The 56,413-nt window shown below is 57.3% G+C and carries 57 protein-coding genes (2 of these 57 cut by a window edge); 37 read left to right on the top strand and 20 right to left on the bottom strand.

What is annotated here, in order from left to right; all coding sequences use genetic code 11:
• Window positions 1–557, bottom strand: partial view of a lipoprotein-releasing ABC transporter permease subunit gene (locus MDHKLMBL_RS03175; protein ID WP_014577414.1) — the 5' portion only. 685 nt of this gene lie to the left of the window's left edge; the window shows 557 of its 1,242 coding nt (coding positions 1–557); its start codon is at window positions 555–557; the stop codon falls past the left edge of the window.
• Between the two features lie 123 nt (window positions 558–680).
• Here MDHKLMBL_RS03175 and MDHKLMBL_RS03170 point away from each other — a divergent pair, with 123 nt between their 5' ends.
• The 9 genes from MDHKLMBL_RS03170 to infA all read left to right on the top strand — a co-directional run bounded on the left by MDHKLMBL_RS03170 (window position 681) and on the right by infA (window position 7,682).
• On the top strand, window positions 681–1,268 hold the full coding sequence (locus MDHKLMBL_RS03170) for a PilZ domain-containing protein (RefSeq protein WP_014577415.1): 588 nt from the start codon (window positions 681–683) through the stop codon (window positions 1,266–1,268).
• Between the two features lie 95 nt (window positions 1,269–1,363).
• Window positions 1,364–1,666: a hypothetical protein gene (locus tag MDHKLMBL_RS03165; protein ID WP_008169190.1), complete on the top strand. Its 303-nt coding sequence runs from the start codon at window positions 1,364–1,366 to the stop codon at window positions 1,664–1,666.
• 101 nt (window positions 1,667–1,767) lie between these two features.
• Complete coding sequence (locus tag MDHKLMBL_RS03160) at window positions 1,768–2,817, top strand: agmatine deiminase family protein (RefSeq protein ID WP_274540916.1); 1,050 nt, start codon at window positions 1,768–1,770, stop codon at window positions 2,815–2,817.
• Window positions 2,817–3,740, top strand: coding sequence for a carbon-nitrogen hydrolase (locus MDHKLMBL_RS03155; RefSeq protein ID WP_008169193.1), 924 nt, complete (start codon window positions 2,817–2,819; stop codon window positions 3,738–3,740). Before MDHKLMBL_RS03160 ends, MDHKLMBL_RS03155 begins: the two co-directional genes overlap by 1 nt.
• A gap of 7 nt (window positions 3,741–3,747) precedes the next feature.
• Complete coding sequence (locus MDHKLMBL_RS03150; RefSeq protein WP_104270081.1) at window positions 3,748–4,659, top strand: AAA family ATPase; 912 nt, start codon at window positions 3,748–3,750, stop codon at window positions 4,657–4,659.
• 142 nt (window positions 4,660–4,801) lie between these two features.
• Window positions 4,802–5,755 (top strand): thioredoxin-disulfide reductase, encoded by a 954-nt coding sequence (gene trxB / locus MDHKLMBL_RS03145; protein WP_104270080.1) that lies wholly within the window; start codon window positions 4,802–4,804, stop codon window positions 5,753–5,755.
• Window positions 5,756–5,955: 200 nt separating this feature from the next.
• On the top strand, window positions 5,956–6,669 hold the full coding sequence (gene aat / locus MDHKLMBL_RS03135) for a leucyl/phenylalanyl-tRNA--protein transferase (RefSeq protein WP_014577421.1): 714 nt from the start codon (window positions 5,956–5,958) through the stop codon (window positions 6,667–6,669).
• Window positions 6,670–7,383: an arginyltransferase gene (locus MDHKLMBL_RS03130; protein ID WP_104270078.1), complete on the top strand. Its 714-nt coding sequence runs from the start codon at window positions 6,670–6,672 to the stop codon at window positions 7,381–7,383. It begins immediately after the preceding gene.
• Between the two features lie 80 nt (window positions 7,384–7,463).
• Window positions 7,464–7,682, top strand: coding sequence for a translation initiation factor IF-1 (gene infA / locus MDHKLMBL_RS03125; RefSeq protein ID WP_008169200.1), 219 nt, complete (start codon window positions 7,464–7,466; stop codon window positions 7,680–7,682).
• A gap of 105 nt (window positions 7,683–7,787) precedes the next feature.
• Here the strand turns inward: infA and clpA are convergent, their stop codons facing one another.
• Window positions 7,788–10,058, bottom strand: coding sequence for an ATP-dependent Clp protease ATP-binding subunit ClpA (gene clpA, locus MDHKLMBL_RS03120; protein WP_053112223.1), 2,271 nt, complete (start codon window positions 10,056–10,058; stop codon window positions 7,788–7,790).
• 18 nt (window positions 10,059–10,076) lie between these two features.
• The gene (clpS, locus tag MDHKLMBL_RS03115; RefSeq protein WP_008169202.1) at window positions 10,077–10,436 is read right to left on the bottom strand and encodes an ATP-dependent Clp protease adapter ClpS; all 360 of its coding nucleotides are present in this window, start codon (window positions 10,434–10,436) and stop codon (window positions 10,077–10,079) included.
• A 306-nt stretch (window positions 10,437–10,742) separates the two neighbouring features.
• Here clpS and MDHKLMBL_RS21270 point away from each other — a divergent pair, with 306 nt between their 5' ends.
• The 8 genes from MDHKLMBL_RS21270 to MDHKLMBL_RS03075 all read left to right on the top strand — a co-directional run bounded on the left by MDHKLMBL_RS21270 (window position 10,743) and on the right by MDHKLMBL_RS03075 (window position 17,794).
• Window positions 10,743–11,054, top strand: a complete 312-nt coding sequence (locus tag MDHKLMBL_RS21270; RefSeq protein WP_014577425.1) for a cold shock domain-containing protein — start codon at window positions 10,743–10,745, stop codon at window positions 11,052–11,054.
• 186 nt (window positions 11,055–11,240) lie between these two features.
• Window positions 11,241–11,873, top strand: coding sequence for a pseudouridine synthase (locus MDHKLMBL_RS03105; RefSeq protein ID WP_041645279.1), 633 nt, complete (start codon window positions 11,241–11,243; stop codon window positions 11,871–11,873).
• On the top strand, window positions 11,870–12,334 hold the full coding sequence (locus tag MDHKLMBL_RS03100; protein ID WP_041645280.1) for an NUDIX hydrolase: 465 nt from the start codon (window positions 11,870–11,872) through the stop codon (window positions 12,332–12,334). The genes MDHKLMBL_RS03105 and MDHKLMBL_RS03100 overlap by 4 nt, the downstream gene beginning before the upstream one ends.
• A 36-nt stretch (window positions 12,335–12,370) precedes the next feature.
• Complete coding sequence (gene mnmA, locus MDHKLMBL_RS03095) at window positions 12,371–13,558, top strand: tRNA 2-thiouridine(34) synthase MnmA (RefSeq protein ID WP_104270077.1); 1,188 nt, start codon at window positions 12,371–12,373, stop codon at window positions 13,556–13,558.
• The gene (gene hflD / locus MDHKLMBL_RS03090; protein ID WP_008174761.1) at window positions 13,555–14,199 is read left to right on the top strand and encodes a high frequency lysogenization protein HflD; all 645 of its coding nucleotides are present in this window, start codon (window positions 13,555–13,557) and stop codon (window positions 14,197–14,199) included. Before mnmA ends, hflD begins: the two co-directional genes overlap by 4 nt.
• Window positions 14,200–14,286: 87 nt before the next feature.
• Window positions 14,287–15,654: an adenylosuccinate lyase gene (purB, locus tag MDHKLMBL_RS03085; protein WP_104270076.1), complete on the top strand. Its 1,368-nt coding sequence runs from the start codon at window positions 14,287–14,289 to the stop codon at window positions 15,652–15,654.
• Window positions 15,655–15,671: 17 nt separating this feature from the next.
• Complete coding sequence (locus MDHKLMBL_RS03080) at window positions 15,672–16,823, top strand: cupin domain-containing protein (protein ID WP_104270075.1); 1,152 nt, start codon at window positions 15,672–15,674, stop codon at window positions 16,821–16,823.
• A 5-nt stretch (window positions 16,824–16,828) separates the two neighbouring features.
• The gene (locus MDHKLMBL_RS03075) at window positions 16,829–17,794 is read left to right on the top strand and encodes a GNAT family N-acetyltransferase (RefSeq protein ID WP_062782559.1); all 966 of its coding nucleotides are present in this window, start codon (window positions 16,829–16,831) and stop codon (window positions 17,792–17,794) included.
• Here MDHKLMBL_RS03075 and MDHKLMBL_RS03070 read toward each other — a convergent pair.
• Window positions 17,783–18,793: a LysR family transcriptional regulator gene (locus tag MDHKLMBL_RS03070; protein ID WP_039882066.1), complete on the bottom strand. Its 1,011-nt coding sequence runs from the start codon at window positions 18,791–18,793 to the stop codon at window positions 17,783–17,785. The two genes, MDHKLMBL_RS03075 and MDHKLMBL_RS03070, sit on opposite strands and share 12 nt — an antisense overlap.
• Before the next feature lie 235 nt (window positions 18,794–19,028).
• On the opposite strand from MDHKLMBL_RS03070, the gene MDHKLMBL_RS03065 reads away from it, so the two are divergent.
• A complete protein-coding gene (locus MDHKLMBL_RS03065) occupies window positions 19,029–19,796 on the top strand; it encodes a hypothetical protein (protein ID WP_014577434.1) in 768 nt (255 codons plus the stop codon).
• Between the two features lie 53 nt (window positions 19,797–19,849).
• Complete coding sequence (locus tag MDHKLMBL_RS03060) at window positions 19,850–22,177, top strand: hybrid sensor histidine kinase/response regulator (RefSeq protein WP_092029804.1); 2,328 nt, start codon at window positions 19,850–19,852, stop codon at window positions 22,175–22,177.
• A gap of 9 nt (window positions 22,178–22,186) precedes the next feature.
• On the opposite strand, the gene MDHKLMBL_RS03055 is transcribed toward MDHKLMBL_RS03060, so the two are convergent.
• Entirely contained in the window at window positions 22,187–22,678 is a 492-nt protein-coding gene (locus MDHKLMBL_RS03055; protein ID WP_092029806.1) for a glutathione peroxidase, read from the bottom strand.
• A 252-nt stretch (window positions 22,679–22,930) separates the two neighbouring features.
• Between MDHKLMBL_RS03055 and MDHKLMBL_RS03050 the strand changes: the two genes are divergently transcribed.
• The 3 genes from MDHKLMBL_RS03050 (at window position 22,931) to htpX (ending at window position 25,604) form a co-directional block, all read left to right on the top strand.
• Entirely contained in the window at window positions 22,931–24,145 is a 1,215-nt protein-coding gene (locus tag MDHKLMBL_RS03050) for a pyridoxal phosphate-dependent aminotransferase (RefSeq protein WP_014577437.1), read from the top strand.
• A gap of 11 nt (window positions 24,146–24,156) precedes the next feature.
• Window positions 24,157–24,627, top strand: a complete 471-nt coding sequence (locus MDHKLMBL_RS03045) for a hypothetical protein (RefSeq protein WP_053112241.1) — start codon at window positions 24,157–24,159, stop codon at window positions 24,625–24,627.
• Window positions 24,628–24,722: 95 nt separating this feature from the next.
• Window positions 24,723–25,604, top strand: a complete 882-nt coding sequence (htpX, locus tag MDHKLMBL_RS03040; protein WP_053112243.1) for a protease HtpX — start codon at window positions 24,723–24,725, stop codon at window positions 25,602–25,604.
• A 49-nt stretch (window positions 25,605–25,653) separates the two neighbouring features.
• On the opposite strand, the gene pdxB is transcribed toward htpX, so the two are convergent.
• The 3 genes from pdxB to MDHKLMBL_RS03025 are packed head-to-tail and all read right to left on the bottom strand — an operon-like array spanning window position 25,654 to window position 28,667.
• Window positions 25,654–26,805 (bottom strand): 4-phosphoerythronate dehydrogenase PdxB, encoded by a 1,152-nt coding sequence (pdxB, locus tag MDHKLMBL_RS03035; RefSeq protein WP_104270074.1) that lies wholly within the window; start codon window positions 26,803–26,805, stop codon window positions 25,654–25,656.
• A 17-nt stretch (window positions 26,806–26,822) separates the two neighbouring features.
• Entirely contained in the window at window positions 26,823–28,106 is a 1,284-nt protein-coding gene (locus MDHKLMBL_RS03030) for a DEAD/DEAH box helicase (protein WP_053112247.1), read from the bottom strand.
• A 6-nt stretch (window positions 28,107–28,112) separates the two neighbouring features.
• Window positions 28,113–28,667 carry an elongation factor P hydroxylase gene (locus MDHKLMBL_RS03025; protein WP_104270073.1) on the bottom strand — a complete coding sequence of 185 codons (555 nt, stop codon included), beginning with the start codon at window positions 28,665–28,667 and terminating at the stop codon, window positions 28,113–28,115.
• Between the two features lie 187 nt (window positions 28,668–28,854).
• Here MDHKLMBL_RS03025 and dsbD point away from each other — a divergent pair, with 187 nt between their 5' ends.
• Window positions 28,855–30,750 (top strand): protein-disulfide reductase DsbD, encoded by a 1,896-nt coding sequence (gene dsbD, locus MDHKLMBL_RS03020; protein ID WP_104270072.1) that lies wholly within the window; start codon window positions 28,855–28,857, stop codon window positions 30,748–30,750.
• Window positions 30,751–30,761: 11 nt separating this feature from the next.
• Here dsbD and tusA read toward each other — a convergent pair whose 3' ends face one another.
• A complete protein-coding gene (tusA, locus tag MDHKLMBL_RS03015) occupies window positions 30,762–31,001 on the bottom strand; it encodes a sulfurtransferase TusA (RefSeq protein WP_053112251.1) in 240 nt (79 codons plus the stop codon).
• 86 nt (window positions 31,002–31,087) lie between these two features.
• Here tusA and MDHKLMBL_RS03010 point away from each other — a divergent pair, with 86 nt between their 5' ends.
• Entirely contained in the window at window positions 31,088–31,378 is a 291-nt protein-coding gene (locus MDHKLMBL_RS03010; RefSeq protein ID WP_014577445.1) for an antibiotic biosynthesis monooxygenase family protein, read from the top strand.
• Here MDHKLMBL_RS03010 and rlmM read toward each other — a convergent pair.
• On the bottom strand, window positions 31,375–32,451 hold the full coding sequence (gene rlmM, locus MDHKLMBL_RS03005; RefSeq protein ID WP_053112252.1) for a 23S rRNA (cytidine(2498)-2'-O)-methyltransferase RlmM: 1,077 nt from the start codon (window positions 32,449–32,451) through the stop codon (window positions 31,375–31,377). The genes MDHKLMBL_RS03010 and rlmM overlap by 4 nt on opposite strands.
• Before the next feature lie 112 nt (window positions 32,452–32,563).
• Here rlmM and MDHKLMBL_RS03000 point away from each other — a divergent pair, with 112 nt between their 5' ends.
• Window positions 32,564–34,405 (top strand): sensor domain-containing diguanylate cyclase, encoded by a 1,842-nt coding sequence (locus tag MDHKLMBL_RS03000; protein WP_104270071.1) that lies wholly within the window; start codon window positions 32,564–32,566, stop codon window positions 34,403–34,405.
• Between the two features lie 9 nt (window positions 34,406–34,414).
• On the opposite strand, the gene MDHKLMBL_RS02995 is transcribed toward MDHKLMBL_RS03000, so the two are convergent.
• A complete protein-coding gene (locus MDHKLMBL_RS02995) occupies window positions 34,415–35,056 on the bottom strand; it encodes an alpha/beta family hydrolase (protein ID WP_053112256.1) in 642 nt (213 codons plus the stop codon).
• 220 nt (window positions 35,057–35,276) lie between these two features.
• On the opposite strand from MDHKLMBL_RS02995, the gene ccoN reads away from it, so the two are divergent.
• The 9 genes from ccoN to MDHKLMBL_RS02950 all read left to right on the top strand — a co-directional run bounded on the left by ccoN (window position 35,277) and on the right by MDHKLMBL_RS02950 (window position 43,957).
• A complete protein-coding gene (ccoN, locus tag MDHKLMBL_RS02990) occupies window positions 35,277–36,707 on the top strand; it encodes a cytochrome-c oxidase, cbb3-type subunit I (RefSeq protein WP_053112258.1) in 1,431 nt (476 codons plus the stop codon).
• 15 nt (window positions 36,708–36,722) lie between these two features.
• Window positions 36,723–37,331, top strand: a complete 609-nt coding sequence (gene ccoO / locus MDHKLMBL_RS02985) for a cytochrome-c oxidase, cbb3-type subunit II (RefSeq protein WP_053112260.1) — start codon at window positions 36,723–36,725, stop codon at window positions 37,329–37,331.
• Window positions 37,332–37,335: 4 nt separating this feature from the next.
• Complete coding sequence (locus MDHKLMBL_RS02980; protein ID WP_014577451.1) at window positions 37,336–37,521, top strand: CcoQ/FixQ family Cbb3-type cytochrome c oxidase assembly chaperone; 186 nt, start codon at window positions 37,336–37,338, stop codon at window positions 37,519–37,521.
• The gene (ccoP, locus tag MDHKLMBL_RS02975) at window positions 37,518–38,408 is read left to right on the top strand and encodes a cytochrome-c oxidase, cbb3-type subunit III (RefSeq protein ID WP_104270070.1); all 891 of its coding nucleotides are present in this window, start codon (window positions 37,518–37,520) and stop codon (window positions 38,406–38,408) included. Before MDHKLMBL_RS02980 ends, ccoP begins: the two co-directional genes overlap by 4 nt.
• A gap of 128 nt (window positions 38,409–38,536) precedes the next feature.
• Window positions 38,537–39,967: a cytochrome c oxidase accessory protein CcoG gene (gene ccoG, locus MDHKLMBL_RS02970; RefSeq protein ID WP_014577453.1), complete on the top strand. Its 1,431-nt coding sequence runs from the start codon at window positions 38,537–38,539 to the stop codon at window positions 39,965–39,967.
• 47 nt (window positions 39,968–40,014) lie between these two features.
• Window positions 40,015–40,530: a FixH family protein gene (locus MDHKLMBL_RS02965; protein WP_014577454.1), complete on the top strand. Its 516-nt coding sequence runs from the start codon at window positions 40,015–40,017 to the stop codon at window positions 40,528–40,530.
• Window positions 40,527–42,974 (top strand): heavy metal translocating P-type ATPase, encoded by a 2,448-nt coding sequence (locus MDHKLMBL_RS02960; RefSeq protein WP_104270069.1) that lies wholly within the window; start codon window positions 40,527–40,529, stop codon window positions 42,972–42,974. Before MDHKLMBL_RS02965 ends, MDHKLMBL_RS02960 begins: the two co-directional genes overlap by 4 nt.
• Window positions 42,975–43,010: 36 nt before the next feature.
• Window positions 43,011–43,271, top strand: coding sequence for a cbb3-type cytochrome oxidase assembly protein CcoS (gene ccoS / locus MDHKLMBL_RS02955; RefSeq protein ID WP_241956161.1), 261 nt, complete (start codon window positions 43,011–43,013; stop codon window positions 43,269–43,271).
• Window positions 43,268–43,957, top strand: coding sequence for a sulfite exporter TauE/SafE family protein (locus tag MDHKLMBL_RS02950; protein WP_104270068.1), 690 nt, complete (start codon window positions 43,268–43,270; stop codon window positions 43,955–43,957). The genes ccoS and MDHKLMBL_RS02950 overlap by 4 nt, the downstream gene beginning before the upstream one ends.
• On the opposite strand, the gene ttcA is transcribed toward MDHKLMBL_RS02950, so the two are convergent.
• A complete protein-coding gene (gene ttcA / locus MDHKLMBL_RS02945; RefSeq protein WP_053112271.1) occupies window positions 43,954–44,868 on the bottom strand; it encodes a tRNA 2-thiocytidine(32) synthetase TtcA in 915 nt (304 codons plus the stop codon). The two genes, MDHKLMBL_RS02950 and ttcA, sit on opposite strands and share 4 nt — an antisense overlap.
• Before the next feature lie 72 nt (window positions 44,869–44,940).
• Between ttcA and MDHKLMBL_RS02940 the strand changes: the two genes are divergently transcribed.
• From MDHKLMBL_RS02940 to MDHKLMBL_RS02930, 3 genes are read left to right on the top strand one after another with little or no spacing between them, the layout of a single operon-like run.
• Window positions 44,941–45,585 carry a TetR/AcrR family transcriptional regulator gene (locus tag MDHKLMBL_RS02940; protein ID WP_014577459.1) on the top strand — a complete coding sequence of 215 codons (645 nt, stop codon included), beginning with the start codon at window positions 44,941–44,943 and terminating at the stop codon, window positions 45,583–45,585.
• A 19-nt stretch (window positions 45,586–45,604) separates the two neighbouring features.
• The gene (locus tag MDHKLMBL_RS02935) at window positions 45,605–46,279 is read left to right on the top strand and encodes a DNA-J related domain-containing protein (protein WP_104270067.1); all 675 of its coding nucleotides are present in this window, start codon (window positions 45,605–45,607) and stop codon (window positions 46,277–46,279) included.
• Window positions 46,280–46,324: 45 nt separating this feature from the next.
• Window positions 46,325–47,356, top strand: a complete 1,032-nt coding sequence (locus MDHKLMBL_RS02930; RefSeq protein ID WP_104270066.1) for a polysaccharide deacetylase family protein — start codon at window positions 46,325–46,327, stop codon at window positions 47,354–47,356.
• Window positions 47,357–47,360: 4 nt separating this feature from the next.
• On the opposite strand, the gene MDHKLMBL_RS02925 is transcribed toward MDHKLMBL_RS02930, so the two are convergent.
• The 8 genes from MDHKLMBL_RS02925 to MDHKLMBL_RS02890 all read right to left on the bottom strand — a co-directional run.
• The gene (locus MDHKLMBL_RS02925; protein WP_104270065.1) at window positions 47,361–48,416 is read right to left on the bottom strand and encodes a MalM family protein; all 1,056 of its coding nucleotides are present in this window, start codon (window positions 48,414–48,416) and stop codon (window positions 47,361–47,363) included.
• Between the two features lie 36 nt (window positions 48,417–48,452).
• Window positions 48,453–50,078: an OmpP1/FadL family transporter gene (locus tag MDHKLMBL_RS02920; protein ID WP_041645286.1), complete on the bottom strand. Its 1,626-nt coding sequence runs from the start codon at window positions 50,076–50,078 to the stop codon at window positions 48,453–48,455.
• A gap of 38 nt (window positions 50,079–50,116) precedes the next feature.
• Window positions 50,117–51,127 (bottom strand): flagellar protein FilC, encoded by a 1,011-nt coding sequence (locus tag MDHKLMBL_RS02915; RefSeq protein ID WP_104270064.1) that lies wholly within the window; start codon window positions 51,125–51,127, stop codon window positions 50,117–50,119.
• A gap of 53 nt (window positions 51,128–51,180) precedes the next feature.
• Window positions 51,181–51,981, bottom strand: coding sequence for a C39 family peptidase (locus MDHKLMBL_RS02910; protein WP_014577465.1), 801 nt, complete (start codon window positions 51,979–51,981; stop codon window positions 51,181–51,183).
• Window positions 51,982–52,187: 206 nt separating this feature from the next.
• Entirely contained in the window at window positions 52,188–53,654 is a 1,467-nt protein-coding gene (locus tag MDHKLMBL_RS02905; protein WP_104270141.1) for an SLC13 family permease, read from the bottom strand.
• 50 nt (window positions 53,655–53,704) lie between these two features.
• On the bottom strand, window positions 53,705–54,310 hold the full coding sequence (locus MDHKLMBL_RS02900) for a DUF2238 domain-containing protein (protein WP_104270063.1): 606 nt from the start codon (window positions 54,308–54,310) through the stop codon (window positions 53,705–53,707).
• Window positions 54,311–54,330: 20 nt separating this feature from the next.
• Window positions 54,331–56,079, bottom strand: coding sequence for an N-acyl-D-amino-acid deacylase family protein (locus tag MDHKLMBL_RS02895; protein WP_104270062.1), 1,749 nt, complete (start codon window positions 56,077–56,079; stop codon window positions 54,331–54,333).
• Window positions 56,080–56,177: 98 nt separating this feature from the next.
• Window positions 56,178–56,413 carry the final stretch of an efflux RND transporter periplasmic adaptor subunit gene (locus tag MDHKLMBL_RS02890; protein WP_008174693.1) on the bottom strand. The gene runs 970 nt beyond the window's last position, so 236 of the gene's 1,206 nt are visible here — the last part of the coding sequence; the start codon falls outside the window, past its right edge; it ends in the stop codon at window positions 56,178–56,180.

Below are 56,413 nucleotides of genomic sequence, written 5' to 3'. Positions count from 1 at the left end.
AACCTTTTGAGCCTGGGCAGGACCCCGGCCGGCGTAACCGAGGCTTCCGGCAGGACCACGGTTACCTTGTCACCGATCTGAAGACGCAGGCTGGCCGCCATCAACCGACCGATGATGATGCCGAATTCGCCAGAAACCAGATCGTTGAGACTGCCTTCGACCATGTGGTTTTCAATGATAGAAACCGTGCGCTCCTCTTCCGGGAGAATGCCGTTAAGCACGACCCCGCGAACATTTCCACCGCCGGTAACCATACCCTGCCCCTGTATGAAAGGCGCAGCAGCCAGCACGCGGGGGTGCTGCTGCACCTTCGCGTCGATTGATTGCCAGTCGTCAAGCGGCCCGGCGCCTTGAATGGTAGCGTGGGGCACCATCCCGAGAATTCTCTGCTTGAGCTCCCGATCGAAACCGTTCATGACCGAGAGCACGATGATCAGAACCGCAACTCCCAGCATCAGCCCGATCATGGAGGTCAGGGAAATAAAGGAAATGAAGTGATTGCGGCGTTTGGCGGCCGTGTAACGCAAGCCAATATAGAGTGATAAGGGTCTGAACATTGAGAGGTGCCTGTTGCTACCTTCCGGTCTGTCGTGGTCTGGTTTTCCCGGGTACCTTCCAGCACGACGGGAAACTGCTAAACTGTTCTGTACCAAATAAAAATTCAGCCTTCCGGAGCCGCGATGCAGTCGTCCGACATCCCCAACCAACCGGTGGACTATTCACCCGAACGGCGGGACTTTTTCCGCATTGAAGACCGGATCGGCCTGGAGATCCGCAAGCTGGCGCCTGGCACCGCAATGGAAGAAGATGCCTTCGACGGCGACCATCTTGAGAGCCTGAAAGCTGAATTCAGGCGGCTGGATCAGGACGTTAAATCCCAGCTTGCCAGCCTTGCCGAAAAAGACCGGCTGCTTACCGGACTGATCAAATCCCTGAACGGCAAGCTGGACACGCTTGCGCGCATTATGGCCTTTGAGCAAAATCCGTTGCAACCTGAGGACTGGCAGGAAGTAACCCTGAGCGAGGGTGGGCTGTCGTTCTCGAGCAGCACCCCTGCCTGGCAGCCGGGAGACCGGCTCGCCGTTCGAATGACCCTCCCACCCGAACTTTTCCAGCCCCGCGCAGTTGCCCGAGTTATCGAGGTACACCCCGATTCGTCAGGCGGAGCAAGGGTCCACACCGAATTCGCCCGGATTGAGGACAGCGATCGCCAGCAAATCGCACGACATGTGATGCGGTGGCAGATTCGACAGCGTCAAAAGGAGTAGACTGGGGAAAAACGAGTGACTTTTGCTAATCTTTTTCGGATATTACGCTTTATCCATGTCCTCCCGAGGGCATCAGTTTTCATGGAGACCCATCAATGAGAAAGCAAACTACCCTGTTCGGCGCACTGGCAGTGACTGCCACACTGGCCCTTTTCCCGATGATGTCCGCGGTAGCTGAAGAAGTCCGCGTGCCAGTTGGCACCCAGGCCGATCGCGACCAGGCCAGCTTCCCCGGCTCTGGCATGAGCCAGTCATCAGTGCGCGCCTCCTGGGGTGCACCCGTGGAAATTGAAGGTCCCGTGGGCCAGCCACCGATTACTCAGTGGCACTATCAGGGCTTTATCGTGTATTTCGAAGGCGACCGGGTTATCCATACCGTTCTCAAGCCGAATCGCTGAAGGCCCGAGGGGCCTTTCCAGGCTGGAAATTCCCTTCCCATGTCCTGACGTTCAACCAATCGTTGGTTAGAATGGCGTCTTTTATGATTCAAGGTGACGTAGTGACAACCAAACGAGTGTTGCCCGCAGAGTGGGCGCCCCAGAGTGCCGTCATGCTGACCTGGCCCCACCCGGGAACCGACTGGGCAGGCCTGATCGACGAAGTTGAACCGGTGTTCCTCGACATCGCGAAAGCCGTACTCCCACACGAACACCTTGTCATCAGTTGCGAACACGTAGTCCGCCTGCAGGAGCTAGAACGGGACCTCAATCGGTACGCCGAGGACAATGGCTTTCCGGGACGCGTGAGATCGGTTCCGGCACCGGCGAATGACACCTGGGCCCGCGACCATGGACCCATCACCATTCTCACCGATGAAGGGCCGACACTGCTGGATTTCAGGTTCAACGCCTGGGGCGGAAAGTTCCCCTGGGAAAAGGACGATGCGTTAAATAATCACCTTTTCAATGCTGGCGTCTTCGGCACAACCAGGATGCAGCAGGTCGGTTTTGTGCTGGAAGGGGGTTCATTTGAATCGGATGGTGAGGGCACCCTGCTGACCACATCCGAGTGCCTGCTGACGCCCACCCGAAACCCGGCCATGGATCGCACGGCGATTGAACAGCTGCTTTCCGAGGTGCTGGGAATCCGGCGGATTCTCTGGCTCAACCACGGCTATCTTGCCGGGGATGACACCGACAGCCACATCGATACCCTCGCCCGATTTTGCGCCCCGGATCACATCTGCTACGTGACTTGCCCAGATGTGGCGGATGAACACTACAGCGCGTTGGCAGCCATGGAGGAGGAACTTCAGGAGTTCCGCCAGGCCGACGGCGCCCCCTACAAGCTGACGCCTCTGCCCTGGCCTGATGCCATCCATGATGAGGATGGTGAGCGTCTTCCGGCCACCTATGCCAACTTCCTGATCATCAACGAGGCGGTTTTGCTTCCCGTTTACGGCGTTGATCAGGATCAGGACGCCATCGCTGTCATGAAAGAGATCTTTCCGACACGAGAAATAGTGCCGATCAATTGCCGGCCCTTGATTCGTCAGCATGGCAGCCTTCACTGTGTAACCATGCAAATGCCCGCCGGAGTAGTCAGTTGATGAGCAGTGAGTTGCGCAAAAGCCAAATCAATGTTGCCGCCATCCAGCAGGCCTGTAGCAGCGACAAGGCCGCCAGCCTCGCCACTACCGAGAAACTGGTTCGTGAGGCCGTAGCCAGTGGCGCCAACCTGGTGATCCTCCAGGAACTTCACGCCACCTTATATTTTTGCCAGACCGAGGAAACGTCTGTTTTCGAGCTGGCAGAGCCGATTCCCGGCCCTACCAGCAAGCGCCTGTCTGACCTGGCCCGGGAACTGGGTATTGTGCTGGTTGGATCCATTTTCGAACGTCGTATGAACGGTGTGTACCACAACACGGCGGTTGTATTTGAGAAAGACGGCTCCCTGGCAGGGCTGTACCGGAAAATGCACATTCCGGACGACCCGGGTTTCTATGAAAAATTCTACTTCACGCCCGGTGACGCCCAGTTCAACGATGGCCGCAGCGGTTTCACGCCTATCGATACGTCTGTCGGCAGGCTCGGCGTGCTGGTGTGCTGGGACCAGTGGTACCCCGAGGCCGCAAGGCTGATGGCTCTGGCTGGCGCCGAGATCCTGATCTACCCCACTGCGATCGGCTGGGATGTAACGGATGACCCCGATGAACAGGCGCGTCAACTGGACGCCTGGGTCACCGTGCAAAGGGGCCATGCCGTTGCCAACAACCTGCCAGTCGTGGCTCCGAACCGGGTAGGCACCGAACCCGACCCGTCCGGGCACAGCGACGGCATCCGTTTCTGGGGCAACAGTTTTATCTGTGGCCCGCAGGGTGAGTTGCTGGCCCGGGGCGATGACAGCTCCGAATGCATCCTTGCCGTCACCCTGGATCGCAACCGCAGTGAATCGGTTCGCCGTATCTGGCCGTATTTGAGAGATCGCCGAATAGACGCCTACGGCGACATCCTCAAACGCGTAAGAGACTGAGCCCCGAATGAAAAGACTGGTCGATACCGTAGTCAGTGAACTGAACCAGATACTCCTGGGCAAAGACCAACAGGTACGCCTAGCCCTCTGCGGGCTTCTGGCCCGGGGGCACCTGCTGATCGAAGATATCCCCGGCATGGGCAAAACCACTCTTTCTCATGCCCTGGCCAAGGTGATGGGGCTGACGTACCAGCGCATCCAGTTCACCAACGACCTGCTTCCGGCGGATGTGCTGGGTTACTCCATGTACGACAAACAGGCCGGCAGCCTGGTATTCCACCCCGGCCCGATCTTTGCCCAGGTGGTGTTGGCTGATGAAATCAACCGGGCATCACCGCGAACGCAGAGCGCTCTGCTCGAAGCCATGGAAGAACGGCAAGTGTCCATCGAGGGCGAGACCCGGCCACTGCCCCATCCGTTCTTCGTGATTGCCACGCAGAATCCCATTGAGCAGGGCGGCACCTATCCCCTGCCCGAGTCCCAACTGGACCGGTTCCTTATGCGTCTTCGCCTCGGCTATCCGGACCCACGGGCCGAGCGGGAGCTGCTGGAGGGCGAAGACCGTCGTGCCATGACCGAAAAGCTGCCGACCCTGCTCTCCCAGGCCGACCTGAAAACCCTGCAGGAAGGCGTCACCCGGATAACCGCCAGCCCGGCTCTTCTGGATTACGTGCAACGGTTGCTGGAACAGAGCCGGAGAATGCCCGGCCTTCTCTACGGGCTTTCGCCCCGGGCGGGATTGGGACTGGTGCGGGCCGCCAAGGCCTGGGCTCTGATGGAGGGGCGTCATCACGTGCTGCCTGACGACATCCAGGCCGTGTTCCCTGCAGTGGCGGCCCACCGTCTCGAACAGGGCGAGTCCGGCAAAAGCGCGGAAAGGGTTCGTCAGCTGTTGGCAACTGTTTCTGTGCTTGAGTAAATAGCAAGGTTTTATAAGCGGAATTGGCCAAAACGAATGGCAGACCGCGCCTTTCATGTTAGCCTTTGCTCCTTTCCCCGAAGCGTCTGGCCCTGAAACCGGGGCCCGGCAACGTACGGCTTTTTCAGTGAGAGAATTCCCAATGAGCGACACCAAACATTCCCGACTGATCATCCTCGGTTCCGGCCCCGCAGGTTACACCGCTGCCGTTTACGCAGCCCGCGCCAACCTGAACCCGACCCTGATTACCGGTATTGAAGTCGGCGGCCAGCTCACCACCACCACCGACGTCGACAACTGGCCCGGCGACAACGACGGCGTTCAGGGCCCGGAGCTCATGCAGCGCATGCTCAAGCACGCCGAACGCTTCGAAACCAGCATCGTCTACGACACCATCAACGAAGCCGACCTCCGTAACCGCCCATTCCGCCTCAAGGGCGATGGCGGCGAGTACACCTGCGACGCCCTGATCATTGCTACCGGCGCCTCCGCCATGTATCTCGGACTCGAGTCTGAAGAGAAATTCAAAGGCCAGGGCGTCTCCGCCTGCGCCACCTGCGACGGTTTCTTCTACAAGAAGCAGAAAGTTGCCGTTATTGGCGGCGGTAACACCGCGGTCGAAGAGGCTCTGTACCTCTCCAACATTGCCGACGAAGTGACCCTGGTGCACCGCCGCGACAGCCTCCGTGCCGAGAAGATCCTCCAGGACAAACTGTTTGAAAAAGCCGAAAACGGCAACGTCAAGATCGTCTGGGACCACACCCTCGACGAAGTCCTCGGCGACGGCACCGGTGTCACCGGTATGCGCATCAAAAGCACCAAAGACGACTCCACCCGGGAAATGGACCTGGCCGGCGTATTCATCGCCATCGGCCACAAACCGAACACCGACCTGTTCCAGGGCCAACTGGACATGGAGAACGGCTACATCCGCATCCGCTCCGGCCTCGAAGGCATGGCCACCCAGAGCAGCATTCCCGGCGTATTCGCCGCCGGCGACGTAGCCGACCACGTCTACCGCCAGGCCGTCACCTCCGCCGGCTTCGGTTGCATGGCCGCCCTGGATGCGGAAAAGTTTCTGGATCAGCAAGACTGATTATGCTTGAGTAAAGAAAAGGAACGCGAACTCAAAAGTTTGCGAAGGTCGGTGGGAGCCGCCTTCTGAAACTGTGCGGAGCCATGGATGGCGGAGCCAAGCGTACAAGGACGTATTCACAGCGTGTTTCAGAAGGCGGCTCCCACCGGCCGGTACTCTGTAAAATAGAACCGAAACATTGCAGTAATTGCCGGAGAAGGATGACCTCACTACCCTGGCTAGACCCGGACCAACTCTGGTTCCCCCCCGCCAACGAAGCCCTGGACGACCCGGACGGCCTTCTTGCCCTCGGCGGCGACCTTTCCACCGAGCGACTCATACTGGCCTACCGGAACGGCATCTTCCCCTGGTACAGCGACGACCAGCCCATTTTGTGGTGGTCACCGAATCCGCGGTGTGTCCTTTTTCCGAACGAAATCCACGTTTCACGGAGCCTGCGCCGGACCCTGAACCAACAACGCTTCCAGGTAACCGCAGACAGACACTTCGGACGAATCATCCGCCTTTGCGCCTCAACCCGTGCCGAAGGTACCTGGATTACCGAGGAAATGATTGCCAGCTACTCAGAGCTGCATCGCATGGGCGTCGCCCACTCCATCGAAATCTGGAACCAGCGTGGTGAATTGGCCGGTGGCATGTACGGACTGGCCATTGGCAGGTGTTTCTTCGGTGAATCCATGTTTTCTCTGGAAACCAACGCGTCCAAAGTTCTCATGGTTCACCTGGCGCACCAGTTACAGCTCTGGGGCTACCGGATCATGGATTGCCAGGTAGAGAGCCGGCACCTGCTTACCATGGGCGCACGGACTATTCCACGGGAAGAGTTTTTATCTATACTCAGGATGAGCATCGATCAGAAACCGGATCAGACCGACTGGACCTTCCGATGGCGTTGGCCCGGGCCGGAGGAGTGAATGAGCAATCTCAGAACCCTGGTGTTCTTCGCGACACCACCGCACGATTGCAGCTACCTGCCAGACCGCGAGGCCACCACCATGTTTGTGGATCCGCGGGCTTATATCGACAAAAAGCTTTACAGCCAACTCACGGCTCTTGGCTTTCGCCGCAGCGGATCCCACTACTACCGCCCTCACTGTGAGCAGTGCAATGCCTGCATACCGGTTCGGTTGAAAGTTGATGATTTCAAGCCGGACAGAAGCCAGCGGCGGGTTCTCCGCAAAAACAAGGATTTGCACTGCACCATGGTGCCCGCCACCTTTGCGGAGAGGTATTACCAGCTCTACGCCAATTACATCGAACAAAGGCACAAGGACGGCGATATGTACCCGCCGACCCGGGAACAGTTCACCTCGTTTCTGGTAGAAGGCGCAACCGATTCCTGGTTTCTGGAAATCCACCAGGGCGAACGGCTGGTAGGGCTGGCAGCAGTCGATCTTCTGGACGATGGCCTTTCGGCCATCTATACAGTTTTCGATCCTGATCTGGAGGACCGCAGCCTCGGCACCTTCGCAATCCTCTGGCAAATTGAGGAAGCCCGCCGCAGGGGGCTTCCTCACCTGTACCTCGGTTACTGGATCAAGCAGTGCCGAAAAATGAATTACAAAACACGCTTCCGACCCATCGAAGCACTGAGAGACGGGCACTGGCGTGAACTGGACGCAGGCTAACTTTGCCAAACGCCGATAAATCAGGCAGAATTGCGCAATTTAGAATCACCAGAAGCATATTCAAACGAGGTTTCTACTGAATGCCGAAATCAGATGCCATTGAAATGGAAGGCGTTATTATCGATACCCTTCCAAACACCATGTTCCGCGTTGAGCTGAGCAACGGTCATGTTGTGACAGCCCATATCTCCGGAAAGATGCGCAAGAACTACATCCGCATCCTGACAGGTGACAAGGTCAAGGTTGAGCTGACTCCCTATGACCTGAGCAAGGGCCGGATCGTATATCGCGCCCGTTGATGCTCCCATGACATCTGAAAGCCCCTTCGGGGGCTTTTTTCGTCAGGGCACAAAAAAACCGCTGCCGGTTACCCGGACAGCGGTTTTTCTTTAATCGAGTCTGCCTCAGACCGCCTCTGCAGGCTCGTCCTCGTACTCGAATACCAGCTCGTCATCCCGCAGGTGGATGAAGACATCCCCGCCTTTCTCTGAAAGGCGCCCGAACAGGATCTGCTCGGCCAGCGGCCGCTTGATCTTGTCCTGGATCAGGCGGGACATCGGGCGAGCGCCCATGGTGACGTCATAGCCCTTCTCGGCCAGCCAGGCCTTCGCCTCGTCATCCACATGCAGAACCACATGCTTCTCGTCCAGCTGCGCCTGCAGCTCGGTGAGGAACTTGTCCACCACGTGGGTGATGGTATCGATCTGCAGGTCGCCGAACTGGATGATACCGTCCAGACGATTGCGGAATTCCGGCGTGAAAGTCTTGCTGATAATTTCCATGCCGTCAGTGCTGTGATCCTGCTCGCTGAAGCCAATAGAGCGACGAGCCATGCTCTCGGCACCAGCGTTGGTGGTCATTACCAGAATCACGTGGCGGAAATCTGCCTTGCGGCCGTTGTTATCCGTCAGCGTGCCGTGATCCATGACCTGCAACAGGAGGTTGAACACTTCCGGATGGGCCTTCTCGATCTCGTCCAGCAGCAGGACACAGTGCGGATGCTTGTTTACCGACTCGGTCAACAGGCCGCCCTGATCGTACCCAACGTAGCCGGGAGGCGCACCGATCAGCCGTGATACGGTGTGCCGCTCCATATACTCCGACATATCAAAGCGTACCAGTTCGATACCCAGAACCTTCGCCAACTGCTTGGTAACCTCGGTTTTACCGACACCGGTCGGCCCTGCGAAGAGGAAGGCACCCTCAGGCTTCTCGGGGGCCTTGAGCCCGGCGCGAGCCAGCTTGATAGCAGTGGACAGCGATTCGATGGCCGGATCCTGACCAAAGACCGTCATCTTCAGATCCCGCTCCAGATTCCGCAGCAGATCCTTGTCGCTGGTAGACACGTTCTTCGGTGGGATACGGGCAATATTTGCAACCACATCCTCGATCTCGGTGACATCAACGGTCTTCTTTCGCTTGCCTTCCGGCTGCAGCCGCTGGCGCGCGCCCGCCTCGTCAATGACGTCAATCGCCTTGTCCGGCAAGTGCCGATCGGTGATGTAACGGTCGGACAGCTCTGCAGCCACCCGAAGCGCCTTGTCGGTGTATTTGAGATCGTGGTGCTTTTCAAAATTCGGCTTGAGGCCCTTCAGGATCTGGTAGGTGTCCTCAACACTGGGCTCGTTCACATCGATTTTCTGGAAACGGCGCGCCAGGGCGCTGTCTTTCTCGAAAATACCCCGGAACTCCTGGAACGTCGTTGAGCCAATGCACCGGATTTCACCCGAACTGAGCATGGGCTTCAACAGATTCGACGCATCCATCACGCCGCCGGAGGCAGAGCCCGCTCCGATGATGGTGTGGATCTCGTCGATGAACAGGATCGCGTGGTTTTCTTTCTTGAGTTCGGCAAGCAGACCTTTCAGACGCTTTTCGAAATCGCCGCGGTACTTGGTTCCGGCCAGCAGGGCACCCAGATCCAGCGAGTAGACCACCGCATCGGAAATAATATCGGGGACCTGTCCGTCGACGATACGCTTGGCGAGCCCCTCTGCGATGGCGGTTTTGCCAACCCCGGCCTCGCCGACCAGAAGCGGATTGTTCTTCCGGCGGCGTACAAGGATCTGCACCACCCGCTCGACTTCGTGTTCACGGCCGATCAGCGGATCAATGCGGCCCTGACGGGCCTGCTCGTTCAGGTTGGTGGCGTAGCTTTCAAGCGGCTTGGATTGTCCGCCTTCCTCGCCAGCCTCCTCGTGGGACGCCTGATCGTGACTCTCCTGATCTTCGGCGCCCTGAACCCTGGAAATACCGTGGGAAACAAAGTTGACCACATCAATGCGGGCAATGCTCTGTTTCTTGAGCACATACACCGCCTGGCTTTCCTGTTCACTAAAAATGGCCACCAGCACATTGGCGCCGGTTACCTCTTTCTTGCCCGAGGACTGCACATGGAACACAGCCCTTTGCAGGACTCGCTGGAACCCCAGTGTTGGCTGGGTCTCGCGCTCACTGTCGCTGCTCGGAATCAAAGGTGTGGTGGAGTCCACGAATTCGACAAGCTCTTCCTGAAGCCGCTTGAGGTCTGCACCACAGGCTTTCAGGACGCCCACTGCCGATTCATTATCCAGTAGGGCCAGCAACAAATGCTCCACAGTCATGAACTCATGACGCTTGTCCCGGGCATTCTTGAAGGCCGTATTCAGCGTAATTTCTAGATCTTTGCTCAGCATGGGCCACCCCAACGTCTATCAGTCCGCACGTTCAATCTCGCAAAGGAGCGGATGTTCGCATTCCGAAGAATACTGGTTCACCTGTGCCGCCTTTGTTTCCGCGATGTCCCGGGTATATACCCCGCATACAGCTTTTCCCTGTGTATGGACGAGCAGCATCACCTGCGTCGCCTTTTCTTCATTCATTCCGAAGAACTTCATCAACACATCGACCACAAAATCCATGGGCGTGTAATCATCGTTCAGAAGTACCACCCTGTATCGCGCCGGGCGCTTGAGAGCGGGCTTCTCGGGAGCAACGCTGAGGTCATCCTGTCGCCCCGGTTGTTCGTCCTCCCCCTGATTGAATACTAGTAGAGAATTTTCGATAGTCCGCATCATTCCTTACCGGTTTATCGGTGCCCTTGTTAAATGTGGATGTCCGCCCCGGGGTTTTCAAGCGGGGCATGAGATATTTATCAATACGAACATGATACCGCTTCCAGACTGCGTTCAACCACACATTCCAGGCATAGAAACTATTGACTCACCGCAATGATTGGCCGAAAGTTAAGTTGCAATGTAAAATAATGTAAATCCATGCAAGGTTTGTGTAACAGGATTCGGACCGACTGTGCGACGGCGCCGATAGGCACACAGAGAATTAACAAAAATAGAGACAGCAAAAGAACAGGGGAGTTCATCATGCCAAGAGGCAAGGTCAAGTGGTTCAACAATGCCAAAGGGTACGGATTCATCATCGAGGATGGCTGCAGTGACGACCTGTTTGCGCACTTCTCTTCGGTGCAAATGGACGGCTACAAGACCTTAAAAGCCGGCCAGGCCGTAACCTTCGACAAAAAGCCCAGCGACAAGGGCATTCACGCAGTCAACATCGTTCCCGACGAGCTGCCTGCCAGCAAGGCGCAAACTGACGCCAGCAGCGACTCTGCCGGACAATCCGGCCAGCAGGAATCAGGCAGGGACGGCTATCCGCCCCGTGCAGTCAACGCCTGACCTGTTCTGGTAACGCAAAATCACACCCACCGGTCGTCTGCTGGTGGGGGTCTCTTTTTTTGTCCTTCAAAAAACGTCGGGTGACAGGTCCCCCTGGGCGGTGGCGCCCGCCCTACTTTGCCAGCCTTCCTGTTTGCAGTACGCTGCACTGCTCAAAGACAGCGGATATCCGGGAAAGACCTGCGCATGGCCGAACTCGTGCTTTTCAATAAACCCTTTCATGTTCTGAGCCAATTCACAGACGATGGCGCTTCCGGAAGTAAACCACCTCGCGCTACCCTGGCAGATTACGTGCACATCCCGGGCATATATCCGGCCGGACGTCTGGACTACGATTCCGAGGGCCTGCTCCTTCTGACCGCTGAAGGCTCCCTGCAACACCGCATAGCGTCACCATCACTGAAGATGCCAAAGACCTACTGGGTGCAGGTAGAAGGAAACATTTCTGAAGAAGCACTGAGACACCTGGCTAGCGGTGTGCAGCTCAAGGATGGTCTGACCCGGCCGGCAAAAGCCGACAGAATGCCTGCCCCGACGGTCTGGCCGAGAGTGCCTCCGGTGCGTCATCGGGATAACATTCCGACGAGCTGGATTGAACTGACGATAACCGAGGGCAAGAACCGGCAGGTACGTCGAATGACCGCTGCCGTCGGGTTTCCGACACTTCGCCTGATCCGGTATCGGATTGGTGACTGGACCCTTGACGGCCTCGAATCCGGAGCCCATCGAACGGTCACCGTCAATTTACCCGCTTCACCAAAACCAACCCGCCGCGGCAACGCCGCTGGCGCCCGAACCAGGAGAAACCGGAAATCATGACCTGGACACCCCATGCTACCGTGGCCGTCATAGTCGAGGATGAAGCCGGCCGTTACCTGATGGTTGAAGAGATCAGCGGCGGCAAGGTTGTTTTCAACCAGCCGGCTGGCCATATCGAAGAAGATGAAGCCATTCTGGATGCCGTTCGACGGGAAACCCTTGAAGAGACAGGCTGGAACATAGAGCCCATACACTTCCTTGGCATTTACACCTACAAGGCTCCGGCCAACGGCGTTACCTACTATCGTTTCTGCTACGCTGCGCGGGCTGGCGACCGGGTTACTGAACAGCTGGACGATGGCATCATCGCCGCCCACTGGCTCACCCTGGATGAAATCCGCGCGCTGGGGGACAAACTGCGCAGTCCGCTGGTCATCCAGTGCATAGAAGATTACCGAAACGGCCGGCGATACCCGCTGGACGTGGTGGTGGACGCGCAGACGCCACCCTCGGAAAGATGATAAACTCGCGGTTTTTTAGTCGGTAACGAAGCTGTCATGACCAACGCACCCGAAGCCTCCTCTCCAAACAGTAACGCCAACACGCGTGTGATCGTCGGCATGTCCGGCGGCGTGGATTCTTCAGTGGCCGCCTGGCTTCTGAAAGACCAGGGCTATCAGGTTGAAGGCCTGTTCATGAAAAATTGGGACGAGGATGACGGCACCGAGTACTGCACAGCCATGACAGATCTGGCCGACGCCCAGGCCGTTGCCGATGCCATCGGCATCAAACTGCACACCGCCAGTTTTGCGGCCGAGTACTGGGACCGGGTTTTTGAGCACTTCCTCTCTGAATATCAGGCCGGACGAACACCCAATCCGGATATTCTTTGTAACAAAGAAGTGAAATTCCGGGCTTTTCTGGACTATGCCATCACCCTTGGTGCCGACTATATTGCAACGGGCCACTACGCCCGGCAACGGCCGATTGCTGGTTCAACGGGCAAGGCCCAACTCCTGAAGGGACTGGATCCGAACAAGGACCAGAGCTATTTCCTGCATGCCGTCTCCGGCGACCGCATTGCGCGGACCCTTTTCCCGGTCGGCGAGCTGGAAAAACCGGAAGTCCGCCGTATTGCCGAGCAACAGGGTTTCGTTACCCATGATAAAAAAGACTCCACCGGTATCTGCTTTATCGGCGAACGCAAGTTCAAAGACTTCCTGAAGCAATACCTTCCGGCCCAGCCCGGCGACATTGAAACACCGGACGGCCAGAAAATTGGCCGGCACCAGGGCCTTATGTATCACACCATCGGCCAGAGACAGGGCCTGGGCATTGGCGGTCTCAGTGAATTCGGGGACGAGCCCTGGTATGTGGCGGAGAAAGACCTCAGCCGCAATGTGCTTGTTGCGGTTCAGGGCAAACACCATCCCCTGCTCTTTTCCCGTGGCCTCGTATCCGGTCCGATCGACTGGGTTGCCGGAGAGGCACCTGCTGGACGTTTCCGCTGCAAGGCCAAGACCCGTTATCGCCAGCCGGATCAGGATTGCCAGATTCTGTTGATCGACGGCGGTGTCCGCGTCGATTTTGACGACGCCCAGCGGGCTGTCACACCAGGGCAATCCGTGGTTTTCTATGACGGCGAGGTATGCCTTGGTGGCGGCGTTATTGAGCAGACCTGGCGTGACGACGAACCACTTCCAGACCGTCTGACCGGCACACGTTCCGAGGAACAGACCGCATGAGCCGCTCACTCAAGGATCAGACCCTGGCGTTGGCCGGGGTATTCCAGGCCGCCAACCTGGTCCAGCAGATTGCCCACAATGGCCAGTGCAACGAGGCCAGCCTGGAAACATCTATCCGTTCCCTGTTTGCCACCAACCCCGAGAACACACTGGACGTCTACGGAGGCGAGCTTCGCGATATCCGCGAAGGCCTAGTCACCCTGTCCTCGGTGCTCAGCCAGCAGTCACGGCAGCAGGACATCGAAGTTCTGCGCTACGCCCTCAACCTGATCCAGCTCGAATCCAAACTGAATCGCCGCTCTGACATGCTGGACGTAATTGGCAGTCGCATTGATCAGGCCAGGCACACCGCCAGCCACTTCGGGTACACACACCCGAACCTGATCAGCAATCTGGCTTCCGTCTACGCCGATACCATCAGCACCTTTCGCCAGCGTATCCAGGTGAGCGGTAACCCCTCTGTGCTCCAACGCGAGGAGAATGCCGCGAAAGTGCGGGCACTGCTGCTGGCGGGTATCCGTTCCGCCGTGCTCTGGCGCCAGACCGGCGGCCGACGCTGGCAACTGATCTTTGCCCGCAAGAAAGTGATCGGGCTTGCCAAAGAGCTTGCCGAAGAAGCCAATCGCTCCCTCTACCACTGACGGCGCTGATTCAGAGCCGGCGGTGGTGTATGATATGCACCCCTATTTTCTTTTGATCCGATTCTTTGATGACTTGAGAGGTTTTCGATGGAACTCACCGCCCTGACCGCCATTTCCCCGGTCGATGGACGCTATGGCAACAAGGTCAGCGTCTTCCGTGAAATTTTCAGTGAGTATGGCCTGATCCGGAACCGGGTGACCGTCGAGATCCGCTGGCTACAGAAACTGGCCGCTCACCCTGGCGTGGCCGAGGTTCCTGCGTTTTCCGCCGACGCCAACGGCTTCCTGGACCGTCTGGTGAGCGAATTCAGCCTGGAAGACGCAGAGCGTATCAAGGACATCGAACGCACCACCAATCACGATGTGAAAGCGGTGGAGTACTTCATCAAGGAAAAGATCGCCAGCGTTCCTGAGCTGCACGCTGTCACGGAATTTGTTCACTTCGCCTGCACTTCTGAAGACATCAATAACCTCTCCCATGCGCTGATGCTGCGGGAAGGCCTGGACCACGGCCTGCTGCCGGCCATGGACCGTGTTGTCGACAAGTTGGCGCAGCTTTCTCATGACCACGCCGAACAGCCGATGCTGTCGCGCACTCACGGCCAGACCGCCTCGCCCACGACCGTGGGCAAAGAGCTGGCAAACGTCGTTCACCGTCTGCGTCGCCAGGTAAAACAGATTCGGGAAACCGAGCTTTTGGGCAAGATCAACGGTGCCGTGGGTAATTACAACGCCCATCTCTCCGCCTATCCGGAAATCGACTGGGCCCAGAACGCACGGGAGTTCATCGAGAGCCTCGGGCTCGACTGGAACCCTTACACCACCCAGATCGAACCGCACGATTACATTGCCGAGCTGTATGACTCCGTCGCTCGCTTCAACACCATCCTGATCGACCTGGACCGTGACGTCTGGGGCTACATTTCCCTCGGCTACTTCAAGCAGAAAACGGTAGAAGGCGAAGTAGGCTCTTCGACCATGCCCCACAAGGTCAATCCCATCGATTTCGAGAACTCCGAGGGCAACCTTGGCATCGCCAATGCGCTGTTCAGCCACCTCTCTGCCAAACTGCCTATATCACGCTGGCAGCGGGATCTGACCGACTCCACAGTACTGCGTAACCTGGGTGTTGGCTTTGCGCACAGCTTGATTGCCTACGAAGCCACCCTAAAAGGCCTGGGCAAACTGGAAATCAATCCGGCCCGACTGTTTGAAGACCTGGACCATGCCTGGGAAGTGCTTGCCGAGCCGATCCAGACGGTGATGCGCCGTTACAATATCGAAAAGCCCTATGAAAAACTCAAGGCATTGACCCGTGGCAAGGCAATGACGCCGGAAGTGATCAAGAATTTCGTTGAGAGCCTCGACATTCCAGATCAGGCCAAGGCCGAACTGATGGCTTTGACGCCGGGCCGTTACATCGGTAACGCAGTCGATCAGGCACAAAACATCTGAAACCGGGAGTAACACCCATGGACATGCTTGGCGGACTCACACCCTCTGAATTTCTGCGGGACTATTGGCAGAAAAAGCCGCTGGTTATCCGTCAGGCGTTTCCCGACTTCCAGTGCCCGGTCAGCGCTGATGAACTGGCCGGCCTGGCCTGTGAGGAGGGCGTCGAGTCCCGGATTGTGATCGAAAATGACGATGGCAAGCCCTGGCAGCTCCACAACGGCCCCTTTTCGCCGGACCGGTTCAGCAGCCTGCCCGAACAAGACTGGACGCTCCTGGTGCAGGGGCTGGACCACTGGGTGCCCGATATTGCAGATTTGCTGGAACACTTCCGCTTCATCCCCAATTGGCGCCTGGATGACATTATGGCCAGTTTTGCCCCGAAAGGCGGCAGCGTTGGCCCCCATTACGACCAGTATGATGTATTCCTCCTCCAGGCCCAGGGCCACCGCCGGTGGACGTTTGGAGGCCATTGCGATCATACCTCTCCCCGCGTGGAGGGCACTCCGCTGCGCGTTCTGAGCAGCTGGGATGGCGAAGAAACCGTTACTCTGGCACCCGGTGACATGCTGTATCTGCCGCCGGGTATTGGCCACCATGGAGTGGCCGAGGATGACTGTATCACGCTGTCGGTTGGCTTCCGTGCACCCACCGTGGATGACATTCTGACCGGATTTACCGATTTCCTCTGCAGCCAGTCTGACGCCTCAGATCACCTGAACGATCCGGATCTGAAAATACAGGACAATCCGGGCACGATTCAGCCGGATGTGGTTGACCGCCTCGAGACCGTTATCCGGGAAAAACTTGAGGACCGCCGGCAACTGGCCCTCTGGTTTGGCCAGTTCTCAACGGCGCCCAAGAGCATGGATATTGTCGTGCCCGCGGAGGAGCCTGCGTCCACCGGAGACGTCGCCGAAGCAATACACGCGGGCGAGCAGCTGCGGTGGAACGAAGGCTCACGTTTCGCGTACTACGAGTTTGCCAGCGAAACCGCCCTGTTTGTGGACGGCGAGCAGTTCCTGCTCAAGGGCGATGCCCAACCGTTTGCTCCGCTTCTCTGCTCGGGGGCCCGCGTCGATATGCCGACCCTCGCCCGGCTCTCCGAAGACGAAGCATTGCTTGGGCTTCTGACCACCCTCTACAATCAAGGCTCGATTTACTTCGAATAAGCTTTATGAGCATCCGGTTTCGCAAATACAGCTGGCAACTGGCCCCGGCATCCATCCGGGATATCCGCCAGCAGGTGTTTATTGAGGAACAGAAAGTCCCGCCGGAGCTGGAGTGGGATGAAACCGACGAAATTGCCGATCACTATCTGGCAGTGCTGCCAGACAATACCCCGGCAGGCGTGGCACGACTGTTTTCAACCCTTGAAGAGACCGGCCACATCGGTCGTATGGCGATCCTGCCCCAATACCGCGGACAGGGTATCGGGGAAGCATTGCTCCGGCACCTGATCGCAGAATCGGCTGACCGTTTTGCCGAGCTCAGGTTGTCTGCCCAGGAGCACGCCATTCCTTTTTATCAACGGTCAGGCTTCCACGTCTGTTCGGGCGTTTACGACGACGCCGGCATTCCCCACTTTGACATGCGTAGCCTGGCACCGGGACTCGCGGCCGAGGGCCTTGGCTCCCGGGACCGGCCGATGATTCTGGGCAGCGACACAGACTCCTGGCTGTTTGATACCGAGGCCAGGCTACTGGGGCTAATGGATTCGGTGGTTGGCCAGGCCGGCCAGCGCATCTGGCTGTATGACCGCCTGCTAGAACACGATCTGTATGACCGGCATCGTTTCCGGGAGCTGATCTCCGCCCTGGCTCGTCGGCATCGGCTCAGCGAAGTCAGGTTGCTGATCCATGACGATAAGCCGCTGGTGAAACGTCGACACACACTGGTCGAACTGATGCGCCGGCTGCCGAGCCGCATGGAACTTCGACTGGTCAACGAGGACTACCCGGTTGAGGACCAGCCCTTCATTATTGCGGACCGTGAAGGCGTGGTGTACCGACATGATTTCTACAAGCCAGAGGGTTTCGCCAAGTTCTCGGACGGCGGCCGCGTAAAGCTCTTGTCGGAAAACTTCCAGCGCATGTGGGATGCAGCCCGCCCTTCCCTGGAGCTTCGGGAGCTACCGCTCTGAGTGATGGGCCTGGGGCGCGTCCGGCGCTTCGAACCTGGCCCCGAACGGAGCAAACTCGGTATCCACCTCAGTAGCCACCTCAGCAATCAGTTTGCGCAGCCATTGATGATCCGCGTTGTGCTGCAACAGAGGGCTCCAGGCCATTTTCAGCTCGAACGGTGGAATCTCGAACGGAGGCACCTTGACCACAAGATTCGGGTTGTCTTTCTGCAGCCAGGCTGCCCGGGATGGCAGCGTGGCAATCAGGTCATGCTGCTCGGCCAGCAGCATCGCAACCTGATAGTGACGGGTGAAAACGGAAATCTGTCGCTTGCGCCCCATTCTCGACAGCGCCTCATCAACCCAGCCCAGTCGCTGGACATCCTTTGGGTTTACACCAACACCAACACCAAACCCGGTCTTGCTGACCCAGATATGGCTGGCGTCCAGATAGGTGTCCAGGGTGAAGGGCTCCTTCAATACCGGGTTACGGGCGTTCATCAGGCAGGCAAAATACTCGGTCCAGAGGGTCTTCTGATGGAAAGACTGGGGGATCTTGTCGAACCGGTTGATCGCCATATCCAACCGCCCCTGCTCGACATCCAGGAAGCTGACGTCACTGGGCGTGAGCACATCCAGGGTGACGTGCGGCGCTTCCTGACGGATCCGCCTCAGAACCCGGGGCATCAGGCAGGATTCGGCATAATCACTGGCCATAATCCGGAACACGCGCTGGCTTTCAAGAGCCGAAAACGGTGTCTTATCTTGCACGGCCTGCTCAATATCCGACAGGATTCCACGCACCAGCGGTTGTAATTCACGCGCGCGCTCCGTGGCCGTCATACCCTCACTGGTTCGCACCAGGAGCGGATCACTGAACAGATCCCGCAACCGCTTCAAACCATTGCTCATGGCAGGCTGGGTAATACCCAGGTGGTTCGCTGCCTTGGTCACATTCCGCTCGCGCAGCAACACATCCAGGTACACGAGCAGGTTCAGATCAACACGGGAAATATCCACAAAAACTCCGGAACACCAGAACAACAGGAAAAGCGAGGCTCATTCACGAGAGCAATATACATGATAGCGAGGATTCACGTAATCAATCAGCAACACGAACTTTCACATTTGAAAACGGATCTGGAGCGGTATTTCTGCTAGTCTTTCGGATACTTGCTGAATAATATCGGTGTTTTGAGGCCGGTTTGTACACCCGCCATCATTTGATCCTGAAGCCGGAGTCGTTACTGACAAAATGGATACCACTACGATCGTCCTTCTGCTGGCGGCCATCGTTACCGTCTCGATTGTCATTATTGTGCTCAGCCAGATGCGGGAACGCGCCCGCATTGAACGGGCGCGCAAGATTACCGCTCAGGAAGACGCCTATAACAGGGCCAATCGCCTGCTGACCGAAATTCCAGGCCAATACCTGACAGCCGATCTGAAACTGCTTCTGATTAAACGCATGGAAGAAGCTTGCGCGGAGCTGGCCGGCCTGAAGTCGAACCTGCCGGTCAAGGAATGGCAGAAGTCCGCTGCAGAACTGAAAACACAGATCGTTGAAAAGCGCGACACCACCACGCCAGTCAAGATTGATTCCGCGGAAAAATCGAATTACGTCAAGGAATTGCTTCAGAATCTGTTCAAGATGATTGAAGCCATGCACAAGAGCGGGCGGATTGATTCGGCCACCGCCAAGAAAAACCTCAAGTATGTGCTCTTCCTTGTCCACAAGACCCACGCGGATCTTCATGTGTTTCAGGCCCGGGACTATGTTCGCCAGAACCAGATCCGGAAGGCCATTCATGCCTATCACCTGGCCAGTACCGAAATGGGTAAATCCCGCGACAATCCACTTGCCATGAAAGCAGTGAAGAGCTTCCGGACGCGCATTCAGGAACTTGAGGCCATGAGTGCAGAGGGTAAGGAAAGCCCGCAGGGAGAGTCCAAACTGGACCGAGAGTGGGATACTTTTCTCCACGACGATGAGTGGAAGAAAAAGGCCGATTACGACGACTGAAGGTACCGAACGGGTCGCTGTGAGAGGCCCGTCAACAGGGACAGTGCAAACCCGTGAGCAACGGCTTCAAACAACGGCTTTCCTATAGACTGACTCGAGACACGGTCCTCGTTGCCATGGCCCTCGGGCTGGTGCTGAATGTGGTCCAGATTACCCTGGACTACTTTAGCGCGAAGGATTCCATGGAGAAGGAAATCCATGCGCTGATCGATATCAGCAACAGCCCGGCCTCCCAGATTGCCTACAACATCGACGTCCGCCTGGCGGAAGAGTTGCTCGACGGCCTGCTTCGCCATCCCGCGACCATTGATGCCCGGATTACCGATAATGACGACGAGACCATGGCAGCATCCAGCAAGAGCAGCCCGGTCTCGCCCTATCGCTGGGTCAGCGATCTGCTGTTCGGGCCGGATCGCGTATTTCGACAGGAGCTCCGGGTTCCGCAACTTGAGGATCTGCCACTTGGGCATCTGATCGTCACCATTGACACCTATCACTATGGGGCGCTCTTCCTCCAACGAGCCGGATACACGCTGATCAGCGGGCTACTGAAAAGCCTGATCCTGTCTGCAGCTCTCCTTGCCATTTTCTATTTTGTGCTGACCCGTCCCATGCTCAATGTGATCAGCGCACTGAGCCAGGTGCGGGCTACCTCTCCGGAAAAGGTCAGGCTTCCGATCCCGGCAAACCATCGGGAAGACGAGATCGGGACCATGGTTGGCATCATCAACCAACACCTGGAAACCATCGATTCGAGCCTTGCACAACTCCGGCACGCCGAGAGTGCCATGAAAAACTACTCCACCCAGCTTGAGCAGGAGGTGGCGGACCGGACCCGGGAGATCTCCGAAAAGAACGATGCTTTGCAGCGTGGTAATCGCGCCCTGGTCAAAGCCAAGGAAGATGCAGTTCGCCGGGCGCGGGCACGGGCCAATTTCCTGGCCAGCATGAGCCATGAGATCCGGACTCCGCTCAATGGAGTTCTCGGGATGCTCGGCCTGGCACTCGAGGGCGAGCTGGATTCTGCCCAGCGCAACAGGATAGAAATTGCCCTGAACGCCGGTGAAAGCCTGCTCGGGCTGCTTAACGACATACTGGACATCTCGAAAGTGGAGGCCGGCAAACTCAGTCTGGAAAACATCCCCTTCAGTGTCCGGCACCTGATCGAAGAGTGCGCGACACTCCATGCCCAACAGGCGCGGCGCAAGCGTATTCACCTGGTCACCGAAATCGATCCGGATCTCCCTGAAGACTTCCTGGGAGACCCGACACGGGTACGCCAGGTGCTCAACAACCTCCTGAGCAATGCCATCAAATTCACGGACGAAGGCAGCGTGAAACTAGAGGCAGCCTACTCCGGGGGTAGCCTGAGAATCGATGTCGTGGATACCGGGATCGGTATGTCTACTGAGGGCCTGCACCGGATTTTCTCACCCTTCTCCCAGGCTGATGCAGAGACCACGCGGCTTTATGGGGGCACCGGTCTCGGCCTGACGCTCTGCCGTCAACTTGTCGAACGTATGCATGGCCAGATTCTGGTGGACTCCCGGGAGGGCAGCGGCACACACTTCACCGTTACCCTGCCCCTGCCGGTTCATGAAGCCAGCGAAGATTATGATCTGCCCCGCGTGGATTCCCGGCTCAAGGACATTGGCATAGCGATGGCAATACCACCGGACAACCCACACCGGTCTGCGATCGAAGCCCAACTTCGCAAATGGGGCATCCCGATACGCGGCGCGAGCAGACACCCGGATGGAATTCTACTTGCCCTTGCCAACGCCGGAGACGAAGAAACCCTGGCATTCGCCGACAACTGGCAAGGCGCCGGCGTCGTACTGGTGGACTCTTCCGGCACCCTGCCCCCTGCCCTGGGGCAGCAACAGCTGCTCTCGTTGCCATTGCGTCGGGATGAATTGCTACGTTGCCTGCTTCTGGCCGCAGGGCTGCTGGACAGCGAGGAACAAACGGCCAACGCCGTGGAAGACGATGAGCAAACCGGCACGGAGGCTTCCCTGAAAATCCTTCTGGTGGAGGACAATCAGGTCAACCAGATGGTGGCCGTCAGCCTGCTCAAGAAACTCGGCCATCGCACAGATCACGCAGAGAACGGCCTCAAGGCCATACAGGCATTGGAAAACAACCACTATGACCTGGTGCTGATGGATTGCCAGATGCCGGTTATGGACGGCTACGAAGCAACACAGAGGATTCGGCAAAACCCCGAATGGAAAGACCTGCCGATCATCGCTGTTACCGCAAATGTGATGCAGGGCGACCGCGAGGACTGCCTCGCCTCAGGCATGAACGACTACATTACCAAGCCGTACAAGCGCGAAGAGCTCAGGACGGTCATCGACCGCTGGCGCCCCGCGATTTGACCGCGGCCTTCAGGCCGGTAACAGTTTCTCGATGTCGGCCCGAATATCCTCCGGCTTGGTTGTAGGCGGATAGCGACGGACTACCTTGCCATCGGGAGCTACCAGGAACTTGGTGAAGTTCCACTTGACCTTTTCCGACCCCATCAGTCCCTTGGCTTCATGCTTGAGAAAACGAAACAGTGGGTGTGCGCCATCACCGTTGACTTCGACCTTGGAAAACATGGGGAAGTCGACCCCGTAGTTGAGACTGCAGAACTGGCTAATTGCATCCTCGTCGCCCGGGTCCTGATTAAGGAACTGGTTGCAGGGAAAACCCAGAACCTCAAACCCCTTACTCCCCAATTCGTTGTGCAGGGACTGCAGGCCTTCGAATTGCGGTGTGAAACCACATTTACTCGCGGTATTCACGATCAGGAGCACCTTGCCCCGGTACTCTGCCATGCTTTGTTCATTACCCTTGATATCCCTTACCGTAAAATCGTAGACCGTCTCGCCTGCCATGGAGCTCTCCCTTCGATGTTTGTGTTCGTCGTGACTCCATTGTTCACAACACAGACCAAAAAACCATGGCAATGCAGGCTCTACGGCGATCATTTTTAAAAACCGGTTCAGGTTTGTGTGCTAAATCTGCCTTAACACGACACAATTCATCATAATTCCCCTGTTGCCGCCGGGCCTCGCTCCGCTAGAATAAAGGCCTCTCGTATTGGCAGGTGCCATTTTTCGATCTCAAAAGAAGGACGTCCGGGTCTTATGCAGAACTACTACAAATCCGCCAAGCTGGATAACGTGTGTTATGAAATCCGTGGCGTGGTTCTGCGGGAGGCACGCCGGCTAGAGGAAGAGGGTCACCGGGTACTCAAGCTTAATATTGGCAACCCTGCAGCGTTCGAACTGGATGTCCCGGAAGAAATCCAGCAGGACGTCATCTACAACATGCACCAGGCCCAGGGCTATGTGGAGTCGAAGGGGTTGTTCTCCGCCCGCAAGGCGGTCATGCACTACTGCCAGCAGCGGGGTATCGACAAGGTCGATATCGACGATATTTTCCTGGGCAACGGCGTCAGCGAGTTGATCGTTATGACGATGCAGGCCATGTTGAATACCGGCGACGAAGTCCTGATCCCGGCCCCCGACTACCCCTTGTGGACCGCAGCCGTCACACTTTCCAGCGGCAAGCCCGTGCACTATCGCTGCGACGAACAGCAGGACTGGTTTCCGGATATTGACGATATCCGCAAGAAGATCACCCGGCGGACCCGTGCCATTGTTCTGATCAACCCCAACAACCCGACCGGGGCCGTGTATTCAAAGGAGCTTCTCGAGCAGGTCATCGAACTGGCCCGCAAGCACAACCTGATTATTCTGTCGGACGAGATCTACGACAAGATCCTCTATGACGGTACCCAGCACATCTCGACCGCCTCGCTGGCCGACGACGTGCTGTTCTTTACCTATAACGGCCTGTCCAAGAATTACCGGGCTGCGGGTTACCGCTCGGGCTGGATGATCGTCAGTGGAGCAAAACACCGGGCGAAAGATCTGATCGAAGGCATCGACATGCTCTCGAATATGCGCCTGTGTGCCAACGTTCCGGCCCAACTGGCCATTCAGACAGCCCTGGGAGGCTACCAGTCCATCAACGATCTGGTGGCGCCAGGCGGGCGGCTCTACGAGCAAAGGGAAACCGCCTGGCGCATGCTTAACGACATTCCGGGCGTGAGCTGCGTCAAACCCCAGGGTGCGCTTTACCTGTTTCCGAAACTGGACCCCAAGCACTTCCCTATCGTGAACGACGAGAAACTGGTTCTGGACCTGCTGTTGCAGGAGAAGATCCTCCTGGTGCAGGGGTCGGCCTTCAATATCGATGACAGGCAGCACCTGAGAGTCGTGTTCCTGCCCAGGGAAGATACCCTCGAGGATGCTATGGGCCGGCTCGGCAATTTCCTTGGCCAATACCAGCAATAACGGGGAAAACCATGGCGGATATTCACGTCGAGGAATTCTACAAAGATGCGGCCATTGCCCTGGTGCAGTTGTACGGCGCCTTTCCCAGGCGCATCAACCTGTTTGTCGAAGACATTGCCGGCCCGGATGAGCCGGACGAATTTGGCCTGCACAGCAAGCGACACATGGCCTGTTTCGGCGCCCTGCTCTGGCTCGCAGAGGAAGGTCTGCTCCGGTACGTCGACACCATCCGCCAGGAGGCTCTGGACCAGGCGGTTCTGACCAGAGACGCCTTTATCCGCCTGAGCGCGCCGGCGCCGGAGACTCTGACTAGTGAATTCGGAATCCCCGAGGAAACGGCTGCCGGTAATCTGCCCCCTTCCGTTCAGGAGGATCTTTCCACTCACATCCACCTGATTCGCAGGGCGCTGCGCGGGGGGAACTCCGCCCGAATCAGCCAGATCATGCAGGCAACCTTTTTTGCCGACCGCGGCAATTATTAAATCACCGTAAGCTCGTTGATTGATTGAACCGCGACCGCATATAACGGTCTGAATAGCGGCTTTATTTTCTTTGACGAACTGATCAGGGCACCAACATGCGTATTCTGCTGTTTCTGGCAACCAACCTTGCTGTCATCCTTGTCGCGAGCTTTACACTGCGGCTGTTGGGCGTGGATAGCTACCTCGCCCAGAATGGTATTCAGTATGGCTCTTTGCTGGCCTTCGCGGCGGTCTTCGGATTTGCCGGCGCCATCGTGTCTCTGCTGATATCCAAACGAATGGCCAAGTGGAGCACCAGGGCCCGGGTTATTGATTCCCCGAGAACACCTGCCGAGCGCTGGCTGGTGGATACCGTAGCCGAGTTGGCGAAGAACGCCGGTATCGGGATGCCGGAGGTGGCTATTTTCCCGGCGTCCCAATCCAACGCCTTCGCAACGGGCTGGAACAAGAACGATGCCCTGGTTGCCGTCAGCGAGGGCCTTTTGCATCGCTTCAACAAGGACGAAATCCGGGCAGTTCTGGGCCACGAAATCGGCCACGTGGCCAATGGCGACATGGTGACCCTGGCTCTGATTCAGGGTGTGGTGAACACGTTCGTGATCTTCGCCTCCCGGGTCATCGGTTCGTTTGTTGACCGGGTGATATTCAAGAACGAAAGTGGGCATGGCCTTGGTTTTTTCGCCGTCAGCATCGTTGCCGAGATTGTCCTGGGCATTCTGGCCAGCACGATCGTGTTCTGGTTCTCCCGCCGGCGGGAATTCCGGGCCGACATCGCTGGCGCCCAACTGGCGGGGCGCACAGCCATGATCAGCGCGCTGGCAAGATTGAAACAGGAGAGTGAAGTGCCGGATCAGATGCCGGATTCGCTCCAGGCATTCGGCATCAATCGCGGAGCCCGGGGCGGCCTGAGCGCCCTGTTTATGACGCATCCGCCCCTGGAAGACCGGATACAGGCATTGCAGCACGCCAAGCTGTAAAAAAACGGGGCCCGAGGGCCCCGTTTTTTGTTGTACAGGTGAGACTCGTTCAGATTTTCAACTTGAACCCAATGGCCCGGAAACTGTCCTGCAGCGATTTGCTGGTGCCCTTGAGCTGAATCTTGAGACTGGAACACTCCCGACGGACCGGGTAATCACGACGGAGCCTGTCAAAAGCCGCACCTCGCTCTTCAACGGATCCGGTCATGGCATTCCGCAGCCGGGCATCGTCGGGACGAGGGTCATAGCAAGCCCTCAGCGCAATGCGGATGGCATCGTCTTCGTCGGCCGAGCTGGTAAAGGAAATCTTGCTGAGCGCCGGCTCGGGTAAAAACTGGCCGGCTTTCTTGCGAACCGGCAAGCCCAGAAACTGGCTAAGCGCCTGGTAGATCATTTCCGTCCCCTGAACCTTGCCTTCGAGGCTGTATCCGGCGATGTGCGGTGTCGCCAACCAGACCCGGTCAACCAGTTCGGGGTGAATCCTCGGCTCCTGTTCCCAGACATCCAGCGCCACGGTCGGCGCGTTACCCTGGTCAAGCCGGGCCAGCAATGCTGACGAGTCGATGACTTCTCCACGACCAGCATTGATAAGGAGCTGATTTGCGCCCAGAGCCTCAAGCTCGGGATGACCAATCATATGCAGCGTGGGATGGTCGCCTTCTCGTGTCAAAGGTGTGTGAAGGGACACCACATCACACTTCATGGCCTCTTCCAGCGACACAAATTCCTGGTCGTCCTCTTCCCGATCCGCCCTGGGCGGATCACAGAGGCGCACATCAAATCCAAGGCGTTCCAGTTTGTGGGCCAGTTCGCCACCGACATTGCCGACCCCGACAATACCAACACTGAGCTGGGACCAGTCAGCAAGGCCACGCCGCTCGGCATGCAGCGAAAGCACAGACAACACGTACTCGGCAACACTGTTGGCGTTGCAGCCGGGCGCCGCCGAGAAGCGAATACCCGCGGCCTCGAGCCAGTCGAGATCGACATGGTCGGTACCGATGGTGGTTGTGCCGACAAACCGAACCCGACTGCCCTCCAGGAGCTCACGATTTACCCTGGTGACGGAACGAACCAGCACGATATCGGCATCCCGGACATCCTCGTTCGACATGGAACGGCCGGATACCCGGCGAATCTCTCCGATATCGCCGAAAAAGGAATCCAGTAAGGGAATGTTTTCGTCTGCTACGATCAACATGATGATATTCGGCCCTGTCAGTTCCTGCGCTGACGCTGATTGCGCCCACCCTGACCACGTCCACCGCCACCCTGCGGGCGACGACCGCGCTTGCGGGTAATTGGCGGATTGTCCATCGGCGCCATGAGCGCCTCATCGGGCACGGCAGTCTTCAGCTTCTGGCTGATGTAGGTTTCGATGGCGGGAAGCGCGAACGAGTCATCCTCACCGGCAAAACTGATGGAAACCCCGTGTTTGCCAGCCCTGCCTGTGCGGCCAATCCGGTGCACATAATCTTCGGCATTATCAGGCAGATTGTAGTTGAAAACGTGGGTGACGCCGTTGACGTGAATACCACGTCCAGCCACATCGGTGGCCACCAGGACCTGGATGCTGCCTTTTTTGAACTGGTCCAGGGTTTTGAGGCGCTTGTTCTGGGCTATTTCGCCTGACATCAGGGCAACTTTGACCCCCTGGTTCCTCAGATCTTCTTCCAGGTCGCGGCACTGATCCCGGCGGTTGGCAAATACCAGCGCCTTTTCCACTTCCGGCCGCTTCAGGAAATTGACGAGCACCGGCAGCTTTTCATCGTCGCCCACCAGGTAGACGGTCTGTTCAACCCGCTCCGCCGTTTTCTGCTCCGGTTCAATTTCGACAAACTCCGCGTTGCTGGTCCACATGGAGGCGAGGTTCAGCACGTCCTGGTTGAACGTGGCACTGAACAGCAGGGTCTGGCGCTCCTCTTTGGGTGTGCATTTGCGGATAATGCGCTTCACATCGGGAATGAAGCCCATGTCCAGCATGCGATCAGCCTCATCAAGGATCAGGATGTCGAGCTGGTCCAGAAACACGTCCTGGGATCCGAGAAAATCGATCAGACGGCCCGGGGTAGCAACCAGAATGTCGACGATCTCATTCTGCAGCTGATCGCGCTGCTTGTCATAGTTCATGCCACCGACAACGGTTACTACGTTGTGGCCGGTATGCTGGCACAGTTGCTCAGCGTCTTTCGCGATCTGCATCGCCAGTTCCCGGGTTGGCGCCAGGGCCAGAACCCTCGGCTCGGAGGCAAAACGGTCCTTTTCGGGAATCGGGGTTTCCAGCAAACTCTGGATCGCCGTAATCAGAAACGCAGCGGTTTTGCCGGTGCCGGTCTGTGCCTGACCAATCAGATCTTCGCAGGCCAGTGTCCAGGGCAGTGTTTCGGCCTGAATGGGTGTGCAGTATTCAAAACCAATGGCCGTAATGGCATCCAGCAAACGTTTGTCGAGGTTCAGATCGCTGAATCTCAGATCGCCGGTGTGTTTTGGGTCAGATGTCATAAAGTCTCAGTTTTCCTGGGAATGTCCTGATTCAGAATATAGCGGAGCGATACGTCGGGCATCTTCATGCCAGCGTTCTTCTAGGATTTCTCCGGTACCGTAAAATGTGGCCAGCGAATCAAAAAATCTCTGGGCCCGGGGCGGCAACCCCTGTTCCAGATACTCACCTGCCTGGTCTCTGACTCTATGCCGAAACCGCTCTTCATCGGCGGCGCCAACGCCGGAGAGGTTGTCCGCGCTGATGTGAAAACGGGACCCTGCGGCCACCGAAAACAACCACTCAATGGCCTGGGGCTTGACCTCAACCTGCTCGAACGCCTGTTGCTGCTTCAGTGTCCGGCCATCCGGACAATACCAGTAACCATAGTCATGAAGTGTGCGCCGGTGCTCACCAGCAATACACCAGTGGCTTATTTCATGCAAAGCGCTGGCATAATAGCCGTGAGCGAAAACGACCTGTGCGAGACCTTCCGGATCGCTGGCAGGCAAGTATTCAGGTTCATCACTGCCTTTGACCAGAACTGTCCGGTATGCTTCCCGGAAAAGGTCATTAAACAGCATGATAAGATCATTTGGACTGTGATTCATTGGGTGGCTATTGTGCGACTTTACCGCCCCCAATACCAGAGGGAACTTTGACAGTCACGTCGTGTCCATGGCTGGCGTGCACCGGCGCCGATTGCGGTGTAACAGTCGCAATTGAAAAGACTCTGAACAGAGAGACACCAACCGGGAAATCTTACAATCAATGATGGCTTTTGCTGCAGTAACGACGATAAAACGCCAATGGGCAAATCCTCTGGGCCTGATTCTGGCACTCGCCCTTGTGTGTTTGAGTTCCCCCTCCGCCTGGGCACTCGGCGGCAATGGAGGCTCGCTTTTCGGTGGCCAGGGTAGCGACTTTCTGCCCGTCGACGAAGCGCTGCCCTTCAGTTTTTCAACCAACGCTGACACCGTGGTTCTCTCCTGGAATATCACGCCCGGGCACTACCTGTATCGCGACCGGATCAGCATCACCGCGACAAATCCCGAGGTAAGCCTGGGCGAACCCGCTTTCTCGGCGCCAGGCACGGTGACCGAGGACGAATTCTTCGGCAAAACCACCGTTTTCTTTGATCCCGTTGACGCCCGTGTGCCTGTCGCGCTGCCTGCTGGCCTTCGGGAAGCCGAACTTCAGGTAACCTACCAGGGCTGCGCCAAAGCAGGCTTGTGTTACCCGCCCCAGACCCGGGATGTGCTCTTCTACCAGGGTAGCGGCGGATCCGGCTCACAGACCGCCGCAACACCTGGTTTTGCGTCAGGCGACAGTGTTCCCGTCGACACGGAAACCGCCACCGGCCTCGCCGGCTTTCTGGCCCAGCAATCCACCCTGGTCATTGCCGGTGTATTTTTGCTCCTCGGGTTGGGACTCACCTTCACCCCCTGTGTGTTGCCCATGGTCCCGATTATTTCCTCACTGGTTTCCGGCAGAAACACCCGGACAACCGGCCATGCCCTGCTCCTGTCCGGTAGCTATGTGCTGGGCATGGCACTGACCTATGCAGCGGCCGGCGTGCTGACGGGTCTGCTCGGAGCCAGCTTTAATTTGCAGGCACAACTGCAATCTCCCTGGGTTTTGAGCGTCTTTGCCCTGCTGTTCGTCGTCTTTGCCCTGTCCATGTTCGATCTCTTCGAGATCCAGCTGCCACGCTTCATTCGTGAGCCCCTCAATGATGCCAGTCACCGGCTCACCGGCAGCCGGGTATTCAGCATATTCGGCATCGGCGCCCTGTCGGCCCTGATCGTCTCGCCCTGTGTCTCGGCGCCTCTGGCCGGCAGCCTGCTGTATATCTCCACAACCCAGGACGCCGTGATCGGCGGGGTGGCGCTGTTTGCGCTCGGCCTTGGCATGGGCATTCCGCTGATTCTTGTGGCGGTCGGGGGGCGAAAATTGCTGCCGACTACCGGCCACTGGATGACCGCAGTGAAGCACTTCTATGGTGTGATGCTGCTGGCCGTGGCGATCTGGCTGGTGGAGCGACTGGTACCTGGCTGGCTGGCACTGACGCTCTGGGGCCTTCTTATCGCCATAACCGGCGTGCAGCTTGGCGCCTTTGATGCTGCCAGGGCCGGCTGGGAACGGACCCGGAAGGGGCTGGGGCTGGTTCTTTTCGCCTATGGCCTGGCTCTGCTTGCCGGTGCTGTGGCCGGGGCCAATGACCCGCTGAAACCTCTAGCGCCCTTTACGGTCGCCTCCGCGTCATTCGGCGGGGCCGGCAATGCCGGTGTCCAGCACGCGGATTTTGTGCGCGTGAAACAGCCCGGTGAAATCGAGGCGATGCTCCAACAGGCCCGCGAACAGGGACGGCCCGTTCTGCTGGACTTCTACGCCGACTGGTGCATCTCCTGCAAGGTTATGGAACGCAATGTTTTCAGCAAGCCGGATGTAATCCAGGCGCTTAGCCCCTACACCCTGCTGCAGATCGATATGACCGACAACACCCCTGAACAGCAGGCAATGCTGGACGAACTCGGCCTCTTCGGCCCCCCGGCTATTCTGTTCTATCGCGGTAACGGCCAGGAACTGCCCCAGCACAGGGTGCTCGGAGAAATGGATCGGGAGGAATTCCTTGGCCACCTGCAGACGCTGCAGCCGGAAGTCTGACTGACAAATCGCTATTGTCCCCGGCGTATCAGGTAGATAAACAGATCGTCCTCTTCCAGCTGTTTCACCAGTTCATGGCCGAGAAACTGGCAGAACCTCGGTATGTCCCGGGTGGTAGAGGGGTCTGTCGCCAAAACCCGCAACACGCCACCAGGTTGGACATCGTTGATTCGATTATGAAGCATCATGACCGGTTCCGGGCAGAAAAGGCCCCGGGCGTCCAGCTCAAGGTCGTAGTCAGTTGCGGTCACACGTCGTCTCCTGTCAATGAACCTGATTTTTCGTAAAAACCTGCTAAATTATTGTTTATAACAGTTAAACCACTTGGAGGTTTCTCATGATCCGGGTTCTGATCGAACGCCATATTGCCGAAACCCTTGAAACAGCCTACGAAGAACGGTCGCGCAAGGTTCTGCAGCAGGCTGTCAGTGCCCCCGGTTTCATTTCTGGCGAAACCCTGCTCGATAGCCACGACCCCAATCACCGGATAACACTGGCGAACTGGCGCTCCGAAGCAGACTGGGATCGATGGTTTCACTCCGATGAGCGCCGTGAACTCATGCTGGAGCTTATCCCCATGATGGACGAAGAAGAGCACATTACAGTGCTGGAGCAAAGCGCCTTTTAACCCGTCCGCTCGATGAAACAGGTTATTTCTTCCCTGTCATGGTAAAGGTGGCGGGCTTTAAGGCGAAAACCGATGCCCGCCTCTTTCAAGCCATCAACGAGAATGTTCCGGCAAATCAGCCACTCGTCATAGCGCTTTTTCATAGGCAACTTCAGATTGAACACCGTGTAACGGCAAAGGCCTTCACCTAGCCAGGTCACAGCCAATTTTGCCGTTTTCCGGGGCTGATCCACAATGTCGCAGACCATCCAGTCGATGCCGCGCCTGGGCCGCCAACCATAACCATCCGCCTCAACATGCTCCACCTGCCCAGAGGCCATCAATTCAGGGTTCATTGGGCCGTTGTCCACTGCGGTTACCATCATCCCCTGACGCACAAGCTGCCAGGTCCATCCGCCCGGAGCGGCGCCAAGATCCGCGGCCTTCTTGCCACCACCAAGGTAGTCCAGCTCCTGTTCCGGAGGCAGAAACACCTTCCAGGCCTCTTCGAGCTTGAGGGCAGAGCGACTGGGCGCTGATGCCGGCAGCCGCAGGCGCGGGATGCCACCAACGTAACGTGCCCGGTTATCCGCCAGACTGAAACCGACGACCGCCGACGTAAAATCGGGGAGGAAAACCTCCAGACGCGCCGGCGCAGGAGCATTCTGGTCAGCCTTCAGGAGACCGGCTCCCCGCAAACCGCGGGAGAGCGGAGACACCCACTTTCGGGCAAAGTTTCCAAGGTCTCCATCCGCGTTGTTTTCGGGTAACCGGACTTCCAGCCGCGCACAACCCGGAAAACCGCGCCCAAGTCCACGGATTCCCTCGATAACAGCACCGACCCTGTCAGTCTCTGGCAGGCTGAATTGCCCGAGAACGACAATCCAGTCACGGACGAAGACCAGCTCCTCAAGAAACAGACGAGCCATCACATCATCGGCAGTTTCCGGAGCTGCCGGGTAGAAGCGCACCAGCCCCTGGTCTTTCAGGGGCTCGAAATACCCGAAAATACCTCGCTCCGTGGCTGAGTCGGTCATTTCACGGCCGGCTTCGGTTTCAAAGCCTGGCCGGCAAAACACAAGAATCTGTTCCATGCATTTCCTGAATCAGGGTCGGAGACCAACCCGTAAAAGTTGAAACTGTTTAACAGCTTAGATTGTCTTCTCTGGCTACACTTCCCGCTCTGATAACCGCGGGAAGCCATGAATGTCGTCCGTTTTGCGTTTGATTGCCATTCTCTGCCTTTTGCTGGCCCCTGCCCTGGCGCTGCCAGACACGGGTTCGATGGCGTCGGACTGCCCTGTCCTCGAGGCCACCGATACTGCTGCCCGCGCTTCCCTGATGCAATACGTTTGCTATTACAGTGCGCCGCCGGGCGCGCCCGGACATGAAGCAAGGAATCCGGACCAACTCCCCCGAAGTATCGATTGGACCCCGGCAAACGGCCGGGACCTGGTATTCAGCCACACCAAATCCGTTTACTGGGTACACCTGCACGTCAGGAACTCCGGCGCTGAGCGGGCCGCCTGGTACCTGAAACTCAACTACCCGCTGCTGGACGAAGTCACATTCTGGCAGGCGGGTAATGATACTACAGAGACACTGGTTACCGGAGATCAGCGGCCTTTCGGGTCCAGGGCGGTAGACTACCGGTACTTTCTGCTTCCCGTCACACTGGATGGCGGTGAAACCCGGTCCCTGACGATCCGGATCCACAGCAATGGCGCTCTGAACGTGCCGCTCAGCTTTGAAACCCCGGCGGAAGTCATTGCCCGCAGTAATCATCTGACACTGACCCACGGGCTATTCTACGGCGCGCTCCTGGTATTTGCGGTCTTCAACCTGCTGCTGTTTTTCAGCTCCGGCACCGGCTATTACTTCTACAACGCGTTTTACCTGGCAGCACTCGGACTGTTTCTGTTCGCCATGGGCGGCTTCGCGAACCAGTACTTCTGGCCAGACAACCCGGGCTTTGCCAATACATCCATCCCCCTGTCTTTGTCCCTTTGCGCCCTGGCCATGATCCTTTTCGGCCGGTCCTTCCTGGAAGTAGACCGCGGAACCATCTCGGAAACGGTCCTCAAAGGGCAGGCCTGGTTCTGCATTGGCTTCCTGGCACTGACACTGATACTGCCCTACAACAAAACCATTCTGCTCAATACCGTTCTAGCACTGACGGTTATTTCAAGCCTGTTCATCATCGCAGCGGTTCGTTGGAAACAGGGGTATCAGCCGGCCATGTGGTACCTGCTGGCCTGGCTGATCATGCTCGTTGGTGGTCTGATCTATGCTCTGGCGGCTTTTGGTTATCTGCATGACTTTCTTGCACGGGAGGCGCTGATGCAATCAGCAGTGGGAGGACAGGTGATCCTGCTGAACTATGCGATGGTGCAGAGGTGGCGCCTGCTGAACCAGAAGCTTCTGGACGTGGAACATAATGCGAGGACAGAACTGGAATTCAAAGTGCATGAACGTACCGCGCAGCTGCGGAATACCATGCGGGAACTGGAAAAGGCCAACCGCAAGCTATCGACACTGAGCCTGAACGACGCCCTGACCGGCCTTTACAATCGAAGGCACTTGAACAACATATTCCCGGAATTGTGCGCCGAAGCGCGGCGCACGTCCCAGCCACTGACCCTGGCGCTGGTCGATGCCGACCATTTCAAGAACATTAACGACACCTGGGGCCATGGCTTTGGGGACAGCTGCCTTCAGTTCATCGCCGAAATGCTGACCCGGCACGTGAAACGTCCCCGGGATGTTGCCATCCGATTCGGTGGTGAGGAGTTTGCGTTACTGCTGCCCGGAACCGATGCAAACGGAGCTTTGAATGTCTGTTCTGCATTGCTGCAAGACATCGCCAGGACGCCACTACTCTCCCCAGACGGCACCAAAGTGAGAATAACCCTCAGCGCAGGTATCGCATCACTCGACTCCGGAGAGACCCAGAACCAACTGTTCGAGCGGGCCGATGAGGCCCTGTACCGTGCAAAAAGCAAAGGCCGCAACCGCGCTGAGCTCTCTGAGGCTGTCGGGGTGCAGTAGAGATGAGGCTCAAAGCCGCTCGTCCACAAAGATCCGGGTTTCCCGGGCAGCCGCCACGATCAGCTCCTTTTGGGTCTGTGGCTGGCTTTTCAGCGGCTGGAAATCATGATTACCCCCTTCCAGCCAGAGCAAACGGATTCCCTCCAACTCCTGCTCATGGCCAGCCATCTCGGACGGTTTCCCGAACGGATCCCTTGTCCCCTGAAGCACCAGCATAGGGCAGCTCACATCCTGGAAGTGCCCGGTACGCCAGCGGTCGGGCTTACCGGGCGGATGGAAGGGATAACCAAAGCAGGCGACACCATCAATACCTTCCCGACGGCTCGCCAGAATGCTTGCCATGCGTCCACCCATGGATTTGCCACCCACCAGTACCCTGCTGCCAGATCCGCAATCTGATCGAACCTGGTCGACCACCCGGGTAAAACAGTCCAGCAACACTTGCTCTCTGTCGGGCGGTCGCTTCTTTCCATCCAGACGCCTTTTCTGCATATACGGGAACTCAAAACGTACTGTCTCAATGCCCTCTTGCTCCAGCGCTGCCGAAAGCTCCTCCATGAAGCTCGAATCGGCCGGCGCGCCGGCGCCGTGTGCCAAAATCAGTACAACTTTCGGCTCACCCTCATAGCCTTTGGTCTTAATCAACTCCACAGAATTCACCTCATTCAGTTAAGCGACTATCATTGCACTCAGGCAACACACATTCCCTTCGCTGAAACAACTCCAATAACGGCACTGAAAAGGAAGCCATGTTGCTGATTTCGGCGCATTTGACGGATGTCAGGACTTGACCTGAGTCATTGCAAACAGCTAATCGTTTCTCCATACTTGCGCCCGCATATTTCCCCACTTTAAACCCATTGGTAAGGCTATGAGCACAGTAAATGCAAACCTGACATACAACTACAAGGTGGTAAGGCAGTTCACCATCATGACAGTGGTATGGGGTATTGTAGGTATGTCCCTGGGTGTGCTGATCGCAGCGCAGCTGGTCTGGCCATCCCTCAACCTCGACCTGCCCTTCACCCACTTCGGCCGTCTCCGGCCGCTGCATACCAACGCCGTCATATTCGGCTTTGGTGGAAGTGCCCTCTTCGCTACCTCCTACTATGTTGTGCAACGCACCTGTCAGGCCCGTCTGATTTCAGATGGACTGGCGTCGTTCACTTTCTGGGGTTGGCAAGCGATCATTGTCTCGGCAGCCATTACCCTGCCGCTCGGCCTTACCTCTTCCAAGGAATATGCCGAACTCGAATGGCCGATCGATATCGCCATAGCCATTGTCTGGGTAACCTACGCACTCGTGTTCTTCGGAACCGTAATGAAGCGCAGCACCCCGCACATCTACGTGGCCAACTGGTTCTACGGTGCCTTCATTATTACGGTTGCGGCACTCCATATCGGCAATAACCTGGCCCTGCCAGCGAGCGCCTTCAAGTCCTACTCTGCATACGCAGGTGTCACCGACGCCATGATGCAGTGGTGGTATGGCCACAACGCCGTTGGCTTTTTCCTGACCGCCGGCTTCCTCGGGATGATGTACTACTTCGTTCCCAAGCAGGCCAACCGCCCGGTTTACTCCTACCGCCTGTCAATCGTCCACTTCTGGGCGCTGATCGCAACCTACGTATGGGCTGGTGGTCACCACCTGCACTACTCTGCACTGCCAGACTGGGCACAGACTGCAGGCATGGTAATGTCTCTGATTCTGCTGGCACCCTCCTGGGGCGGCATGATCAACGGCATGATGACTCTGTCAGGCGCATGGCACAAACTGCGCACTGACCCTATTCTGCGCTTCCTCGTGGTCTCCCTGTCGTTCTACGGCATGTCCACTTTCGAAGGCCCGATGATGGCCATCAAGACAGTCAACGCGCTTTCCCACAACACTGACTGGACCATCGGCCACGTTCACTCCGGTGCTCTCGGCTGGGTTGCCATGATCAGTATCGGTGCGGTTTATCACCTGGTACCCAAGCTTTGGGGTGTTCAGGCGATGTACAGCACTGCCCTGATCAACGTGCACTTCTGGCTTTCCACTGTCGGTGTCGTACTTTACATCGTCGCAATGTGGGTAAACGGCATCATGCAAGGCCTGATGTGGCGCGCTGTCAACGAAGACGGCACCCTGACATACAGCTTTGTTGAAGCCCTGGAGGCCTCCTACCCCGGTTACTTTGTTCGCTTCATCGGCGGCGCCATTTTTGTGAGCGGCATGCTGCTCATGGCTTATAACGTCTACATGACCGTTCGCCAGAAAGATGCGGTTGCGCAGGACAACGCGGCAACACAGCCGGCGTAACGGGAGAGAATCAGAATGAAACATGAAATAGTCGAAAAGAACCTTGGTCTGATGATCGTACTGATCGTCCTGGTCATCAGTGGCGGCTTTCTGGCGGAAATAGTGCCGCTGTTCTTCCAGAAGAGTGTGAATGAGCCTGTCGAAGGCCTTGAGCCCCTCAGTGCTGTTGAGCTGGAAGGCAGGGACATCTACATTCGCGAAGGCTGCCACGTTTGTCATACCCAGCAGATCCGTCCGTTCCGTGCGGAGACTGAGCGGTATGGCCACTACTCCGTTGCGGGCGAGTTTGTCTATGACCGCCCGTTCCTGTGGGGATCCAAGCGCACCGGTCCGGATCTGGCCCGTGTAGGCGGTCGCTATTCGGACGCCTGGCAACGCCAGCATCTCTATAACCCGCGCAGCGTGGTTCCCGAATCAAACATGCCGGCCTTCCCGTGGCTGTTTGAGGACAAGGTAGACCACACCAAGACTGCTGCGAAGATGGAGACACTGCAAACACTTGGCGTGCCCTACACCGATGAGCAGATCGCCGAGGCGTCCGCTCAAGTGGAAGGCAAATTTGAAATCGAGGCTCTGGTCGCTTACCTGCAACAACTGGGCACAGTGATTTCAGAAACACGGTGATTTAATGGATATCAATGAGTTACGCGGAGTTCACACACTTCTGGTGATGGCAGCCTTTTTCGGCATCGTTTGGTGGGCGTACAGCGCCCACCGCAAGAAAGCCAACGACGAGGCCGCACACTTGCCCTTCGATGATGACGACGTGGAAAAGCGTACGCTCGAACAGGAAAAAGCGGAGAAAAAACAATGAGTACCTTCTGGAGCATCTGGATCAGCGTGATCACGCTGGGTACTGTGTTTGGCTGCTGGTGGCTGCTTTGGGCGACCCGCAAGAGCCAGACGAGCGATACCGAAACCGACCGCACCATGGGCCATTCCTTTGATGGCATCGAGGAATATGACAATCCACTCCCCAAGTGGTGGTTCTATCTGTTCCTGGCTACCTGCATATTTTCGTTGGGATACCTCGCGCTCTATCCGGGTCTCGGCAGCTTCAAGGGCTTGCTGGGCTGGACGTCGACCAACCAATGGGAAGCCGAGGTAGCCGAGGCTGAAGAGAAGTACGGGCCGATTTACGCCCAGTACGGACAGACCCCGGTGCCCGAGTTGGCGGAAAACAGCGATGCCATGAAAATCGGCCAGCGCCTGTTTGCCAACAACTGTGCGGTATGCCATGGCTCGGCCGCTCGCGGCCAGGTGGGCTTCCCCAACCTGACGGACGACGACTGGCTTTATGGTGGAACTCCCGAGGCTATTCTGAGTACGCTTCACAACGGCCGTATGGGCGCCATGCCTGCCATGGGAACGATGCCAAATATGACCAGTGAACAAGTTGACCAGGTGGTTAACTATGTTCTCAGTTTCAGTGGACGGGAAAAGGATGCCGAAGCAGCCAAAGCCGGAGAACAGGTGTTTGCCCAGGCTTGCGTTGCTTGCCACGGCGCAGACGGCAAGGGTAATCAGGCCCTTGGCGCACCCAACCTGACAGACAACACCTGGCTCTACGGTTCTACCTATGAGTGGATCAAGGAAACTGTCGTGAACGGTCGTCAGAATATGATGCCCGCTCAGGATCGCCTGCTTTCGGACGATCAGATTCAGATTCTCGCGGCTTACGTCTACAGCCTCTCGAACTGAGTCAGCCGGCCGGGGTCAAGCCCCGGCCCGGTCTTTTCAACCCTGTGTCTGCGATGCGGGCACAGGCTTGAAAAGATCAGCAGCCTAACGGCCTGTTGCCCCGCATTAGCACTTTCCTGGAGGTAACGATGAGCAGTGAGATTCCGGTCAAACAGGTTGACCCATCCTCTGACCCCTCCGACAACAACAATAAATCCGGAACCGTCGAGCTATACGCCAGCCGTAAGAAAATTTACGTCAAGGAAGTCAAAGGCTTCTTCCAGCGCATCCGTAATGTCAGTCTTTTGCTGCTGATGGGGATGTACTTTGCGTTTGTCTGGTTCACCCTGGACGGACAACCACTGATTCATTTCGATCTCCCGGCCCGTGAATTCCACCTTTACGGGGCGACTTTCTACCCGAAAGATTTTATCTTGCTCTCGGGAATGCTGATTATCAGCGCTTTTGGTCTGTTTTTCATTACCACGCTATTTGGCCGGGTCTGGTGTGGCTACACTTGCCCCCAAACCGTTTGGACCTTCATATTCATGTGGGTTGAGGAGCGTATTGAAGGCAGCCGAAACAAAAGGATGAAGCTGGATAAAGCTCCCAGCTCAGCAAACAAAATCGCCAAGAAATCCGCCAAGCACGCGGTATGGTTGCTCATAGCCCTGGCTACCGGGCTAACCTTTGTCGGCTATTTCTACCCCATTCGGGAATTGATTACCGATCTGTTTACCCTGCAGGCCAATGGCTGGGCCTATTTCTGGGTTGCCTTTTTCACTGTAGCCACCTACCTCAACGCCGGGTGGATGCGTGAGCAGGTTTGTCTGTACATGTGCCCTTATGCCCGCTTCCAGTCGGTCATGTTCGATCCCAATACCCGTGTGGTCTCTTATGATCCCAACCGCGGCGAGCCCCGGGGCGGACGAAAGAAAGGCGTGGATCCTGCGGAAGCGGGCCTGGGGGACTGTATCGACTGCGGTCAGTGCGTTCAGGTCTGCCCCACCGGCATTGATATCAGAGATGGCCTCCAGTACGAGTGTATCGGCTGCGCCCTTTGCATCGATGCCTGTGACGAGATCATGGACAAGATGAATTACCCCAGGGGCCTGATCCGCTACACCACGGAAAACGAGCTGGAGGGCAAAACCTCGAAGCTCCTGCGGCCCAGAACCTTTGGCTACGGCGCCGTGCTGTCTTTGATGATTGCAGCAATCATATTCACGATTGCCACCCGGGTCCCGGCCCAGATGGATGCTCTGCGTGATCGCGGCGCGCTGTTCAGCTTCAATGGCGAGGGTCGTATCGAGAACTCCTACACCCTCAAAATCGCCAACATGACAGAGGTTCCTCAAACCTTCTCCCTGTCGGTGACCGGAATGGAGGGAATTCGTATCCTGACTGACAGCTCGGTGACCGTAGAGAGTGGCGAGAACCGCGCGCTGCCCACTGTTGTCGATGTGCCGCCGGAATCCATTACCGAATCCAATAACGACATTCTGTTCAGGGCTCAATCAGAGTCAGATTCTTCACTGAGCCTGGAAACCGAAAGTCGATTCGTCGGTCCAACGCGCTGATCATTGATCAGCGTGCGCATCCGAACGTCTAAATGAGATAGAGATATATGACTACTGAAACACCCGTTGCACCCTGGTATCGCCAGCCCTGGTTCTGGTTCCTCCTGATTTTCCCGGGTGCGTCCATCATTTATTGCGCCGTTGCGATTACCATCGCTATCAACACGGAAAACTCAATGGTGACAGACGACTGGTCCAAGGAAGGCCGTGGGATCAACATGTCCATCGCGAGGGACCAGAAGGCCGCGGACCTTGGCATGGAAGCCCAGATTGACTTTCAGAACCGAAACGTCACGGTCAACCTGAGTACCGTGGAAGGTCCCGCGGACTTCCCGTATCTGATTCTCAACCTGTTCCATCCGACCCTCTCGGACAAAGACCGCACTGTCCAGTTCCAGCAGATCGCTCCGGGCCGGTTTGCCGGGAAACTGCACAGTGACATCGATGGTCGCTGGTACTATGACCTCAGAGGTCCCGCCAATGAGTGGCGCCTTAAGGGTGAAACCTGGTTACCTTCTGAAAGCGGCATTACCATCAAGGCCGGGGAGTCTGCCCAAGGTTGACGCACCTGGATTGCTTCCATTGCGGTGAGCCGGCTGACGGTGAGCCGCCCATTACCCTCGAGCTTGATGGCACAACCCACCACTTCTGCTGTCAGGGCTGCAAAGCGGTTTGCCAGACGATTCACAGCGAGGGTCTGACCGGTTTTTACGATTTCCGGACTGAGCCGGCAGTCACGCCAAAGCAACTGACCAACGCCGAAGTGAACCGCCTGAGGGAACTGGATCACCCCCTGGTTCAGGAGTCCTTCGTGGCGCCTGTAAAAGGCGCACAGGAAGCGCAGTTGCTGATTGGCGGCATCACCTGCGCTGCCTGTATCTGGCTGCTTGAAAATCACATGAAGCAGCAAACTGGTGTCGTATCTTTTTCGGTGAATCACACCACACAGCGTGCCCGCCTGGTCTGGTCCCAGGATCAAGCGCCTCTGAGCGACCTTTTGATTGCCATCCATGAGCTTGGCTATACGGCTCGCCCCTACCAGGCAGACGAGGCAGAACAGGCCCTGAAGGCGGAACACCGTTCCATGCTGATCAGGGTCGCCATAGCGGGCATCGGCTCTTTCCAGAGCATGATGCTGGCATTTCCGTTGTACTTTGAACTGGTCAATGATCTCTCACCGGAGTTTGTCAGTTTTTTCCGCTGGTTCAGTCTGCTGGTCGCGACCCCAGTGGTTCTCTACAGCGCCGCCCCCTTTTTCCGGAACGCTCGCCGGGACATCCAGAGCCGACACCTGACCATGGATGTACCGGTTGCCATTGCAATCGGACTGGCCTACCTCGCCAGTGCCTGGGTAACGATAGTTGGCGGGGACGAAGTCTACTTCGAGTCCGTGTGCATGTTTACATTCTTCCTGCTGTTGGGTCGTTATATTGAAGTGCAGGCCCGCTACCGAGCCGGCCTGACCGGAAACGCCCTTGCGGGGTTCCAGCCGACCGTTGCCACACTGGTGAGCGGTGACGATACGGACATAGTCCCGGCGCATCAGATTCGCCCGGGAGATATCGTTCGGGTTCGACCCGGTGAAACTTTGCCAGTGGATGGAGAAATCGTGCGGGGCGAGTCCACCCTGAACGAAGCCGCGTTGACGGGAGAGTATCTGCCCGAAACCCGTTACCCCGGGGATACGGTTCATGCCGGCAGTGTGAACGGCGAGAACCCGCTTGATGTCCGGGTGGTGAAAGCGGGTGCTCAAACGCGGCTGTCTGGTATTCTCCGGGTGTTGGATCGGGTGCAATCCGAAAAGCCCCAGGTCGCAATGATGGCGGACCGGATGGCGGGGAAATTTGTGGGACGGGTACTGATACTGGCACCCGTTGTCTGGATTGGCTGGTGGCTGGCAGGCGCTGATAATGCCTTCGACATCACCCTTTCGGTACTGGTGGTCACCTGCCCCTGTGCTCTGTCGCTGGCAACGCCCACCGCGATCACCTCCGCCACCGTCAGGCTGCGTCGTCTCGGGTTTCTGCCCACTCGCGGCCACACCCTCGAATCAATGAACACCATCGATACCGTGGTGTTCGATAAAACCGGGACATTGACCCGCGGAGAACTCAGCCTGACCGGCGTCGATATTGTTGGCAGCATGGATGAAACAACCTGCCTGAAGCTCGCCGCCGGGCTCGAGAAATATTCCGAGCATCCCATCGCCCGCGTATTCAATCGGCGTGACACTGCAGCCGTCGAAAACGTGGAAAACCACGTCGGTGGGGGTCTCTCTGGCCAGCTGGGAGAGAGGCCGTTGTTCATCGGCCACCGGGGTTTTGTCCAACAGCATGTCAGTACACCCGCGCCCAGCGCCGAACCTCGCCAGGGCATGGAGATCTGGCTCGCTTCGGATCGCGAGTGGCTGGCCTGCTTTCGGTTGGACGACCAACCCCGAGCCGATGCCCGTGCGGCGATCAGAGCTCTTCAGGACGCTGGTATTCGCACATTGCTCCTGAGTGGCGACCGGTCCGGACATGTTGAGCAGGTAGCAGGCATGCTGGGCATTGACGAAGCGATAGGGCAGGCCTCTCCGGAAGAAAAACTGGCGGTACTGCAGAAACTTGAATCTGAAGGCAGGCACATCATGATGGTCGGCGACGGGCTGAACGATCTTCCGTCTATGGCCGGAGCGGGAATCTCGGTCGCCATGGGCACTGCTGCGGACCTGACCCAGCTCAAAGCCGATGCGGTACTTTTGAATGGCCAGTTGCTGCAGTTGGTTGAGGCCCTGAAAACCAGCCGTCAGACCCGGCGCATCATCCGCCAGAATCTCTGGTGGGCCCTGGCCTACAATGTCTGTGCGCTGCCCCTGGCTGCCGCAGGCATGGTGCCACCCTGGCTGGCAGCGATCGGGATGTCCCTCAGTTCCCTGGTGGTGGTGTTAAATGCACTTCGGCTTGGCAAAGCGCCTGCACAACCGCATCAGGATAATCCCCCGGTTGGCGCACAGGCGCTGTCCTGATACCGTAGCTTTATACTCGTTTTTTGAGGGTTCGCTGTGAAAATCGTAATGTTCCTCGTTCCGGTGATGCTCATCCTGGTAACTCTGGGTGTCGCGCTTTTTTCATGGGCGGTCAAGAACGGCCAGTACGATGACCTGGAAGGCCCGGCCCATCGGATACTTTACGATGACGATAAAGATATGATTCCGGACGACGCCCGCACTGACAAGACCGCGAAAGAGGCTTCTCCCCCAGAGCAAGCCGTTGAGGTCAGCGAGACTGGCAATCCGGATGAGGATAAACCTCAAAAAGGATGAGCCCGGAACTTTACCTCAGCTATCCGAGCGCCTTCCTCATAGGACTCCTTGGCAGCACGCACTGCCTTGGCATGTGCGGCGGCATCAGCGCTTCCCTCTCAATGGCACTGCCTGTAGGCCGGGGTTTCCGACTACGGCAGACGGTCATGCTGCTGGCATTCAACTTTGGGCGCATCGGTAGCTATGTGCTGATCGCCACACTGGTCGCGCTGGCCAGTACCACGGCGGCCAGTCAGTGGAGCACGGCCGGTCTTGTGCTTCGCAGCCTGGCCGGGGTTTTGCTGATCTTCATGGGATTATCCATGGGGCAATGGTGGCAGGGTATTCGTTACGTCGAACGGGTCGGCGCTCCAGTCTGGGCTCGTCTCTCTCCCCTGACCCGTCGCTTCCTGCCGGTAAATCACGGGGGACAGGCGCTTGCCCTCGGAGCACTCTGGGGCTGGCTGCCCTGCGGGCTGGTTTACAGCACTCTCGGATGGGCAGCGCTACAACCGACGGTGGGCTCGGCCGCACTAACCATGCTGTTTTTCGGGCTTGGTACCCTTCCTTCCATGCTCGCAACAGGTTTTGCGGCCAACTGGATCCGAGGCTTGCAGAGCCACCAGTTGTTCCGGAAGGTCACTGGTGGACTGCTTATCCTCTTCGGGCTATGGACCCTGCCATTCCTGCATATGCTAGCTACCTAGATATTCAACACGTCCAGGCGACCGAAGTCAGTAGTGGCCTCAGGTTCGGCAGTGTGAACGGCCTGGCGTTTACCGCCGAGGCGCTTTCCTTCCCGAAAATCATAGAGGCTGGTATCAGCCAGGTGCGACGGCTCCACATTGCACATGGCCCGGAACATTGTCTCCAACCGGCCGGGGTGCTGCTTGTCCCAGCTCTGGAACATGTCCTTGATAACCTGGCGCTGCAAGTTCTCCTGCGAACCACACAGGTTGCAGGGAATAATGGGAAACTCTCTCAGACCGGCGTAGCGGGCGATATCCTTTTCGCGGCTGTAAGCCAGCGGCCGGATAACGGTATTGCGGCCATCATCACTGTGCAGAACTGGCGGCATGGATTTCAGTTTGCCGCCATAGAACATGTTCAGGAACAGGGTTTCCAGCAGATCGTCCCTATGGTGACCGAGCGCAATCTTGGTTACTCCGTGCTCTTCGGCGAAATTATAGAGAATTCCGCGACGTAGCCGGCTACACAGACCGCAGGTAGTCTTCCCTTCGGGGACTTTTTCCTTAACAATACTGTAAGTGTCCTTTTCGATGATGTGGTACTCGATACCCATGGAGGACAGGTATTCGGGCAACACCTCTTCCGGGAAACCGGGCTGTTTCTGATCAAGGTTGACGGCAATCAGCTCGAACGAGACAGGCGCGCTCTTCTGCAGGTTAAGCAGGATATCGAGCATGGCGTAAGAGTCTTTTCCGCCGCTGAGGCAGCACATGACTTTGTCACCGGCCTCAATCATCGAAAAATCGGCAATCGCCTGCCCGACTTCGCGGCGCAGACGTTTCTGCAGCTTGTTCAACTCCAGCTTCTGGCGGCGCTCCCGCTCTGAGTTGAGGGATTGTTCGGCACTGGCGATCATTGCTTCGGACATACCAACTACGTTCACAGGTTAAATGGACGTGGGATTATACGCGTCACATGGATTCAGGGACAGGATACCAACATGGATACGTTGCAATCGAGTGAAGAAGCCGCTGGTAAACGGGAACAGAACCGCATCCGGAACCGGAGGGCTATCCTGCTCGCGGCGAGGGAATGTTTTCGCGAGCGGGGATATGAAAAATCGACCATCCGCGACATCGTCCGCCGCACCGGTCTTGCCGCCGGTACCTTCTACAATTATTTCTCCAGCAAGCAGGACATCTTCGCCGCCCTGCTCACTGACTTCCTGACCAACCTGAATAACAACCTCACGCGCCATCGGCGCGCTGCGGACACCACAGAAGATTTTATCCACTACGCCTACATGGCTTTATTCACTGCGACCGCCCGGGATCCACTGGTTTACGAGCTCGCGCACCGAAATGATCGAGCGCTACGGGAGCTGTTTGGTTCGGATATTCTCGGTCTGACCATGCTGTCCCTGGAAGACGATGTGCGCGAGGCGATGGCGCGGGGACTGCTTCCGCAGATCGATCATGAATACCTGTGTGCCGCTTTTTTCGGCGTCGCCTATGAGACCAGCCTGACGCTTGCCAGGCGGGCCCACAGGAACCCGGATTCAGCGGAAGCTGAAGCGTTGACCGCAACCCGATTCTCGACCGCCCTGTTCATGGGCGGGCTTCCGCGGCTGGCTGCACTTCCCTGATGGCCGGGAGTACCCTACCATGGACTCCATGACCGAAAGCCAAGCCCCGATCAAAATGTCCTACCCTGGAGCGGTGAACGAAGATGACTGCCTGGAGCAGCAGATTCAACACCTGCTGGTGGCTGTTGAGCATGAAATCCGGTCAACACCGGCGGGCATGAATGAGCTGTCGCTGATCAAGGCGATCCAGGGGCAACCGTGGGAGTTGCTTGGAGACGTTGTTTTCAGCGAACCCGAAAAACTCTACCCGGTTCATTTTCTGCTGTTCCACGTACTCTACCGTCTTCGGGACCAGTTGTCCGAGGCCGGCGAAAGCCTCCAGATATCGCCTCTCAATATACGCATCGAAAAGCAGAGTGTGGTCAGTGGCGAGGGCGTTCCGGACAGTGTCGACACGCTTCGTCAATTCTATCTGGATCTCTCCCAATACCGTCTGCCGGAGGAAGCGATCCAACGGATGATGAATGATTTCTGGGCCGGTGCGCCCGGGCAGGCACCGGCCCAGGCCGAAACACGGGAAGCAGCGGAAATACTGGGCTTCCAGGCTGTCCCTTCTGATTTCCCGACCGTCAAGAAGCGTTTCCGTCGGGCGGTTATGAACGCCCACCCGGATCGCGGAGGCAAGACCGAAACCATTCAGGATCTGAATCAGGCCTTTGCCGTACTCAAAGCACACTTCCGTCACAACATCTGACCGGCCGGTTTGATCGCGTCGGAGCGAAGAAACACAGGAGACGATATGCCGCTCAAAGCATTCCTGAAAATTACCCTGGCTGTCGCGGTTATGTCGACCGCAACCTCGGCCCGGGCAGACCTCGTTGTTCTGCAGTATCATCATGTCAGTGATTCAACGCCGCCCGCCACCAGCACGTCTGTATCCCTGTTCGAGGGCCAGTTGGACATGATCTCGGATCTGGAGCTGGACGTTGTGGATCTACAGGAAGGCACCGAAACAACGCTGGCCGGTACCGATGAACAAGGCAATCGCATCGCCATTACCTTTGATGACGCCTACGACTCCGTCTACCATACGGCGGCACCACTGCTGGCCGAAAAGGCCTACCCCTACACGATTTTTGTAAATACGGAAGCCGTTGGCCGAACCGGCTACATGACCTGGGATCAGATTCGGGAGTTGGCCGAACGACCGGGCGTAACCATTGCCAACCACAGCGCTGACCATGGGCATCTTGCCCGTAAACCGAACGAAAGTCAGAGTGACTGGCAAGCCAGGGTTACCAGCAGTCTCGACTCAGCCCAGGCGACCCTCTCAAGGGAATTGAAGGCGCCTGCCCCCATGTTTGCGTACCCTTATGGCGAGTTCGACGAAGCACTGGAGCGCAAAGTGGCTGAGCGGGGCTGGTACGGTTTTGGCCAGCAATCTGGCGCCATCGGCCAACAAACCGAGAAAACCCGATTGCCGCGTTTCCCGATGGCAAACGCCTACGGCCAGTTGGGAAGCCTTGAAAACAAGCTTCGCAGCAAAGCCTTCCCTGTTGATACCGGCATGCTGCCGGACGGGGTGATTTCGGAGAATCCGCCGACCCTGGTTTTCCCGCTGGTTGATCCCATTGATGCCAACAGGTTGACCTGCTTTGCCTCCGGCCAGGGACGCATCGACTTTAACGTGACTGATGGCAATGTAGCGGTAGAGGCCCCTAAAGCCTTCAATAGCAGGAGATTCCGTTACAACTGCACCCACCCTGCAAGCGATGGCAGCTACTACTGGCTGTCGCAACAGTGGCTGGATCTTAACAGGCCAGAGGACTGAAACCTCATTCCTCCACCTGCATCAGGCCGATTTCACCGTGCCTGATGTGGGGGATTTTGCGGGGGCCGGCGGGGGTTTCGATAACAGTCTGACCGTTCAGGTCTTCATCTCGTGTAAACAGGACCAGCCAACGCTCGTCCTGTCCCGGGAAAGCGGGCACCCATGCTTCCAGGTAACCGCGCCGATGCCAGTTCTCCGGGGTAAAATCCATCACCAGATCTGTTACCAGCCTCAACGGTGCCATCGACTCATCGAGAAACACCAGCGAGGGCACGAACACGCCGTCTTTGGCATAGGAGCGCAGGCGGATAACCAGACTGCGATGCGCGCCCGGGTCCGGGAGTTCAATCAGTTGATAGGGGCTGGTGCCGGTGAGAAACGGATGGGTGGCTGAGTCGTCAGCGACGGTAACGCCGAATTCCCTTCCCGATTGCCAGCTTTGCCGATCAGAAACATCCATGGATTCACAACAGCTGGCTGAAAACCGGGCAAAATAATCATCGGTTTTAGCTTCAAGACCCAATATCGCGAAGGCGTCCGGATCATAACCCTCTACGGGAGCAGCGCCCGCTACAGCGGGGCCTGTCTGGTAAACGCTGGCTTCAGTGATCTGGACAGGCGGTTCAACCAGCCCTTTCTCAAGGTCAGAGCGGGTATCTGGTCGGTAATAGCTAACGCGTACATTGCCCTCGGCGTCGCGCCAGGTGAAATAGGGCTGCCGCTCGCCCGGCCGAACGTAACCGTCTTTCGCAAGCGCTTCGGCATCCGGATAGTTTTCAAGCGTGTACTCGGTTTCTTCTTTCAGCCCTGTCTCGGGGCTCGCGTCACTCTCTGAGCGGGCCGGTCCCTCGGCGGACGCTTGATCACGGGACGCCCCGGCATGGTCAGCCGTCCCCCTGGTTGCAGCCTCAACGATCGGCGAATATCGAACCCTGCCCTGCTCGTCTACCCAGGTAAAATAGCCTTCCCTTTCGGTGATCGTGGAGCCCCCTATCTGGCAGCCTCCGAGCAAGGCGGCCAGGAAAAGGCACGAAGCGGGTTTCAATAGCGAAGCGTTCATCACTGCAAATGACTACCTTCAGGTTAATGGCACCACTCAGAACCTGGTCCGGAAACTCAAGCCAGCCATGACGACCCGCAGCGATGTCTTGATATCGAGCCCCGCATACGGGTTATAAATAATGTTGGTGATGTTGTCGCAGTTTACGTTACAGCTGGTGTCCGCGGGAATCGACTCCACCGAGTGAAGGTAACTGAGATTCATGTCAATCTCGGTGTCCTTGTCCCACTGGTACCCCATACCAATGCTGTAGAGATTCGCCCCACCAAACGGCGCCATGACCTGTCGCTGATCATCCGGGATAACGGAATCCCGTATTTCCACGCCGGCACGCAGGTCCAGACGGGAAGACGCATGAAACTCCATACCAAACGCCCAGTTCCACTGGCTCTTGAACCCCAGAGGCAGCCTCAGGGTGTTTGGAGTGGCATTGTCCGGTGACAGGATCCGCGCCGCATTGAGGAACTCCAGGTTGCGGTCGAACCGGAAAACGAAGGCATCCCACTGTTCATAATCGGTCCAGCCGATATCAGCGTTGAGGGTCAGCTTTGGGTGCACATCAACGCTGATGCCGGTCTGGAAGTGCTGGGGGTAGACCAGATCCATACTGACGTTGCCGGATTCCTTGGGCGCACCTGACGGAAGACTCAGGATCGCCGAGGTAATCGCACCCAGCACGGATCCGTTAACGCTCTGCCAGAAGCCGGACCAGTCATCGGTGTACTGGATTTCGAAGGTGCCCTTCATGTTCATTTCAGCTTCAGAGGTATAGCTCGCCCCCCAGCTGAACCAATCAGTTGGCTCCCACATCACCCCTAGTGCATAGGTGGGTGACAGGGTTTCCTGAACATTGATGTTCAGGGCACCAATGTCATCCCAGGGACCGACATTACCGCCACAAAGCGCTAGCCAGGGCTGCAGGGGTTCGTCACCACTCTCGCAGTTGAATGCGTCCTGCAGAACTTCAGCCACCCCCAGCAGCAGGTTGGGCGCCCGCATGTACTGGTCTGCCGCGATTCCCATATGGGACAGGTGGATACCGGCACCCACGGACCAGTCGTCATTGATTTCATAACCGACCGTGGGTGAGAGATAAGTCGTGCGCTGCAGCGCCGTGGCCTGGGGCTGGTAACGGCCAGGGTCGTCCTTGTCGCGATAAAAGCCGGCCGCCAGCGGCAGGTAGAACGCATTACCAAAGGTCAGTTTCGAGCCCGGCGGGTTGATACTGATCCCCGCCGAAGGGGCCAGCGCCGGCCCCGGAGGCGCGCGAAGAATACCGTATCCGGGCAAATACAGGGCCACGTTGTTGGTGTGGCTGTGAGTATTGGCAACAGGATCCCGTTGCTTTCCGGTCAGCGGATCCGTTTCGAGGCCGTCGATACCGAAAATCTCATACCCTTCCGGCGCTGTGAAGTCTGCGTCAATGTCGAGATAGACGCTCATCAGGTTTACTTCCAGCTGGCGCCCATCCAGTTTGGTCAGGCCCGCTGGATTGTAGTGAATGGCCATGATCCCCGGCGGATCGGCAGTCACGGCATTGCCGAGCGCCAGCGCCTTGGGGTGAATGGTCAGGTTCTGCGCCAGCTGGGCCTGGGCACCACACGATAGGGTCGTGGCAATCAGCGCCGCGAGAATCTGACGGTTGTGGATTTTCTGTCCCATGAAGTCCTTCCCTTCCCGTAGATCGTCAACGACACCAATCACTCTTTGAGACCGGAGAAGTTAATGGGCAGGGAGACCCCAAGAGAAAAGTCCGGGGCGTCCTCGGTGAGACCAATCCCGAGACTGGTATTCACGATAGTGGTATCGCTGATGCGCGTTCCCAATGACATGCTAAGGAAACCGGTCATCTGGTCCTGGGCAACGGCCTGATCGCCATTGGAGAAAGTGAGGATGGTTTCATCGCTGTAGCTGAGCTGAGCGGAAATACTCAGTGAAATATCGTAAGACAGGGAATAGGCAAAACCCGCCGAGCCGGACAGCCCGAACCCTGGATCCACCTCTTCAAGAAGCCGCGCACCCCTTACCTGCTGCAGGTTTTCAGCCGGCAAGTTATAGGTGGCACTGACGGACCCGAAGATCACCACCGGATCGAGGACTTTGGAAAGGCTTGCGCCGCCGCCGATCGAATAGTAACCGCTACCAGTAGACAGCTGCTCGTTGATATCGATCTCGTAGGGACTGACGCCGGTCTTGGTGGACAGGGTTCCAAACAGCGTGGTCGACATCTTTCCGGGCACATAGGCGAACGGCTGCCAGCGCCCGGTAAATGAAATATCGCCAAAGTCATAGACGTTGAGCTCATCCTGAGTGTCGTATTTGACCACCAGCGGAATTCGGGTTCCGACCGTCAGGTTGTCCAGCAGGCCATAATCGTAGGAAAAGGAATTCGTAAAGCTGTGGGTCGCCGATGGCACCACATCCAGGTTTCTCACCGATCCATTGGTAATGGCCAGGTCAAGACGCTGGTCCGCGGTGTAGGAATAATCGAACGAGTAATTCAGGGAATGAGAGCCCTTTTTCTGCAACGAATAGTTCTTCTCGGCAGCCTGGAACACTTCCTCCAGTTGTTGCGAAGCATCTTCGTCGCCCTCTTGTTTGGCCAGGGCTTCCCGCGCCTGATCCACACTCCCTTCCTGCCCCAGGGCCATGCCCGGAAGCAGACCTGCCGTGGAAACAAGGATAAAACCTCGCACAAACCAACGATTCATCCTGACTCCCTTATTTTATTTGTAGTGTTCCTGACCCGGGACTACCCGGTAAATTAGTTCCGACGGTAGTGCAACTGCTTGCGGGTGTTCTCCACACTGCCGTCGGGATTGTTTTTCTGGCGTTCAAGCAGATTCTGGATCCGCCGCTGGGTGGACTCGTGAAACGCCGGTATCCTTTCCAGCGCCAGAAGGGTCATTGTCTGGTCATCCACAAAGCGAAGGTCTTCTTCCTTCAGCTCGAGGTTGTCCAGTGGCTTATCGCTGCCCGGGAAGACAATGAAGAGCACATTGTCGTCCCACTTTTCCTCGAACTGAGCCAGCGTGAAGGAGATATTCCCTACCGAGGGGTCTGCCAGATAGGCACGCCCGTCGCGAATCGTCCTCAACACCACGAAGTGTTTGAAACCCGCGTGATGGATGGGCACGATCGCCGGGTGATCAAGATCCTTGAGGTCATCAATCGTTGCCCGGAAGCCGCCTGAGGGATAACCGAGCGCTGTCACCAGTCGCTTCATATCCAGCATGGAAAAGGCGCGACGTTCCACGATACGTTCGCTTTCGCCGTAATGAAGCAGCCCCTCCATGACCTGACGTTCCGACAGGGTCCGACCCAGGTAGAAGTTCAGCACGGTGGTCAGCGCTGCACTTCCGCAGCTGTAGTCATAGGCCTGACGAACGATGTTGCGGAACTTCTGCTCCACCAGTGGCTCGACCCTGACATCCGATCGCAACTTTATCGGGCTCGAATCCACGTCCTGCTCAATAACAATCTGACCCTTCTCAAAAGGCTCCACCACGGTGGCTTCCTGCACCATGGTGAATGTAAGAATGGATCCAGCGAGCACCAGCAGCATGTCAGACGAAGTCCCTGTTTTTATTGGCCCCGTTATTCATCGGGTTACATGTTGTTACGGTAAGATACCGAAAAGCCTGCGCCCTTAAAGATAACTGTGCCTCAAATCTGTCGCTGCAGGAGGGGCCTTACGGAGGCGAATTGAGAACTGCTTCAAGACATCGGGAGGAATAAGGCGGCAGGCCCGGTTGCCGGGCCTGATGAGGGTCAGAGGGTAAAGACCACTCCGAGTAGCAGATAGCTCAGGACAGTCACCACCACAATGCCGAGCAGGTTCAGGGCGAATCCGGCTCTGATCATGTCGCCGATCTGCATGTGGCCACTGGAGAACACGATGGCATTGGGCGGGGTAGCTACCGGCATCATGAAGGCACAACTGGCGGCAATTGCAGCCGGTACTGTCAGTAGCAACGGCGACACCCCCTGACTAAGGGCCAGCGCCCCCAGCAACGGCAGAAACGCCGCCGCAGTCGCTGTATTGCTGGTAACTTCGGTCAGAAAAATGATCACGCCAACCACCAGCAGGATCATGACGAGCATCGGCAGGGCGCCGGCCACTCCGAGACTTTGAGCGATCCACTCCGCAAGGCCCGAACTGCTGATCACGCCGGCCATGGCCAGCCCCCCGCCAAACAGGAGCAGTACGCCCCAGGGAATAGCCTTTGCGGTTTCCCAGTCCAGCAGAAATTCACGGTTGCGGGTATTCACCGGGATCAGGAACATGGCGATGGCCGCAGCAATGGCAATGCCGGTGTCGCTTAGCCAGGGCATCAATCTGTCGGATAACAGAGGCCTGAAGATCCAGGCACTTGCCGTAACAAGGAACACCAGTGCCACGAGCTTTTCGCCCTTTCCGAGCGAGCCCAACGCCTCAAGCTCTTGCCGAATAGCCTTGCCACCGTCGCCAGACTTGCCAAGACCGAAGTCCCGGCGGGTCAGCCACCACCACGCCAGAACCAGCATTACGATCGTTACCGGAACGCCAAGAAGCATCCATTGGGCAAAGCCCACGGAGACCCCCTGGTTTTCGCTCAGGTAGGCGGCCAGCAAGGCATTTGGCGGTGTGCCAATCAGTGTGGCAATGCCACCGATACTGGCAGAATAAGCGATAGCCAGCAGCAGGGCCGTGGCATAACGCCGAACGCCCTCAGGGTTATCATTGGTATCCATCATGGCTACCACCGACAGACCAATCGGCAGCATCATAATGGCGGTTGCCGTATTGCTGACCCACATGCTCAGAAAGGCCGTGGCCAGCATGAATCCGGCAATCTGGCGTCGGGGCTTGCTACCCACAGCCTTCAGCGTCATAAGGGCGATTCGCCGGTGCAGGTTCCACCTCTGCATCGCAAGCCCGAGGGTAAATCCCCCCAGGAACAGGAAAATGATTGGATTGGCATAGGGCTCGGTGGCTTCACCAACGGTTCCAAGCCCGAGCGCGGGAACCAGCACGATCGGTAACAGGGCAGTGGCGGGGATCGGAATGGCCTCGGTGGACCACCAGGTCGCCATGAGCAGCATCAATCCAAGGGCGGACCATGCTTGCCCAGACATGGTTTCAGGAGGTGGAAGGAGAATAGTCGCCAGAAGAAACGCGGCTCCGAGGATGAGCCCGATCACCTGGCTGCGGGGCATTCCCTCCGGTTGGTTGTCAGCATTGAGTTCTTCCGACATACAGTCCTGTTCCATTAATCAGACATTCCACTCCGGCTCGCGGCACAGCGTCATAGCTCCTGAAGCTGGCGATCATGAAAACGCCCAAGCAGGATAAGCGCCAGGATGGCCCCGGACAATGCCCAGGCCATATCCGACTGAGTGTCCCAGACGTAACCCTGGGTGCCCAGAAATGCCTCGGCGGCTTCGTCACTGAGCAAGGCTACCCACCATTCAATCAACTCGTAAAAGGCGCTTACCGCAAGGCAGAAGCAGACAATAAAAAACGCAGCCCAGCGGCGACTGGAGAACACCTCGAAACGAATAACCACTTCCCTGGCGACCATTGCGGGGATAAAACCCTGCGCCAGATGGCCAAGCTTGTCGTAGTTGTTACGCTCCCAGTCGAACCATTCCCGAAACCAGTCGAACAAAGGTACTTCCGCATAGGTATAGTGCCCGCCAACCATCAAAATGATGGCATGCACCAGAATCAACACATAAACCAGCGGCGTAAGTGGATAACGGAAGAAACACCAGACAACCGCTGCGAAACCAACGGCGGCAGGCAGCACTTCCAGAACCCATGTGGCCCGATCCGTGGGCTCGATGGCAGACCAGACAAATACAGCAAGGAAGACCACCACCCAGACTGCGGGTGCAAATCGCTGGCTCATAAGTTTCCTTTTGTCCGTGATTATCCAGACGCCCCGGCGCGCAGGAAGTGTCCGTATCCAGATTCCCTGCCCAACGCAGGTTGCACCTCACCATTCGTTACCGCAGGCCGGCCATTGATCAGCACCTCTCTGACACAACCAGGGACACGGTTAACCATTCTTTCCAGTCCGAAGTTTTCCATCTCGCCCCATTCAACCTGCTCCAGATCCTGATCAAGGCCACGGGGATCAAGTACCGTTATATCGGCCCGGTCCCCTGCCCTGATATGACCTGCATCAACGCCAAGCCAATCTGCCTGTTCGCCGGTCAATCGGTGCACGGCCCGTTCGAGGGACATGATCGGCTCGCCCTCCCCGTGGCTTTCATTCACCAGCTTCAGAAACCGAAGCGGCAAGTTGTAGAAGGCCATATTCCGGATGTGGGCGCCGGCATCGGAGAAGGTGATCAGCGCGCCCGGATTGGTTACCATTTTTCGGAGCCTATCCTTTCTGTGATTCCCCACCGTGGTAAACCAGCGCAGCGAACGTCCATGGGCCACCACCATGTCGAGGAAGAAATCGACAACATGGATGCCGCGGTCTGCCGCCAGTTCAGCGAAGTTTCGCCCGACGACACTCTTGTCCGGGCAATCGAGAATGACAGCATCACCGAAATCCCGCTGCCAAACGCGCGGAGAGAGCTTTTCCTTATAGAATTTCCGGAATTTCCGGCGGTACTGTTCGTCCTTGAGGAGATCGTTGCGCTCAAGCTGATCCCGAATATCCAGGGCCATTTCACCGGCACCGAATTCTTCGAACAGCACGATATCCATGCCATCGGCATAGACCGTGAACGGCGTCGGGAGCAGCTGCCAGCGAAAATTACCTCCAAAGCTGTTGGCGAGCCATCCGACCAGACTTGCCATTGGTTTGACCGTGGGGTTACCCTTGAGGTCGATCATCGCAATGAGGGTTGTTTTCAGCGGCTTTCTCAACCAGCCCAGGGTCTCTTTCAGGTACTGGGTCACCTGCAACGGATTGGCCGCATTCGGTGCGCCCTGGTGCACCCGCCCGTACCGGCGCAAAAGTGCATTCAGACGGCTGACCTCCCGCCAGCGGGCGTAAGTGCTTGGCAGGCTCTTGGACCACTCCCGATCACCGTCCACCTTGTCCCATTTCAGGCACATGGTGGAAAGACCGAGGAATCCTTCCTGCAGCGCCTCCTCCAGCAGAGCCTCCATTTTTTGCTGTTCTTCGGGAGTCGGCGTCACGTTCCTGTCGGTGGCGCGATGAAGACCCATCACGGCGGTTCTCAGATCACTGTGGCCAAGAAAACTGATGACATTGGGCCCCAGTGGATGCTGGTCCATGAACGCCACCCACTCTTTTGGTGTCTGCCAGGACTTGTGCTGCTTCAGAATGGGCAGCACTTTTTCCCTCGGGACCGTTTCCACCCGGGTAAAAATATCCGAGGCGTCCTCCGGATCGGAACAGACCATGCTCAGGGAACAACTGCCGATCAGCACCGTGGTGACACCGTGACGCACGGATTCAGACAGGGACGGCGCTACCAGCAACTCGGCATCGTAATGGGTATGGGTATCGAGAAATCCCGGCGTTACCCAGCAACCGCTGGCGTCAATCGTGCGCGTCGCAAGGCCGGGTTCGGGCTGCTGGTCAAAGACTTCGGCAACCCGCCCATCTTTGATGCCAACATGGGCGATGCGTGAGGGGCCGCCGGTACCGTCAAAGTAGCGGCCGCCGACAATAAGCGTATCGAACTGGTTCACCGTGCCAGTCTCCTTTTTGTTTTTATGTGCCGTCAGTCTAGCCAGCCAAACGTGATATGTCCTCTCATTTTAGCCGGCGGACCGTGCAATGCAGGCCATTAACGAAGACGGATACGGCTGCCGTCTTCAAGCTGACGATCCGGGTGTCGGACGACGTTGTCTGCCTCAGTCAATCCTTCCTGGATAACTGTATGAAATCCGTTTGTGCGACCGACCGACACGTCTGTCAGAACCGCAATGTCATCGACAACGCGGAATACCTGGTGCTGCCCATCAGTGACAAAGATGGCGGATTCCGGAACCTGAAGGACATTGTCGGAACGCCAGAGCAGAA

It is taken from the genome of Marinobacter flavimaris (assembly GCF_002933295.1).
Classification (GTDB): Bacteria; Pseudomonadota; Gammaproteobacteria; order Pseudomonadales; family Oleiphilaceae; genus Marinobacter; species Marinobacter flavimaris.
Note: the sequence above shows the minus strand (reverse complement) of the source record. Positions and strands in the feature narration are given on the sequence as shown.

Bases quoted from the DNA above. Each gene is read 5' to 3' on its own strand.
- MDHKLMBL_RS03170 (WP_014577415.1), top strand. From the start codon at position 681: ATGCAGTCGTCCGACATCCCCAACCAACCGGTGGACTATTCACCCGAA.
- MDHKLMBL_RS03165 (WP_008169190.1), top strand. From the start codon at position 1,364: ATGAGAAAGCAAACTACCCTGTTCGGCGCACTGGCAGTGACTGCCACA.
- MDHKLMBL_RS03155 (WP_008169193.1), top strand. From the start codon at position 2,817: ATGAGCAGTGAGTTGCGCAAAAGCCAAATCAATGTTGCCGCCATCCAG.
- MDHKLMBL_RS03150 (WP_104270081.1), top strand. From the start codon at position 3,748: ATGAAAAGACTGGTCGATACCGTAGTCAGTGAACTGAACCAGATACTC.
- trxB (WP_104270080.1), top strand. From the start codon at position 4,802: ATGAGCGACACCAAACATTCCCGACTGATCATCCTCGGTTCCGGCCCC.
- aat (WP_014577421.1), top strand. From the start codon at position 5,956: ATGACCTCACTACCCTGGCTAGACCCGGACCAACTCTGGTTCCCCCCC.
- MDHKLMBL_RS03130 (WP_104270078.1), top strand. From the start codon at position 6,670: ATGAGCAATCTCAGAACCCTGGTGTTCTTCGCGACACCACCGCACGAT.
- infA (WP_008169200.1), top strand. From the start codon at position 7,464: ATGCCGAAATCAGATGCCATTGAAATGGAAGGCGTTATTATCGATACC.
- clpA (WP_053112223.1), bottom strand. From the start codon at position 10,058: ATGCTGAGCAAAGATCTAGAAATTACGCTGAATACGGCCTTCAAGAAT.
- clpS (WP_008169202.1), bottom strand. From the start codon at position 10,436: ATGCGGACTATCGAAAATTCTCTACTAGTATTCAATCAGGGGGAGGAC.
- MDHKLMBL_RS21270 (WP_014577425.1), top strand. From the start codon at position 10,743: ATGCCAAGAGGCAAGGTCAAGTGGTTCAACAATGCCAAAGGGTACGGA.
- MDHKLMBL_RS03105 (WP_041645279.1), top strand. From the start codon at position 11,241: ATGGCCGAACTCGTGCTTTTCAATAAACCCTTTCATGTTCTGAGCCAA.
- MDHKLMBL_RS03100 (WP_041645280.1), top strand. From the start codon at position 11,870: ATGACCTGGACACCCCATGCTACCGTGGCCGTCATAGTCGAGGATGAA.
- mnmA (WP_104270077.1), top strand. From the start codon at position 12,371: ATGACCAACGCACCCGAAGCCTCCTCTCCAAACAGTAACGCCAACACG.
- hflD (WP_008174761.1), top strand. From the start codon at position 13,555: ATGAGCCGCTCACTCAAGGATCAGACCCTGGCGTTGGCCGGGGTATTC.
- purB (WP_104270076.1), top strand. From the start codon at position 14,287: ATGGAACTCACCGCCCTGACCGCCATTTCCCCGGTCGATGGACGCTAT.
- MDHKLMBL_RS03080 (WP_104270075.1), top strand. From the start codon at position 15,672: ATGGACATGCTTGGCGGACTCACACCCTCTGAATTTCTGCGGGACTAT.
- MDHKLMBL_RS03075 (WP_062782559.1), top strand. From the start codon at position 16,829: ATGAGCATCCGGTTTCGCAAATACAGCTGGCAACTGGCCCCGGCATCC.
- MDHKLMBL_RS03065 (WP_014577434.1), top strand. From the start codon at position 19,029: ATGGATACCACTACGATCGTCCTTCTGCTGGCGGCCATCGTTACCGTC.
- MDHKLMBL_RS03055 (WP_092029806.1), bottom strand. From the start codon at position 22,678: ATGGCAGGCGAGACGGTCTACGATTTTACGGTAAGGGATATCAAGGGT.
- MDHKLMBL_RS03050 (WP_014577437.1), top strand. From the start codon at position 22,931: ATGCAGAACTACTACAAATCCGCCAAGCTGGATAACGTGTGTTATGAA.
- MDHKLMBL_RS03045 (WP_053112241.1), top strand. From the start codon at position 24,157: ATGGCGGATATTCACGTCGAGGAATTCTACAAAGATGCGGCCATTGCC.
- htpX (WP_053112243.1), top strand. From the start codon at position 24,723: ATGCGTATTCTGCTGTTTCTGGCAACCAACCTTGCTGTCATCCTTGTC.
- pdxB (WP_104270074.1), bottom strand. From the start codon at position 26,805: ATGTTGATCGTAGCAGACGAAAACATTCCCTTACTGGATTCCTTTTTC.
- MDHKLMBL_RS03030 (WP_053112247.1), bottom strand. From the start codon at position 28,106: ATGACATCTGACCCAAAACACACCGGCGATCTGAGATTCAGCGATCTG.
- MDHKLMBL_RS03025 (WP_104270073.1), bottom strand. From the start codon at position 28,667: ATGCTGTTTAATGACCTTTTCCGGGAAGCATACCGGACAGTTCTGGTC.
- dsbD (WP_104270072.1), top strand. From the start codon at position 28,855: ATGATGGCTTTTGCTGCAGTAACGACGATAAAACGCCAATGGGCAAAT.
- MDHKLMBL_RS03010 (WP_014577445.1), top strand. From the start codon at position 31,088: ATGATCCGGGTTCTGATCGAACGCCATATTGCCGAAACCCTTGAAACA.
- rlmM (WP_053112252.1), bottom strand. From the start codon at position 32,451: ATGGAACAGATTCTTGTGTTTTGCCGGCCAGGCTTTGAAACCGAAGCC.
- MDHKLMBL_RS03000 (WP_104270071.1), top strand. From the start codon at position 32,564: ATGTCGTCCGTTTTGCGTTTGATTGCCATTCTCTGCCTTTTGCTGGCC.
- ccoN (WP_053112258.1), top strand. From the start codon at position 35,277: ATGAGCACAGTAAATGCAAACCTGACATACAACTACAAGGTGGTAAGG.
- ccoO (WP_053112260.1), top strand. From the start codon at position 36,723: ATGAAACATGAAATAGTCGAAAAGAACCTTGGTCTGATGATCGTACTG.
- MDHKLMBL_RS02980 (WP_014577451.1), top strand. From the start codon at position 37,336: ATGGATATCAATGAGTTACGCGGAGTTCACACACTTCTGGTGATGGCA.
- ccoP (WP_104270070.1), top strand. From the start codon at position 37,518: ATGAGTACCTTCTGGAGCATCTGGATCAGCGTGATCACGCTGGGTACT.
- ccoG (WP_014577453.1), top strand. From the start codon at position 38,537: ATGAGCAGTGAGATTCCGGTCAAACAGGTTGACCCATCCTCTGACCCC.
- MDHKLMBL_RS02965 (WP_014577454.1), top strand. From the start codon at position 40,015: ATGACTACTGAAACACCCGTTGCACCCTGGTATCGCCAGCCCTGGTTC.
- MDHKLMBL_RS02950 (WP_104270068.1), top strand. From the start codon at position 43,268: ATGAGCCCGGAACTTTACCTCAGCTATCCGAGCGCCTTCCTCATAGGA.
- ttcA (WP_053112271.1), bottom strand. From the start codon at position 44,868: ATGTCCGAAGCAATGATCGCCAGTGCCGAACAATCCCTCAACTCAGAG.
- MDHKLMBL_RS02940 (WP_014577459.1), top strand. From the start codon at position 44,941: ATGGATACGTTGCAATCGAGTGAAGAAGCCGCTGGTAAACGGGAACAG.
- MDHKLMBL_RS02935 (WP_104270067.1), top strand. From the start codon at position 45,605: ATGGACTCCATGACCGAAAGCCAAGCCCCGATCAAAATGTCCTACCCT.
- MDHKLMBL_RS02930 (WP_104270066.1), top strand. From the start codon at position 46,325: ATGCCGCTCAAAGCATTCCTGAAAATTACCCTGGCTGTCGCGGTTATG.
- MDHKLMBL_RS02925 (WP_104270065.1), bottom strand. From the start codon at position 48,416: ATGAACGCTTCGCTATTGAAACCCGCTTCGTGCCTTTTCCTGGCCGCC.
- MDHKLMBL_RS02920 (WP_041645286.1), bottom strand. From the start codon at position 50,078: ATGGGACAGAAAATCCACAACCGTCAGATTCTCGCGGCGCTGATTGCC.
- MDHKLMBL_RS02915 (WP_104270064.1), bottom strand. From the start codon at position 51,127: ATGAATCGTTGGTTTGTGCGAGGTTTTATCCTTGTTTCCACGGCAGGT.
- MDHKLMBL_RS02910 (WP_014577465.1), bottom strand. From the start codon at position 51,981: ATGCTGCTGGTGCTCGCTGGATCCATTCTTACATTCACCATGGTGCAG.
- MDHKLMBL_RS02905 (WP_104270141.1), bottom strand. From the start codon at position 53,654: ATGTCGGAAGAACTCAATGCTGACAACCAACCGGAGGGAATGCCCCGC.
- MDHKLMBL_RS02900 (WP_104270063.1), bottom strand. From the start codon at position 54,310: ATGAGCCAGCGATTTGCACCCGCAGTCTGGGTGGTGGTCTTCCTTGCT.